Annotated in this window: 54 protein-coding genes and 3 tRNA genes (2 of these 57 only partly in view); 43 read left to right on the top strand and 14 right to left on the bottom strand. The window is 59.1% G+C overall.

Annotation, left to right across the window (positions count from 1 at the left end; translation table 11 throughout):
• The 3 genes from rluD to clpB form a co-directional block, all read left to right on the top strand.
• On the top strand, positions 1-955 hold the 3' portion of the coding sequence (gene rluD, locus ACTG2U_RS11905; protein WP_005339771.1) for a 23S rRNA pseudouridine(1911/1915/1917) synthase RluD. The gene continues 26 nt to the left of window position 1, outside the view; 955 of the gene's 981 nt are visible here — the last part of the coding sequence; its start codon lies beyond the left edge, outside the window; it ends in the stop codon at positions 953-955.
• A gap of 112 nt (positions 956-1,067) precedes the next feature.
• Positions 1,068-1,805, top strand: a complete 738-nt coding sequence (pgeF, locus tag ACTG2U_RS11900) for a peptidoglycan editing factor PgeF (protein ID WP_429013258.1) — start codon at positions 1,068-1,070, stop codon at positions 1,803-1,805.
• A gap of 202 nt (positions 1,806-2,007) precedes the next feature.
• Positions 2,008-4,581 (top strand): ATP-dependent chaperone ClpB, encoded by a 2,574-nt coding sequence (gene clpB, locus ACTG2U_RS11895; protein ID WP_005356335.1) that lies wholly within the window; start codon positions 2,008-2,010, stop codon positions 4,579-4,581.
• A gap of 287 nt (positions 4,582-4,868) precedes the next feature.
• Here the strand turns inward: clpB and asnA are convergent, their stop codons facing one another.
• Complete coding sequence (asnA, locus tag ACTG2U_RS11890) at positions 4,869-5,861, bottom strand: aspartate--ammonia ligase (protein ID WP_335812526.1); 993 nt, start codon at positions 5,859-5,861, stop codon at positions 4,869-4,871.
• A 154-nt stretch (positions 5,862-6,015) separates the two neighbouring features.
• Between asnA and asnC the strand changes: the two genes are divergently transcribed.
• Positions 6,016-6,477, top strand: a complete 462-nt coding sequence (gene asnC / locus ACTG2U_RS11885; protein ID WP_005339783.1) for a transcriptional regulator AsnC — start codon at positions 6,016-6,018, stop codon at positions 6,475-6,477.
• A gap of 8 nt (positions 6,478-6,485) precedes the next feature.
• Here asnC and ACTG2U_RS11880 read toward each other — a convergent pair whose 3' ends face one another.
• Positions 6,486-7,250, bottom strand: coding sequence for a substrate-binding periplasmic protein (locus ACTG2U_RS11880; RefSeq protein ID WP_439974519.1), 765 nt, complete (start codon positions 7,248-7,250; stop codon positions 6,486-6,488).
• Between the two features lie 87 nt (positions 7,251-7,337).
• Here ACTG2U_RS11880 and ACTG2U_RS11875 point away from each other — a divergent pair, with 87 nt between their 5' ends.
• The gene (locus ACTG2U_RS11875; RefSeq protein WP_047440355.1) at positions 7,338-7,874 is read left to right on the top strand and encodes a DUF2301 domain-containing membrane protein; all 537 of its coding nucleotides are present in this window, start codon (positions 7,338-7,340) and stop codon (positions 7,872-7,874) included.
• On the opposite strand, the gene ACTG2U_RS11870 is transcribed toward ACTG2U_RS11875, so the two are convergent.
• The gene (locus tag ACTG2U_RS11870) at positions 7,871-8,275 is read right to left on the bottom strand and encodes a CBS domain-containing protein (RefSeq protein WP_129504900.1); all 405 of its coding nucleotides are present in this window, start codon (positions 8,273-8,275) and stop codon (positions 7,871-7,873) included. The two genes, ACTG2U_RS11875 and ACTG2U_RS11870, sit on opposite strands and share 4 nt — an antisense overlap.
• A gap of 162 nt (positions 8,276-8,437) precedes the next feature.
• Here ACTG2U_RS11870 and ACTG2U_RS11865 point away from each other — a divergent pair, with 162 nt between their 5' ends.
• Positions 8,438-9,142: an SDR family oxidoreductase gene (locus ACTG2U_RS11865; RefSeq protein WP_335812524.1), complete on the top strand. Its 705-nt coding sequence runs from the start codon at positions 8,438-8,440 to the stop codon at positions 9,140-9,142.
• Here the strand turns inward: ACTG2U_RS11865 and ACTG2U_RS11860 are convergent.
• A complete protein-coding gene (locus tag ACTG2U_RS11860; protein ID WP_335812523.1) occupies positions 9,068-9,643 on the bottom strand; it encodes a 2-amino-4-hydroxy-6-hydroxymethyldihydropteridine diphosphokinase in 576 nt (191 codons plus the stop codon). The two genes, ACTG2U_RS11865 and ACTG2U_RS11860, sit on opposite strands and share 75 nt — an antisense overlap.
• Before the next feature lie 124 nt (positions 9,644-9,767).
• Here ACTG2U_RS11860 and cydH point away from each other — a divergent pair, with 124 nt between their 5' ends.
• From cydH to ACTG2U_RS11840, 4 genes are all read left to right on the top strand, one after another.
• Complete coding sequence (cydH, locus tag ACTG2U_RS11855; protein ID WP_005339800.1) at positions 9,768-9,860, top strand: cytochrome bd-I oxidase subunit CydH; 93 nt, start codon at positions 9,768-9,770, stop codon at positions 9,858-9,860.
• A 103-nt stretch (positions 9,861-9,963) separates the two neighbouring features.
• Positions 9,964-11,364, top strand: coding sequence for a sensor histidine kinase (locus ACTG2U_RS11850; RefSeq protein ID WP_031227888.1), 1,401 nt, complete (start codon positions 9,964-9,966; stop codon positions 11,362-11,364).
• On the top strand, positions 11,361-11,888 hold the full coding sequence (locus ACTG2U_RS11845) for a hypothetical protein (RefSeq protein ID WP_005356347.1): 528 nt from the start codon (positions 11,361-11,363) through the stop codon (positions 11,886-11,888). Before ACTG2U_RS11850 ends, ACTG2U_RS11845 begins: the two co-directional genes overlap by 4 nt.
• Positions 11,885-13,165 (top strand): sigma 54-interacting transcriptional regulator, encoded by a 1,281-nt coding sequence (locus ACTG2U_RS11840; protein ID WP_005339807.1) that lies wholly within the window; start codon positions 11,885-11,887, stop codon positions 13,163-13,165. The genes ACTG2U_RS11845 and ACTG2U_RS11840 overlap by 4 nt, the downstream gene beginning before the upstream one ends.
• Position 13,166: 1 nt before the next feature.
• On the opposite strand, the gene ACTG2U_RS11835 is transcribed toward ACTG2U_RS11840, so the two are convergent.
• A complete protein-coding gene (locus ACTG2U_RS11835) occupies positions 13,167-13,649 on the bottom strand; it encodes a DUF1097 domain-containing protein (protein ID WP_439974518.1) in 483 nt (160 codons plus the stop codon).
• 368 nt (positions 13,650-14,017) lie between these two features.
• Here ACTG2U_RS11835 and msrP point away from each other — a divergent pair, with 368 nt between their 5' ends.
• Together msrP and msrQ are read left to right on the top strand one after the other, a co-directional pair.
• Positions 14,018-15,019, top strand: coding sequence for a protein-methionine-sulfoxide reductase catalytic subunit MsrP (gene msrP, locus ACTG2U_RS11830; RefSeq protein WP_005356348.1), 1,002 nt, complete (start codon positions 14,018-14,020; stop codon positions 15,017-15,019).
• Positions 15,010-15,636, top strand: coding sequence for a protein-methionine-sulfoxide reductase heme-binding subunit MsrQ (gene msrQ / locus ACTG2U_RS11825; RefSeq protein ID WP_042054824.1), 627 nt, complete (start codon positions 15,010-15,012; stop codon positions 15,634-15,636). The genes msrP and msrQ overlap by 10 nt, the downstream gene beginning before the upstream one ends.
• Here the strand turns inward: msrQ and ACTG2U_RS11820 are convergent.
• Positions 15,633-15,881, bottom strand: a complete 249-nt coding sequence (locus tag ACTG2U_RS11820; protein ID WP_335812522.1) for a PepSY domain-containing protein — start codon at positions 15,879-15,881, stop codon at positions 15,633-15,635. The two genes, msrQ and ACTG2U_RS11820, sit on opposite strands and share 4 nt — an antisense overlap.
• A gap of 63 nt (positions 15,882-15,944) precedes the next feature.
• On the opposite strand from ACTG2U_RS11820, the gene ACTG2U_RS11815 reads away from it, so the two are divergent.
• Genes ACTG2U_RS11815 through ACTG2U_RS11800 form a run of 4 tightly spaced genes read left to right on the top strand, consistent with a single transcriptional unit; the run spans position 15,945 to position 18,810 of the window.
• Positions 15,945-16,283 (top strand): PepSY domain-containing protein, encoded by a 339-nt coding sequence (locus tag ACTG2U_RS11815; protein ID WP_005339825.1) that lies wholly within the window; start codon positions 15,945-15,947, stop codon positions 16,281-16,283.
• Positions 16,284-16,304: 21 nt separating this feature from the next.
• Positions 16,305-16,961 (top strand): response regulator transcription factor, encoded by a 657-nt coding sequence (locus ACTG2U_RS11810; RefSeq protein WP_005339826.1) that lies wholly within the window; start codon positions 16,305-16,307, stop codon positions 16,959-16,961.
• Positions 16,958-18,307, top strand: a complete 1,350-nt coding sequence (locus tag ACTG2U_RS11805; RefSeq protein WP_005339828.1) for a sensor histidine kinase — start codon at positions 16,958-16,960, stop codon at positions 18,305-18,307. Before ACTG2U_RS11810 ends, ACTG2U_RS11805 begins: the two co-directional genes overlap by 4 nt.
• Positions 18,308-18,348: 41 nt before the next feature.
• The gene (locus ACTG2U_RS11800; RefSeq protein WP_439974517.1) at positions 18,349-18,810 is read left to right on the top strand and encodes a hypothetical protein; all 462 of its coding nucleotides are present in this window, start codon (positions 18,349-18,351) and stop codon (positions 18,808-18,810) included.
• A gap of 82 nt (positions 18,811-18,892) precedes the next feature.
• Here ACTG2U_RS11800 and torA read toward each other — a convergent pair whose 3' ends face one another.
• Both torA and ACTG2U_RS11790 read right to left on the bottom strand, forming a co-directional pair.
• Complete coding sequence (gene torA / locus ACTG2U_RS11795) at positions 18,893-21,373, bottom strand: trimethylamine-N-oxide reductase TorA (protein ID WP_439974516.1); 2,481 nt, start codon at positions 21,371-21,373, stop codon at positions 18,893-18,895.
• A 23-nt stretch (positions 21,374-21,396) separates the two neighbouring features.
• Complete coding sequence (locus tag ACTG2U_RS11790; RefSeq protein WP_005339847.1) at positions 21,397-22,527, bottom strand: NapC/NirT family cytochrome c; 1,131 nt, start codon at positions 22,525-22,527, stop codon at positions 21,397-21,399.
• A 276-nt stretch (positions 22,528-22,803) separates the two neighbouring features.
• Here ACTG2U_RS11790 and ACTG2U_RS11785 point away from each other — a divergent pair, with 276 nt between their 5' ends.
• The 3 genes from ACTG2U_RS11785 to ACTG2U_RS11775 all read left to right on the top strand — a co-directional run bounded on the left by ACTG2U_RS11785 (position 22,804) and on the right by ACTG2U_RS11775 (position 27,365).
• A complete protein-coding gene (locus tag ACTG2U_RS11785) occupies positions 22,804-24,771 on the top strand; it encodes an ATP-binding protein (protein ID WP_439974515.1) in 1,968 nt (655 codons plus the stop codon).
• A gap of 55 nt (positions 24,772-24,826) precedes the next feature.
• Positions 24,827-25,324, top strand: coding sequence for a response regulator (locus ACTG2U_RS11780; RefSeq protein ID WP_042054822.1), 498 nt, complete (start codon positions 24,827-24,829; stop codon positions 25,322-25,324).
• A gap of 67 nt (positions 25,325-25,391) precedes the next feature.
• On the top strand, positions 25,392-27,365 hold the full coding sequence (locus ACTG2U_RS11775) for a DNA topoisomerase III (protein WP_439974514.1): 1,974 nt from the start codon (positions 25,392-25,394) through the stop codon (positions 27,363-27,365).
• Positions 27,366-27,405: 40 nt separating this feature from the next.
• On the opposite strand, the gene ACTG2U_RS11770 is transcribed toward ACTG2U_RS11775, so the two are convergent.
• Positions 27,406-27,846 (bottom strand): DUF417 family protein, encoded by a 441-nt coding sequence (locus ACTG2U_RS11770; RefSeq protein WP_439974513.1) that lies wholly within the window; start codon positions 27,844-27,846, stop codon positions 27,406-27,408.
• 13 nt (positions 27,847-27,859) lie between these two features.
• Complete coding sequence (locus ACTG2U_RS11765) at positions 27,860-28,393, bottom strand: carboxymuconolactone decarboxylase family protein (RefSeq protein WP_421321390.1); 534 nt, start codon at positions 28,391-28,393, stop codon at positions 27,860-27,862.
• 101 nt (positions 28,394-28,494) lie between these two features.
• On the opposite strand from ACTG2U_RS11765, the gene ACTG2U_RS11760 reads away from it, so the two are divergent.
• Positions 28,495-29,325: a cupin domain-containing protein gene (locus ACTG2U_RS11760; protein ID WP_439974512.1), complete on the top strand. Its 831-nt coding sequence runs from the start codon at positions 28,495-28,497 to the stop codon at positions 29,323-29,325.
• Between the two features lie 39 nt (positions 29,326-29,364).
• Here the strand turns inward: ACTG2U_RS11760 and ACTG2U_RS11755 are convergent, their stop codons facing one another.
• Together ACTG2U_RS11755 and ACTG2U_RS11750 are read right to left on the bottom strand one after the other, a co-directional pair.
• Positions 29,365-30,720, bottom strand: coding sequence for a TrkH family potassium uptake protein (locus ACTG2U_RS11755; RefSeq protein WP_439974511.1), 1,356 nt, complete (start codon positions 30,718-30,720; stop codon positions 29,365-29,367).
• The gene (locus tag ACTG2U_RS11750) at positions 30,717-31,370 is read right to left on the bottom strand and encodes a potassium channel family protein (RefSeq protein WP_005339863.1); all 654 of its coding nucleotides are present in this window, start codon (positions 31,368-31,370) and stop codon (positions 30,717-30,719) included. The genes ACTG2U_RS11755 and ACTG2U_RS11750 overlap by 4 nt, the downstream gene beginning before the upstream one ends.
• A 127-nt stretch (positions 31,371-31,497) precedes the next feature.
• Between ACTG2U_RS11750 and murB the strand changes: the two genes are divergently transcribed.
• Both murB and birA read left to right on the top strand, forming a co-directional pair.
• Entirely contained in the window at positions 31,498-32,535 is a 1,038-nt protein-coding gene (gene murB, locus ACTG2U_RS11745; protein WP_439974510.1) for a UDP-N-acetylmuramate dehydrogenase, read from the top strand.
• Entirely contained in the window at positions 32,532-33,497 is a 966-nt protein-coding gene (gene birA / locus ACTG2U_RS11740; RefSeq protein ID WP_439974509.1) for a bifunctional biotin--[acetyl-CoA-carboxylase] ligase/biotin operon repressor BirA, read from the top strand. Before murB ends, birA begins: the two co-directional genes overlap by 4 nt.
• Positions 33,498-33,577: 80 nt before the next feature.
• Here birA and coaA read toward each other — a convergent pair whose 3' ends face one another.
• Together coaA and ACTG2U_RS11730 are read right to left on the bottom strand one after the other, a co-directional pair.
• Positions 33,578-34,516: a type I pantothenate kinase gene (coaA, locus tag ACTG2U_RS11735; protein WP_005339877.1), complete on the bottom strand. Its 939-nt coding sequence runs from the start codon at positions 34,514-34,516 to the stop codon at positions 33,578-33,580.
• Positions 34,513-34,662, bottom strand: a complete 150-nt coding sequence (locus ACTG2U_RS11730; RefSeq protein WP_180342851.1) for a hypothetical protein — start codon at positions 34,660-34,662, stop codon at positions 34,513-34,515. The genes coaA and ACTG2U_RS11730 overlap by 4 nt, the downstream gene beginning before the upstream one ends.
• Before the next feature lie 117 nt (positions 34,663-34,779).
• Between ACTG2U_RS11730 and ACTG2U_RS11725 the strand changes: the two genes are divergently transcribed.
• The 21 genes from ACTG2U_RS11725 to tuf (ACTG2U_RS11625) form a co-directional block, all read left to right on the top strand.
• Positions 34,780-34,864: transfer RNA gene (locus ACTG2U_RS11725), tRNA-Tyr, on the top strand.
• A 38-nt stretch (positions 34,865-34,902) separates the two neighbouring features.
• Positions 34,903-34,977, top strand: a tRNA-Gly gene (locus ACTG2U_RS11720).
• A 168-nt stretch (positions 34,978-35,145) separates the two neighbouring features.
• Complete coding sequence (tuf, locus tag ACTG2U_RS11715) at positions 35,146-36,330, top strand: elongation factor Tu (protein ID WP_236353834.1); 1,185 nt, start codon at positions 35,146-35,148, stop codon at positions 36,328-36,330.
• Positions 36,331-36,383: 53 nt separating this feature from the next.
• Positions 36,384-36,460, top strand: a tRNA-Trp gene (locus ACTG2U_RS11710).
• Between the two features lie 60 nt (positions 36,461-36,520).
• Positions 36,521-36,892: a preprotein translocase subunit SecE gene (gene secE, locus ACTG2U_RS11705; RefSeq protein WP_005306322.1), complete on the top strand. Its 372-nt coding sequence runs from the start codon at positions 36,521-36,523 to the stop codon at positions 36,890-36,892.
• A gap of 9 nt (positions 36,893-36,901) precedes the next feature.
• The gene (gene nusG, locus ACTG2U_RS11700; protein WP_005306318.1) at positions 36,902-37,453 is read left to right on the top strand and encodes a transcription termination/antitermination protein NusG; all 552 of its coding nucleotides are present in this window, start codon (positions 36,902-36,904) and stop codon (positions 37,451-37,453) included.
• Between the two features lie 134 nt (positions 37,454-37,587).
• Positions 37,588-38,016: a 50S ribosomal protein L11 gene (gene rplK / locus ACTG2U_RS11695; protein ID WP_005339887.1), complete on the top strand. Its 429-nt coding sequence runs from the start codon at positions 37,588-37,590 to the stop codon at positions 38,014-38,016.
• A gap of 4 nt (positions 38,017-38,020) precedes the next feature.
• On the top strand, positions 38,021-38,722 hold the full coding sequence (gene rplA, locus ACTG2U_RS11690; protein ID WP_005339888.1) for a 50S ribosomal protein L1: 702 nt from the start codon (positions 38,021-38,023) through the stop codon (positions 38,720-38,722).
• A gap of 256 nt (positions 38,723-38,978) precedes the next feature.
• The gene (rplJ, locus tag ACTG2U_RS11685) at positions 38,979-39,479 is read left to right on the top strand and encodes a 50S ribosomal protein L10 (RefSeq protein WP_005339895.1); all 501 of its coding nucleotides are present in this window, start codon (positions 38,979-38,981) and stop codon (positions 39,477-39,479) included.
• Between the two features lie 51 nt (positions 39,480-39,530).
• The gene (rplL, locus tag ACTG2U_RS11680; protein ID WP_005306304.1) at positions 39,531-39,896 is read left to right on the top strand and encodes a 50S ribosomal protein L7/L12; all 366 of its coding nucleotides are present in this window, start codon (positions 39,531-39,533) and stop codon (positions 39,894-39,896) included.
• Positions 39,897-40,120: 224 nt separating this feature from the next.
• Complete coding sequence (gene rpoB / locus ACTG2U_RS11675; protein ID WP_429013283.1) at positions 40,121-44,149, top strand: DNA-directed RNA polymerase subunit beta; 4,029 nt, start codon at positions 40,121-40,123, stop codon at positions 44,147-44,149.
• A gap of 91 nt (positions 44,150-44,240) precedes the next feature.
• A complete protein-coding gene (rpoC, locus tag ACTG2U_RS11670) occupies positions 44,241-48,545 on the top strand; it encodes a DNA-directed RNA polymerase subunit beta' (protein ID WP_005339899.1) in 4,305 nt (1,434 codons plus the stop codon).
• Between the two features lie 194 nt (positions 48,546-48,739).
• Positions 48,740-49,456 (top strand): helix-turn-helix transcriptional regulator, encoded by a 717-nt coding sequence (locus ACTG2U_RS11665; RefSeq protein WP_005339902.1) that lies wholly within the window; start codon positions 48,740-48,742, stop codon positions 49,454-49,456.
• Positions 49,457-49,480: 24 nt separating this feature from the next.
• Complete coding sequence (locus tag ACTG2U_RS11660) at positions 49,481-49,861, top strand: RidA family protein (RefSeq protein WP_005339904.1); 381 nt, start codon at positions 49,481-49,483, stop codon at positions 49,859-49,861.
• 84 nt (positions 49,862-49,945) lie between these two features.
• A complete protein-coding gene (tusD, locus tag ACTG2U_RS11655; RefSeq protein WP_058056197.1) occupies positions 49,946-50,338 on the top strand; it encodes a sulfurtransferase complex subunit TusD in 393 nt (130 codons plus the stop codon).
• 8 nt (positions 50,339-50,346) lie between these two features.
• Entirely contained in the window at positions 50,347-50,706 is a 360-nt protein-coding gene (gene tusC, locus ACTG2U_RS11650; RefSeq protein WP_005341830.1) for a sulfurtransferase complex subunit TusC, read from the top strand.
• A 7-nt stretch (positions 50,707-50,713) separates the two neighbouring features.
• Positions 50,714-50,992 carry a sulfurtransferase complex subunit TusB gene (gene tusB / locus ACTG2U_RS11645; protein WP_040067657.1) on the top strand — a complete coding sequence of 93 codons (279 nt, stop codon included), beginning with the start codon at positions 50,714-50,716 and terminating at the stop codon, positions 50,990-50,992.
• Positions 50,993-51,174: 182 nt separating this feature from the next.
• Entirely contained in the window at positions 51,175-51,549 is a 375-nt protein-coding gene (rpsL, locus tag ACTG2U_RS11640) for a 30S ribosomal protein S12 (protein WP_005306278.1), read from the top strand.
• Positions 51,550-51,642: 93 nt separating this feature from the next.
• Positions 51,643-52,113 carry a 30S ribosomal protein S7 gene (rpsG, locus tag ACTG2U_RS11635; protein ID WP_005339911.1) on the top strand — a complete coding sequence of 157 codons (471 nt, stop codon included), beginning with the start codon at positions 51,643-51,645 and terminating at the stop codon, positions 52,111-52,113.
• A gap of 75 nt (positions 52,114-52,188) precedes the next feature.
• Entirely contained in the window at positions 52,189-54,294 is a 2,106-nt protein-coding gene (gene fusA, locus ACTG2U_RS11630; RefSeq protein WP_021229318.1) for an elongation factor G, read from the top strand.
• 54 nt (positions 54,295-54,348) lie between these two features.
• On the top strand, positions 54,349-55,523 hold the 5' portion of the coding sequence (tuf, locus tag ACTG2U_RS11625) for an elongation factor Tu (RefSeq protein WP_005339879.1). 10 nt of this gene lie beyond the right edge of the window; 1,175 of the gene's 1,185 nt are visible here — the first part of the coding sequence; its start codon is at positions 54,349-54,351; the stop codon falls past the right edge of the window.

The following is a 55,523-nucleotide window of genomic DNA, read 5'->3' as shown; positions in this document are numbered from 1 at the left end:
CGAATTCCAGGATCACCAATTCGGGCAGCGACTCGACCAGGCCCTGGCCGAATTGTTTCCAGACTACTCCCGCACCCGCATCAAGGAGTGGATTTTACAGGACAGAGTGACCCTGGACGGTCAGGTTGCCAACACCCCGCGCGAGAAGATTCTGGCCGGGCAGCAGGTGCATGTGAATGTCGAGCTGGAAGATGATACCCGCTGGGATGCCCAGGATATCGAGCTCAACATCGTTTATGAAGATGAACACATTCTGGTGATCGACAAACCGGCCGGTCTGGTGGTTCACCCGGGCGCAGGTACGCCGGATGGCACCATCCTCAACGCCCTGCTGCACCGCTACCCCGGCATTGCCGAGGTGCCCCGTGCCGGTATCGTGCACCGTCTGGATAAAGACACCACAGGTTTGATGGTGGTTGCCAAAACCGTACCCGCCCAGACCCATCTGGTGGAAGCGTTGCAGGCGCGCCAGATCACCCGTGAGTACGAAGCGATCGCCATCGGTCACATGACCGCAGGCGGTACCGTCGATGCGCCCATCGGTCGTCACCCGACCCAGCGTACCCACATGGCCGTGGTGCCCAATGGTCGTCCTTCCGTAACTCACTACCGGGTGCACGAGAAGTTCCGTGGCCACACCCGTCTGCGTCTGCGTCTGGAGACCGGCCGTACCCACCAGATCCGTGTCCACATGGCCCACATCAAGCACCCGCTGGTGGGCGATCCCGCTTACGGTGGCCGTCTGCGCCCGCTGCGCAACGCGACCCCTGAGCTGACTCAGGCACTGCGTAACTTCAACCGTCAGGCGCTGCATGCCACCATGCTGCAACTGGCTCACCCCATCACGGGGGAAGTGATGCAGTGGCACTCAGCTACACCGCAAGACATGGTGGAGCTGATGGAAGTGCTGCGAGCGGATACTCTCGCCAATCCGGATGATTTAGTCTGGAACTGATGCGATAGGGCCTGCTGCGTCGTTTTCTGGCGTCATCCGGCCCGAACAGATGCCAAACGGGGTTCCCTTGCAGGAGCCCCGTTTTTATATCGGTGAATTGAAGGAGTCACAGATGAAATGGATCGAACCCGACTGGCCAGCCCCGGCGTGTGTCAGGGCGTTGTCGACCACCCGGGATGGCGGCGTCAGTGAAGGGGTCTTTGCCGGTCTCAATCTGGGCGCCCATGTGGGTGACGAACCGGCGCGAGTCGAGGCCAATCGCGCCCGCTTGCAGCAGGCGGCCGTCATCCCGGGGCCCCTTAACTGGCTTAATCAGGTGCACGGCACCGTGGTTCATCAGGTCAGCAGCCATTATCAGCAAGCACCGGATGCCGATGCCGCCTGCGCCCATGAGGCGGATCAGGCCTGCATCGTGATGACCGCCGACTGTCTGCCGGTGTTGTTTTGCGATCGGGCCGGTACCGTGGTCGCAGCGGCCCACGCAGGCTGGCGTGGACTGAAAGAGGGCGTGCTGGAGGCGAGCATCGCCGCCATGGGCTGCGAGCCGGTCGAGGTCCTGGCCTGGATGGGCCCGGCCATTGGCCCCACTGCATTTGAAGTGGGGGGAGAGGTGCGCGAGGCCTTTATGGCTGAGCAGGCTGGAGCAGAAGCGGCGTTCGTCCCTTCGTCCAACGACGGCAAATGGTTGGCGGATATCTACCAGCTGGCGCGGTTGCGCCTCGCCCGTGCCGGCGTTACCGCCGTCTATGGCGGCGAATACTGCACCTTCAGCGATAGCGAGCAGTTCTACTCCTATCGTCGCGACGGCCAGACCGGCCGGATGGCCTCCCTCATCTGGTTGGCCCGCTAAGCAATCACCCGCCAAGTAATACCCCGTCTCTCTCAAGAGCAGAGCCGTATGAGAGAGGCGGGGCTCCTGCCCTCTCCCCGCTTTGCAGAAAAAATAACCAGCCCATGCCCTTGAAATAGCCCGTACGGGCCTCATCTTTCATCTCAGAAAGTTATGTTGTTTGCCGCGCAAGCGGCGTCTGCCTGTTTGAAGGGGGAGTGCAATGCGCCTCGATCGCCTTACCAGCAAATTCCAGATTGCTATTTCCGATGCCCAGTCTCTTGCGCTGGGTCGTGACCACCAATTCATCGAACCCGTTCACCTGATGACCGCACTGGTCAATCAGGATGGCGGCTCTATCCGTCCGTTGCTCACCCTGACCGGGATGGATATCAACGCCCTGCGCTCCCGTCTTGGTGAGGAGCTGGATCGCCTGCCGCGCGTGAGCGGCGTAGAAGGGGACGTGCAGCTCTCCAACGGCCTCGGCCGCCTGCTCAACGTCTGCGACAAACTGGCCCAGCAGCGCAAGGATCAGTTCATCTCCTCCGAACTGTTCGTGCTGGCGGCCCTCGACGACAAGGGAACGCTGGGTGAGCTGCTGCGCGCCCAGGGGCTGACCAAAGAGAAACTGGAAGCGGCCATCGACAAGGTGCGTGGCGGCAAGAAGGTGGAAGATGCCAACGCCGAGGAGAACCGTCAGGCGCTGGAGAAGTACACCATCGATCTGACCGAGCGGGCCGAAATCGGCAAGCTCGACCCGGTGATTGGCCGCGATGACGAGATCCGCCGCACCATTCAGGTGCTGCAACGCCGCACCAAGAACAACCCCGTGCTGATCGGTGCCCCCGGTGTCGGTAAAACCGCCATCGTCGAGGGACTGGCTCAGCGCATCATCAATGGCGAAGTGCCGGAAGGGCTCAAAAACAAGCGGGTGCTGTCGCTGGACATGGGGGCGCTAGTGGCCGGTGCCAAGTATCGCGGTGAGTTTGAAGAGCGGCTCAAGGCTGTACTGACCGATCTCGCCAAGGAGGAGGGCAATGTCATCCTCTTTATCGACGAGCTGCACACCATGGTCGGCGCCGGCAAGGGCGAAGGGGCCATGGACGCGGGCAATATGCTCAAACCTGCGCTTGCCCGTGGTGACCTGCACTGCGTCGGCGCCACCACCCTGGATGAGTACCGTCAGTACATCGAGAAAGATGCTGCGCTTGAGCGTCGCTTCCAGAAGGTGCTGGTGGAAGAGCCGAGCGTGGAGGACACCATTGCGATCCTGCGTGGCTTGAAAGAGCGTTACGAGCTGCACCACCATGTGCAGATCACCGATCCTGCCATCGTGGCGGCGGCCCAGTTGTCGCACCGCTACATTGCGGATCGTCAGCTGCCGGACAAGGCCATCGACCTTATCGACGAGGCGGCGGCCAGCATCCGGCTACAGATCGACTCCAAGCCGGAGGCGCTCGATCGCCTCGAGCGGCGCATCATCCAGCTCAAGCTGGAGCAGCAGGCGCTGATGAAGGAGGACGATGACGCCAGCCGCAAGCGTCTGGAGCTGATCAATCAGGAGATTGGCGAGAAGGATCGGGAATACAACGAGCTGGACGAGGTATGGAAGGCCGAGAAGGCCGCCCTCGCCGGCACCCAGCATATCAAGGCTGCGCTGGAACAGGCCCGTCAGGATCTCGATGTGGCGCGCCGCGCAGGCGACTTGGGTCGGATGTCCGAGCTGCAATATGGCCGCATCCCCGAGCTGGAGAAACAGCTGGATCTCGCCACTCAAGCCGAGATGCAGGAGACCAGTCTGCTGCGCAATCGGGTCACCGATGTGGAGATCGCAGACGTCTTGGCCCGCTGGACCGGTATTCCGGTCGCCCGCATGCTGGAAGGGGAGCGCGACAAGCTGCTGCGGATGGAAGATCAGCTGCACAGCCGGGTGATTGGCCAGGAAGAGGCGGTCGATGCGGTCTCCAACGCCATTCGTCGCTCCCGTGCCGGTCTCTCCGATCCGAACCGCCCCATCGGCTCCTTCCTGTTCCTGGGGCCCACCGGGGTGGGCAAGACCGAGCTGTGCAAGGCGCTTGCGGAGTTCCTGTTCGATACCCAGGACGCCATGGTGCGGATCGACATGTCGGAGTTCATGGAGAAACACAGCGTGGCCCGTCTGGTGGGGGCGCCTCCCGGATACGTGGGTTATGAAGAGGGTGGTTATCTGACCGAGGCGGTGCGCCGTCGTCCCTACTCGGTGATCCTGCTGGACGAGGTGGAGAAGGCACATCCGGATGTATTCAACATCCTGTTGCAGGTGCTGGACGATGGCCGCCTGACCGATGGTCAGGGTCGCACCGTCGATTTCCGCAACTCGGTGGTGATCATGACCTCCAACCTCGGGTCGGATCTGATTCAGGAGCACCACTCCGAGAAGGATTACGACGAGATGAAGGCCATGCTGATGGATGTGCTGACCCGCAGTTTCCGGCCGGAATTTATCAACCGGATCGACGAGACCGTGGTGTTCCATCCCCTCGGCGAGGAGCACATCAAGTCCATCGCCCGCATCCAGCTCAAGAGCCTGATGGGCCGTCTCGAGGCTCAGGGTTACGAGGTGGAGGTGAGCGAAGCGCTGCTCGAGAAGCTGGTTCACGCCGGGTTCGACCCCGTCTACGGGGCGCGGCCTCTCAAACGGGCGATCCAGCAGAAGGTGGAGAACCCGCTGGCGCAGGCGCTGCTCTCCGGCCGCATCGTGCCGGGCAAAAAACTGGTGCTGGGAGCCGACAGCAACGGCCTCACCATGACCCAGTAACCGATCTCGTGTCGATGTTTGCAACGCCAGCCCTCGGGCTGGCGTTGTCATATCTGGTGGCGGGGATTCGGGCGCAAAAAAAACGGCAATCCGAAGATTGCCGGGAGGAATGTAGTGACGCGACCTGACGTGGGTTGAGCGGGTCGCAGGGGCAAGCCCCCGATTTCGAAACAAAGCCGCTAACGGCCTTGCGTCTTACAGCCTGCCGGGGATGCGCTCGCTCAACCCCGACGGCCACTTGCCTGTTGCCATGCTGACTGTGATGGTGCCGGCATGGCCCTCATTCGTTACAGCATGCCTTGCACGGCAGCTTTCATCTCGGCTGGCCAGACACCAACCTGAACCTGCCCGATATGCTCTTTTTGCAGCAGCAACATGGCCAGACGGGATTGGCCTATGCCGCCGCCGATGGTCTGCGGCATCCGTGCGGCCAGCAGATCCTGATGCCAGTCGTACTGCAGGCGATCCTCGTCGCCTGTGATGGCCAGCTGGCGGCGCAGCGCCTCGGAATCGACCCGGATCCCCATGGAGGAGATCTCGAAGCTGTCCTGCAGTACCGGGTTCCACACCAGAATGTCACCGTTCAGGCCTGCCAGACCCAGCTCGCTGTGGCTGCTCCAGTCGTCATAGTCCGGGGCGCGCACATCGTGGCGTTCGCCGTGGGAGAGAGCACCGCCGATGCCGATCAGGAACACGGCGCCCAGCTCTTTGGCGATGGCACGCTCGCGCCCCTTGGCATCGAGGTCCGGGTAACGGGCCAGCAGCTCTTCGCTGTGCAGGAACTGGATCTCGGCCGGCAGGAAGGGGGTCAGCTCATGCTCGGCGCAGACCGCGCGCTCGGTAGCCTTGATGGCGGCCCAGATGCCGCGCACGGTTTCTTGCAGATAGGCGAGATCGCGGCGCTCGCTCGGCATCACCTTCTCCCAGTCCCACTGATCCACGTAGACGGAGTGGATGGGGGTGAGGCGATCCTCGTCCGGACGCAGCGCCTTCATGTGGGTGTAGATCCCTTCGCCCGGGCCGAAGCCGAAGCGACCCAGGGTCTGGCGCTTCCATTTGGCCAGTGAATGGACCACTTCGTAGCTGTGCTCCGGCAGGGTCTTCACTTTGACCTGCACTGCATTCTCGTGGCCAGAGAGGTTGTCCTGAGTGCCATCACCGACCCGGCTCAGAATGGGGGCTTGCACCTCCATCAAACCCAGTTGCTGGGCGAGTTGGCGGGAAAACATCTCTTTGACGAAGCTGATCTGCTGTTGGCTGCGAATGTAGTGCTGTTTCATGCTGAATTCCTGTTTCAAACCCCGTTGGATGTGGTGATTCTTCAACGGAATGCCAACTAAATTCAATATTCGATAATAGAAATAGGCTTTGTGTATTTTTTTCTTCAAAATAAGCCGTCATTTAATGAGGTATCGTCAACGGGAGTGCAAAAAAATGCCGGAAAATTACCGAATCGATAATCTCGATCAGGCCATCCTCACCGCTCTGATGGAGAATGCGCGGATCCCTTACGCCGAACTTGCGAAACAACTGGCGGTCAGCCCGGGCACCATCCATGTGCGGGTGGAGAAGATGAAACAGGCGGGGATCATCGAGGGGACACGGGTGCAGGTTAACCCCAAGAAGCTGGGTTACGACGTCTGCTGCTTTATCGGGATCAATCTGAAGAGCGCCAAGGATTACCCCTCGGCACTGGCCAAGCTGCAGGCGCTGGACGAGGTGGTGGAGGCCTACTACACCACCGGCCACTACAGCATCTTCATGAAGGTGATGACCCGCTCCATCGACGAGCTGCAGATTGTGCTGATCAACAAGATCCAGACCATCGACGAGATCCAGTCCACTGAAACACTGATTTCGCTGCAGAATCCGATCCTGCGGGATGTGAAACCTTGACCCCTTGATCAGGGTTCGATATAGGGGATGGCGTACTTGTCGTAGAGGGCCTTGAGGCTGCCGTTTCGCTTCATGCGCAGCAGTTCGGCATCGTAGGCCGCCATCAGGGTTGGGGTCTGTGCATCCGCTCGTGCGCGGGCCCAGGTGTTGAAGTAGGGGCTGCTCTTGAGCGGTTTGGGCAGGTAATCGATCTTTCCCGTCAGCCCCTCTTCATTGATCTGGGTGAAGGCGGTGACCAGCGGCATCGGCACGGTATCGATCCGTCCGGCCAGCAGTTTGCGCAGTTGCAGCTGGTTCATGGTGATCTCCTGAAACTGATAGGCCGGGTCGGTCATGGCTGCTGCCAGTTCAGGGGTATAGGAGAAATCCTTGGTCACGCCGATGCGCCAGGGTTTGAGATCGGCCAGCGTTTCGTAGCGGATCTTCATCAGGTCCGCCTTGCGCACGAAGAAGTGCCAGCTGTGGCGAAGATGGGCCTGTTGGGGATAGATGAGATAACTCTCCCGCTCTGCCTTGTAGGAGTGGGTCATCACCACATCGCAGGCGCCGGTTTCGGCATTGCGGGTGAGGCGGGCACCGGAGTCGGCCAGCTCGATCCGAAAGGGCGTCTCCAGCTTGTCGAAGATGGTGGTGACTATGTCTATATCGAGTCCGCGGGGTTTCTGATCGGCATCGAGATACTTGAGCGGGGGCTCCATGGTGCCGCAGATCACCAGCTCTTTGGCTGGCAATCCGAGTGGAAACAGCAACCAAAACAGGGGGATCACACGCAAACTACGTCTCCTGAGCCCGTTTGAAGATATTCCAAGACCTGATTCCAGTATATTGGATGGCACCTGATCCGTTAGAAGCGACTGTTTATGGCAAATCCTGAAATCGAGAGCCCGCTGGACGGGATCGACAAGTTGACCGTCTCGCTCTACCGCCTTGGCTTGAGTGCGGCAGCCCTGTTGCTGCTTTGCCGCGGTGCGGCGCTGCTGAGCGGGATGGCACTGCTCCCGTCGGCACAATGGTTGATGTCGCTGGCAGTGGCAAGCGCAATCTGCGGCTTCTCGCTGCATATCTACGACAAGCGGATTCGCCTGATTCTGCAGGGATTTGGGTGGGGCGCACTGGCCCTGGCAGCGGTGGGGGCACCGGATGCGCTGGTGCTGGGGGCGGCGTTGGCGACCCTCTCCGGGCTGGCGTTCAAGGAGCAGTTTTGCTTCGCCATTCCCGGCATCAAGCTGGTGCCCATTTTGTTGCCGGCGTTATGGCTGCTGGAGTGGTTGCGGGTGGAGTGGGCCGCCGCATTGGTGGCGCTGGTCTGCGGCGCCCTGTTGACCTTGCTGGCGCTGGCCAAGTGGCGGATGCCCCTGCACTTCGATATCGGTGACAAGGGGCGTTACCAGATCTAGGTCTGCTGGCACACCTTCATCTGCTGGTTGAGGGCCTGCATCACCTGACGGCGGCTGATTATGCCGATCACCTTGCCCTGTTGCAGCACCGGGTAGATCTTGGGCTTGGCATCGGCCATCTGGCGAGCCAGCTCCAGAATGCTCTCATCCGGCCCGACCGAGAGGGGCGAACGGTTCATCAGATCCTCCACCCGGGTGCGGGTATCGCAGTGGTAGCTGCCGGTGAGCAGGCTGGGGATGCAATCTTGTTCGGAAAGAAAGCCGATCAGCCGTTTCTGCTCATCCAGCACCGGCAGGCCGCCAAGACCCGATTGATGCAGGCGATCCAGCGCCTCGGCCAGGCCGAGTCCGGCAGTGAGAGAGTGGGTCAGGCGACCCATGTGGTGGTGTACTTTCAGCATGGTGGTGACTCCGCAAGAGGGGGGGGCCGCCACTATGACGCGGGCGGGTGGCCCGCGACCAATGGCTTGTGCCGCAGGGATTGATAGGCACAAGCCATCGGCGGTGATCCGCTGGCAGGCGGGCTTCGTTCATGCAAGACCATGAAAGGGAAAGGAGATCGTATGCGTGCATTGGTTACGGGCTGCGGCCGTCGACTCGGATTTTATCTCTGTGAACAGCTGGTGGCGGCGGGCTGGCAGGTGACGGGCAGTTATCGCAGCGAGCGGCCGGAGCTGGCCACGCTGGCGGCACTGGGGGTCGAGCTGGTGCAGGCGGATTTTGGTCGGGAAGAGGACGTTGGCAAGCTGATCGATGTGCTGGCGACCCATCAGGATCTGGCGCTGGTGATCCACAACGCTTCGGCCTTCGAGCCGCAGGCAACTGATCCGGCGGCGCAACTGGCCCAGTTCGAGCAGTTCTACCGGGTACACATGGCGGCCCCCTTCCAGCTAAACCGGGCGCTGGCCCCCCAGCTGGCCAGCAATCCCAACGCCAGCATCATTCATATCACTGATATCTATATCCATGCCCCGGCCCCCCGTTTTGCCAGCTATGTGGCCACCAAGGCGGGAGCCCATTCGCTGGCCATGAGCTTTGCCCGGGAGCTGGCGCCTGCGGTGCGAGTCAACACCATAGAGCCGGGGCCAATCCTGTTTCTCGACGAGCATGACGAGGCATGGCGCCAGCAGGTGTTGGCGAAAACACCGCTGGCGCGGGAGGGGGGGCTTGAGCCCATCTGGCAGGCGGTGCAGTTACTGATGGGGAACAGTTATATGACGGGGGCCAGCATCAAGGTAGATGGCGGGCGCGCGCTGGCCACCCTCTGATAGGTTGCCGAGCACCAGCGGCCCCAGCCCGACCTGCCGAGTCAGCAAGCCCTTGCCGGGTTTGAGCTTGCCCGACGGGGCAGGAAGCGTCACTTGCAGCGCCACCTTGGGGTCATGCACTTCGCCATGGCCATAGAGCTCGGCCAGCAGCTCCGCCAGATAGGAATCGACCTCTGCCGAGGCAAAGTCACCGCTCCTGTTGCTGGCCAGAATATCGATGTCGAGTGGCCGGTCGTGCACCTTGCAGAGCGGATCGCTGCGATCCCGGCCGTGAGCCACTTCAAGGGCGACAAAGTGCTGCTTGAGGCGGGCGGCATCGAGCGGGCTCTCCACCACCAGCAGGCAGTTGAGAAAGTCGTGGCTGGAGTGCATTCCCACCGGCTTGGTGCGGATCACCGAACTCAGCCGCAGGGGGCCGACGTTCGCAAACAGCTCGGCCAGCGCGCGGCTGACATGGATATGCGGGTCAATATTGGAACCAATGCTACACAGATAGAACATGCTCACCTTCCCGGGGTTGGGCTCATCTGAAATGTATACGCAGCTCACGGTTATCGGATTAACTATGGCTTAACATTGTCTTATCTATTGTGATCCGGCACTGATTGGCAGAAAGGAGGTTTGCATGAGTGTGGAGCTGAAATGGGCGCTGTTGACCGCCTCGGGCGCGCTGGCGATGATCATGATTATCTGTCTGGCCTCTGTCGCGTTGGCGTGAATCACCACAATCCAGATAATACAAACCGGCCTGTTGGCCGGTTTTGTTTTTTGGGGCGGTGCGGCTATGCTGGCGCACCGGTGAGAATGCAAGAGAAGAGATGATGACCAAGGTTCGCCCACGCTCCCTGCTGCAGGTGGTATTGATGGGATTTGTGCTGGTATTGATGCCGCTGGGCGGCATGATCTGGCACAACAGCACCTCCCTTGCCCACCTCAGTCAGCTCACCAGCGACGAGATGGAGCGGGCGGTCAAGGATACCCGCCGCGCCACCCTGCTGACGGCGCAAGCCATCGATATCGAACGAACCTTGCGCCGCTTCGCGGTGCTGGGGGATCGCCGCAGTCTCACCAGCTACCAGCAGCAACTCGACGGGTATCGGGTGTTGCTGGCGGAACACCGCAACTCCATCACCGACGGCCAGCTCTACAGCGGGCTCGATCAGGGGCTGGCCTGGCTCGACAGCCTGCAGGATGCCGCGTTGGCCCGGGCTGCGGCAGCGGGGGACAAGCTCGAGCAGTTCAACGATGCCAACAAGCAGCTCGAAATAGTCACCCGCAGCCGGGTTGACGAACACATGGATCGGGTGCAGCTCACCATCGCCGGACTGACCAGCGAGCTCTGGTGGGTGAGCGGTGCGGTGGCGGCGCTCAGCCTGCTGATGGTCTTTATCTTCACCTACCTCATCATCCACCCGGTACGACAGATTGAGTCGCGCATCTTGAGTCTGGGTGCCGGGGTCGAACCCGATCCCAAGCCGGTTGACGGCCCTGCCGAGCTGGTATTGCTGGGGGAGCGGATCGTCTGGCTGCACGACAAACTCAAGGAGCTGGAGCTGCAGAAATACCAGTTCCTGCGCCATGTATCCCACGAGCTCAAGACCCCGCTGGCGGTGCTGCGGGAGGGGACGGATCTGCTCTGCGAGCAGCTGGTCGGGCCTTTGACGCCGGATCAGCTGGAGATCTGCCAGATGCTCGATGAGAACAGTCGGCGCCTGCAGACCCTGATCGAGCGGCTGCTCGACTTCAACCGGCTCAGTCAGCAGGAGGCCTTCGAACTGGAGCCCGTCCCCCTGCTGCCGATGTTGTCGGAACTTTCTGCCGAGTACCGGCTGGCATTGGAGTCCAAGCAGATCCGTGTACACTTGCCGACCGTGCCGGTTACCCTGTGGGCGGAGCCCTACCGGCTACGACTGATCCTCGATAACCTCTTCTCCAACGCCGTCAGTTACGGCGCCAGCGGGGGCAATATCTGGATCAGGGCGGGGCAGAATGAACAGATAAGCTGGCTGGAAGTGGCCAACGAGGGGCCCAAGATCCCCGTGGCCGATCAGCAACGTATTTTTGAACCCTTCGAGCAGGGCAGCACTGTGCGGCAAGGCCTCCTGAAAGGCTCGGGCATGGGCCTCTCCATCGCCCGCGAGTCTGCCAACAGCCTGGGGGGGGAACTGGTTCTGGTAGAAGATGAACAGGCGGATGTCTGTTTCAGGTTGACGTTGAAATGAGGACTATGAAGATACAACGCGTATTTCCAGCTCTGATGGCAGGGCTGCTCGCGGGTTGCTCCTTGCTGCCGCAACAGGCAGAGCGGGAGTCCTCCGATATCGCTTTTGCCAAGCGGATGGAGTTTGCCAACAAGGAGATGCAGGTGCGTCTGCAATACTCCGACTGGCTGCTGGCCAGTCACCCCCAGCAACGGGTGCAGGAGCGTCAGCGTCTGAAAGGGGCTGACGATCTGGAGAGCCGGGTCAGTCTGGCCATGGTGGACTCCCACCCCGCCGAATCGGTGGCCAATCGCACCGCCGGTCTGGCGCGCCTGAAGCAGATGCTGCCCGAACTGGGTCTCGATGCGCAGGCCTTTTTGCGCAGCTGGATCGCCCTCGGCGAGCAGCTGCTGGCCCGCGACAGCCGTCGCGATGACCAGAGTCAGGAGATCCAGCGGCTGCGCCGCCAGATCGAGCAGCTGACCGCTATCGACGACCAGCTCAACCAGCGCAAGCTGAACGAGAATCGTGAGGTAATACCATGAGCCGGATCCTGTTGGTGGATGACGACGTCAGCCTGCTCAAACTGATGAGCATGCGGCTGCGCAGTCAGGGTTATGAAGTGGATACCGCCGACAGCGCGGAAGGGGCCCTCGACCGGTTGCGTCAGCAACGGGCCGATCTGGTGCTGAGCGATCTGCGGATGGCCGGCATGGACGGTCTGGCGCTGTTCGAGCGGATCCAGGCTCAGTGGCTGGGGTTGCCGGTGATCATCATGACCGCCCACGGCACCATCCCGGACGCCATTCAGGCGACCCGCTCCGGGGTCTTCAGCTTTCTGACCAAACCCATCAACAAGGATGAGCTGTTCGCCACCATCGAACATGCGTTGAGCCTGACGCGGCCGAAACAGCAGCAGGAGTGGCAGTCGCTGATCCTGACCCGTAATCCCCAGCTGGAGCAGCTGCTGATCCAAGCGCACAGCATCGCCACCATGGAGGTGCCCGTGCTGATCATGGGGCCGTCAGGCTCCGGCAAGGGGGCGATGGCGCAGGCGCTGCATCAGGCCAGCCAGCGGCGCGACAAGCCGCTTCATACCATCAACTGTGCCGCCATTCCGTGGGCGTCACTCGACTTGCAGCTGTTTGGTGAAGATGGCCAGTCAGGGCTGTTCGAGCAGGCCAAGGGGGCGACCCTGTTTCTCGACGAGATTGGCAGCCTCTCCGAATCCCTGCAGGCCAAGCTGCTGCAGGTGATGGAGGAGTATGGTCAGGGCACGCCGGAGGTGCGGGTGCTCAGCTCCAGCCATCAGGATCTGGTCAAGGCGATGGAGGAGGGGCGTTTTCGGGAAGATCTCTTCTACCGTCTCAACGTTGCCAATATCACCTTGCCGTCTCTCAGTGCCCGCAGCGAGGATATCCCCCTGCTGGCCCGTCAGGCGCTCGACGATTACCGTAGCCGCCACAGCGACTGCGCCGCCATGGGTTTTTCGCCCGAGTCGCTGGCGATGCTGGCGGCCGCTGCCTGGCCCGGCAACGTGCGCCAGCTCTGCAACGTGGTGGAGCAGCTCGCCAGCCTCTGTTGCAGCCCGGTGATCGGGGTCTCCATGGTTGAGTCCGCCCTGAGTGGCGGCGGCGGCGGCATCCCCTCGTTCAACGAGGCGCGGGCCGAATTCGAGAAGGAGTATCTGATCCGTTTGCTGCGCACCACCGAGGGCAACGTGACCCTGGCTGCCAACATGGCGGGCAGAAACCGTACCGATTTTTACAAGTTATTGAATCGGCACGGTATCGAAGCTGCAAACTTCAAATCGAAGGGATAAATCAGGCGGGATCAACCACCGCCGGAGCGGCATCGGCTTTTTGAGTTTTATGGGAGAGCCAGAGGCCGCTCGCCTTCATCAGGTAACCGAACAAGGCGCCAATGATGAGGGAGGGCAGGATCAACCGCCACTCGCCAGCCGCCCCGAAGGTGGCACAGCAACCGGCAAAGGTGCCGGGAATGTAGCCGAGCCACTGCTGCTTGGCCTGTACGCACATCAGGGTTGCGACCACCCCCGTCATCACGTAACCCGCCACACCCGCTCCCCACAGACTGTCGCCATGGATCAGCAGCTGTGCCCACAGCATGCCGCTGGTGTTGCAGAAGATGGTCTGCAGCAGCGCCTTGTAGCCACCGCTTGACGCGAAATAGCTGGTGCAGCCGAGAAAGCCGACCCAGGAGATAAGGCCGAACGCGACGGCAATCCAGCCCCAGACGGCGGAGAGAATTCCAGTGGTGATGGCGATGGCGATCAGTGGGCTCATGGGGCGACTCTTCAGTTGGCTTCGCAAAATGGGCAGCCTACCCCCGGCAATCGGGGCGGCAAGCGGGGGCCGAATTGTGTGTGATCTTCATCACCCTTTTCAACTCAGGAATACGCTTGCGCTCGCGAAAAAAATTCATTGGTGACCGGCCTGACAGTCGGCCATAGTTAGAGGCCCTGTCCTGCTCATGGAGTGAGTCTGATGGCGCCAAATGTGATCGTTCCCCTGCTGGTGTTCGTAGTCCTGTTTCTGGTCGGCACCATGGCCAAGGCACTGCCCCTGCACCACATGATGTAAATTTGTGTGAAATAAAAATCTGCCGGGGCGGGTCTTATCCATACTGCCTCACTCAGCCCCGGGAGTTTTTCATGTTGATCAAGCGTCGTACCGCCCACCCCCTCACCGAACAGGATGTCACCCCGGAAGCCGTCTATCAGGACCGCCGCCTTATTCTCAAAGGGTTGGGTCTGGGCGCGGCTACTCTGGCGTTTCCCACTCAGGCCGGAGTGCTCGACCTGCTGCGCGGCAAAGAGGATGCTCCCCAGTTAGCCACCAAACCGCTCAACAGCAAGCCTGCCGAGCGCCCGGCCAATCTGGTGCTGACACCGGAAGAGAAGGCCACCAGTTACAACAACTTCTATGAGCTCGGCACCGACAAGTCCGACCCGGCTCGCAACGGCCATTACCTCAAGCCCGAACCCTGGACCCTCAAGGTGGAGGGGGAGGTGGCCAAGCCCTTTACCCTCGATGTGTGGGATCTCATCAACAAGAGCGAGCTGGAGGAGCGGATCTACCGGCTGCGCTGCGTTGAAGCCTGGTCCATGGTACTGCCCTGGAACGGCATCTCGCTGGCAGAGATCATCCGCCGTGCCGAGCCCACCAGTCGCGCCAAGTTTGTTGCCTTCGAGACCCTGTTTGATCCGAAACAGCTGCCGGGGCAGGCCTCCAGTCTGGGGGGCGGCATCGAGTATCCCTATGTGGAGGGGCTGCGTATCGACGAGGCGATGCATCCTCTTTCTTTCCTTGCGATGGGGCTCTATGGCAAGACCCTGCCCGCCCAGAATGGCGCACCGATCCGCTTGGTGGTGCCGTGGAAGTACGGATTCAAGAGCATCAAGAGCATCGTCTCGATCCGGCTGGTGGAGGAGATGCCGCCGACCACCTGGAACCTGCTGGCTCCTAACGAATATGGCTTCTACGCCAACGTCAATCCGCAAGTGGATCACCCGCGCTGGAGTCAGGCCAGCGAGCGCTTTATCGGCGAGGGCGGGGTGTTTGGCGCCAAGCGTCAGCCGACCCTGATGTTCAACGGCTATGGTGACGAAGTCGCCTCGCTCTATCAGGGGATGGATCTGCGCCAATGGTACTGAGATTGAAACCGGCCCATATCAGCGGCCTGCGGGCGCTGGTGCATCTGGGCTCCTTGGGTTTCCTGCTCTGGCTAGGGTTTGCCATTCCGGCAGGGCTGCTGGGGGGCGATCCGGTGCCCGAGCTTATTCACTACCTCGGCAAGGGAGCGCTCCACCTGCTGCTGCTCACCCTGCTGGTGTCGCCGCTGGCCAAGCGCTGGCGGCAGGGGCAACTCATCAAGCTGCGCCGCCCCCTCGGGCTCTGGTGTTTTGCCTGGGCGCTGCTCCACTTCATGGCGTGGTTGGGGCTGGATCTGCAGTTTGACTGGGGTCTGATTGGCGGCGAGCTGGTCAAGCGCAGCTACATAGTGGTGGGGATGGTGGCATTGCTGCTGCTGGCCGCCCTCAGCATCACTTCGCTGCCCGCATTGCAGCGCCGCATGGGCGCCACATGGCAGAAGCTGCACAACTGGGTCTATGCCATCGCCTTGCTGGTGCCGGTGCATTACTGGTGGTCGCTCAAGAGCGGTTGGGGGGAGCCCCTCATCTACCTGCTGCTGGCCTGCGCCCTGCTCTGGCCGAGACGGGAGAAACTGCTGCGCCCCATGCGGGGGCGCTGGAATGCAAAAGAGGCCTAATCGGCCTCTCGTTGTTTGATCTCGCCAGTGTAGGCATCGACGATGAGATGCACCTTCTGATCCTGGTGATTGAGGGTTTTGACCTCGAATTTGTCCCCTTCCAGCTCCACTTCCCGAATGTCGTGATACCCTTGCGCCAGCAGGAGTTTGACCAGCCCGGCCATGTCGAGACGGCTCTGGGCCGCCCAGCTTGTGGCACTCAACAGGCAAAGGATCAGCAGGAAACTGCGCGGGATCATATTCATTCCGGATTCATGGCTGGCAGACTATAAACGCCATTATGTTAGGTTTTTGGAGATGAATCATCCATGAATAGAGCACTCCCTCTGCTTGGGTTATTGCTGCCGTTGCTGGCACAGGCGGTCACGCCTGATGAAGCCATGCTGCAGCAAGCTGTCCATGAGGGACGGGTTCGGCCCTTCCATGAAATGATGGAGGTGGCGGCCAGATTGCCGGTGCGGGTGTTGCGGGTGGATCTGGGGGAAGAGGATGGTATCTGGCTCTATGAACTGCGAGTCATCGATCGGGAAAACAGCGTGATCAAGGTAGCCTATCGGGCCGACAACCTTGAGCTGGTGTGGGCCAAGGGCCACCATCTGGAGCGGTTGTTCGAACCGCCAAAGCCCCCGGTCGAGGATGATGAATAACCCCTGTGTGGAAGCCTGTTCATGCGAATTCTGATTGTTGAAGACGAAAAAATTCTGGCTGGCCAGCTGGCCGAACAGCTGCGCCTCTCCGGCTTTGTCACCGACCTCTGTCACGATGGCAACGAGGCCGGTTTCCTCGGCGAGACCGAACCCTACGACGCCATCATTCTCGACCTCGGCCTGCCGGGGCGCGATGGCCTGAGCGTGCTGAAAGAGTGGCGCAGCAAGGGGATCGATACCCCTGTGCTGGTGCTGACCGCCCGTGGTCAGCTGCACGAGAAGATCGAAGGGCTCAACGCCGGTGCCGATGACTACCTTACCAAGCCGTTCCAGGTGGCCGAGCTGGTGGCGCGAGTCCATGCGCTGGTGCGCCGGGCGGCAGGCAACGCCAGCTCCATTCTGGAGATTGGTGGGGTGCGGCTCGACATGGCTGCGTCGCAGGTGTGGTACGAAGGGACTCCCATCAAACTGACCGCCCACGAGTTCCGGGTGCTGGGTTACCTGATGCAGCACAGGGGCAAGGTGGTGTCGCGTAGCGAGCTGATCGACCACATCTATGCTCAGGATTTTGACCGTGACTCCAACACCGTGGAGGTGTTCATCGGCCGGATCCGCAAGAAAACCAACCCAGATCTGATTGAGACAGTGCGCGGCCTCGGGTACCGGATCAACGAATGAGGCTGGTCAGAACCCTGCGGGGGCGACTGGTCGCCATCGCGCTGGTGTGGTGCGGGCTGTTTCTGTTCGCCACTGGTTTCAGTCTGCAGACCATGATGCGCAACTACTGGCAGGAGGCGGAGGCCGATGGCCTGCGCCTGCAGCTCTATGATCTGCTCTCCCGGCTGGAAGTGGCCAAAACCGGCCTGCCGGTGGTCACCGGCTCCCTCTCCGATCCCCGTTTCAATCAACCCTACTCCGGCTACTACTGGCAGCTGGAACTGGGCCGCGATGTGGTGGGGCGCTCCCGTTCCCTGTGGGATACTAATCTGAAGAGCGACGGCCTCAAGTCCGCCTTTGGCGATCCCGACCTCTTCGTCGGCAAGGGGCCCAACAAGGAGCCGCTGCTGATCATGACCCGCACCGTGTTGCTGCCCGGTTCGGATCGGGTGTTCACTCTGGTGATGGCCAAGGACAGCAGTGCCCTGACCCAGACCCTCAACAAGACCCGCATCAGCCTCTTCCTCGGCCTCGGCTTTGCCGCCGCCGGCCTGGTGCTCGGCTTCATGTTCCAGATCGTCTACGGCTTGCGGCCGCTGCACCTGCTGCGCCGCGAATTGGGGCGGGTTCACGAGGGTCATCAGGAGGGGTTCCGGCTGCGCTATCCGCTGGAGATCCAGCCGCTGGTGGAGGATATCAACCGGCTGCTGCACCACTACGGCGAGCTGCTGCAGCGGGCGCGCTCCCACACCGGCAATCTGGCCCACGCCCTCAAGACGCCGCTCAGCATCATGCGCAATCAGGTGGCTCAATTGCCGCCGGAGGATCAGGCCGCCATCGGCGAGCAGCTCGACCAGATCCAGCGCCATATCGATTACCACCTCGGCAAGGCGCGGGTGACCGGCGCCGCCAAGATCCTCGGGGTCTCGACCCCGGTGCGGGCGCGGGTGGAGTATATCTGCCGCGCCTTCTCCCGCCTCTATCCGGGCAAGACGGTGGATCTGCAAGTGCCCGCCAATCTGGCGGTCGGGGTGGAGGAGCAGGACTTCGACGAGATGGTGGGCAATTTGCTGGAGAACGCCTTCAAATGGTCTGCCAGCGAGCTGCGCATCTCCAGCGCCGAGCTGGGGGGCTGGATCACCCTGCGTATCGAGGATGACGGCCCCGGCATGAGCGAGGATCAGATCGCCAAGGCGGTGCTGCGCGGGGTGCGGCTCGACGAGAAGGTACCGGGCTCGGGCCTGGGCCTCAATATCGTCTCCGATCTGGCGGAAGCCTATCGGGGCAGTTTCATCATGGGCCGCGCCGAACTGGGCGGTCTGGCCGCCTCCCTCTCGTTGCCCAAGGTGGCAAGAGTTGAGAGCTAGGCATAACATATGGCATTTGTTTTAGCCTGAGGAAGAGAAGCATGACCGACGATCCGTGGGCACTGTGTCACCTTGACGATTCGTTTGATGCCTCTGTGCTGGGGGTCAAGGGCGCCCAGATCCAGTGGTTTGAAGACAGGGATGGCCTGATCGCGTTCCTTCTGGAAGATTTTGTCGACCTGCTGGCCGATGTGGGCGAGCTGGACGAGGAGCAGACCGAGCAGGCGCGCGAGCGCTTCGCCCTGCTGGTGGAGCAGAGCTTCGACGATCGCACCCTGATGGATGCCATCAACGATCTCGCCTCCGGCCTGCGTCGCATCGCCTGGTTGGGGCCGCTCTCGGAGCTGGCCGAGATCAGCGACGAGTTTGCCTCCGGCCTGCGCCGCTATTTCTGGAGCCAGTACGACGGGGACGAAGATGACCCGGACGCCTGGGTGCCGGAAGAGCTGTGGCCGCAGCTAGTTGAGTGCGCGCAGGAGTATATGGAGGAGGGGGAGTTCTAAACCCATCCCCATGCCTGCGCTTTGGCAGACAGATAAAGAAACGGCGCCTTGATGGCGCCGTTTTTATTGGGTGGCAATCGCCTTAGCCGTTGGCCGGTACCGCGTGGGCGGTGTTGGCCAGCACCGGGCCTGTGTACTTCTCGATCTGCAGCTGGGCCATGTGGCCGCAGTTGCCCTGCGCCAGACTGGACGAGCCCTCGTCGAAGGTGAGGCAGTTGACGTTGCCGTTCTTGCAGATGCTGCCCGTTTCGCCCGGCTTGGCCGGGTCATACCAGGCCCCTTCGCAGATCCGCACCACCCCTTGGCGCACATCTTCGGAGAGCAGGGCGCCCACCAGGATCTGGCCGCGTTCGTTGAAGGCACGCACCAGATCCCCCTGGGCGATACCACGAACCTTGGCGTCGGCGGGATGGATCATGATCGCCTCGCGGTCGGCGATGGCGAACTTGTCCCGCAGCGGGGTGTTGTCGAGCTGGGAGTGCAGCCGCTGGGTCGGGTGGGAGGTGTTGAGCGACAGCGGATAGCGCCCTGCCACCTCGCTCTTCACCCACTCCTTGGGCTCATACCACTTGGGATGGCCGGCACAGTCGGCGTAACCCATCCCCGCCACCGTGTTGGAGAAGATCTCGATCTTGCCGGACGGGGTGCCGAGCGGGTTGAGCAGCGGATTCTCGCGAAAATCGGCGTGACGGATCCACTGGCGGTTGGCCTCGGGGATCGGGAAGCGGATGTAGTTGTTGGACTCCCAGAACATGTTGAACGGCGGCAGCGCGACGCGGGCGCCGCGGGCCTGCGCCGCCATGCCGTCGTACATCTGCTTGAGCCACAGCATCTCGTCCTTCCCTTCTGTGTACTGCTCCTGCACGCCCAGCTTGGCGGCGATGGCGCTGAATATGTCGAAGTCATTGCGGGACTCGTGCTGGGGCGGGACGCACTGGTGCATCGGGAACACATAGCGCTGGGAGTAGTCGCCGCCCATCTCCAGATCGTTGCGCTCGTAGCTGGTGGTGACCGGCAGCACGATATCGGCGTGCTTGGCGGTAGCGGTCCAGTAAGGCTCGTGAACGATCACGGTCTGCGGCTTGCGCCACGCTTGCAGCAGGTTGTTGGTGTCCTGATGGTGGTGGAAGGGGTTGCCGCCCGCCACGTAGACCAGCTTGATGTCCGGATAGGTCACCTTGCGGCCGTTGAAGTCGATGGTCTTGCCCGGATTGGCGAGACAGTCGGCGATGCGGGCCACCGGGATCGGAGCCGGGCTGTTCTTCGGTGCGTTGCCGGCGGAGATACCCGCCAGAATGCCACCCTTGGCGGTGGGGCTGCCACCGGAGGAGTAGTGGTAGCTGAAGCCGTAGCCGCCGCCCGGCAGGCCGATCTGGCCCAGCATGGAGGCCAGAGTGACCAGCATCCAGTTCGGCTGTTCGCCGTGCTGCTGACGCTGCATGCCCCAACCGGCCATGATCATGGTGCGCTTGGCGGCCATGTCGAGAGCCAGCTGGCGGATCACCTTGGCATCGACACCGCAGACGGTGCTCGCCCATTCGGCGCTCTTCGGTTGGCCGTCATCCTTGCCGAGCAGATAGTCCAGAAACTTGTCGAAGCCGACGGTGTAGCGATCTAGGAAAGCCTGATCGTGCTTCTTCTCGCTGTAGAGGGTGTGAGCCACACCCAGCATCATGGCCACGTCGGTGTAGGCGTTCGGCGCAATCCACTCGGCACCGACCAGCTTGGCGGTCTCGTTGTAGATGGGGTCGATGCTGATGACGCGGGTGCCCTTCTCTTTCAGCGCCATGAAGCCGGCCTGACCTTCGTGATCCGGCATGTTCCAGCTGTTCTTCAGGGTGACCTGGGCGTTGACCCCCCACAGCACCACCAGTTCGGCGTTCTCCACCACGTTGGGCCAGGCGGTCTGCTGCTCGTACACCTCGATGGAGCCCATCACGTGGGACATGATCACTTGGGCCGCACCGGTGGAGTAGTCACCGGCATAACCGGTGAAACCGCCGGAGAGGTTCATCAGGCGGTGCAGCAGGGTGCGGCTGTTGTGGAACATGCCGACACTCTTCCAGCCGTAGGAACCGGCGTGGATCGCCTGCGGACCGAAGTCACTCTGCACGCGCTGGATTTCACCGGCCACCAGTTCGATCGCCTTGTCCCAGCTTACTCGCACCCACTCGTCGGCACCGCGCAGCTCCGGCTTGGCGCCCGGGCCGTGTTCCAGCCAGCTCTTGCGTACCATGGGGTACTTGATGCGGTTCTTGGCGTGCACCTGGAACGGCGCCATGTCGATGAGATCGTTTGGCGCCGGATCATCGGCCACCGGCTGAACGCGCACCATGCGGCCATCCTCGACGATCGCCTCGAAAGCACCCCAGTGGGCGCCGGTCAGAATGCCCTTCTGGGCGGGCACCAGGGTCGGGAACTGACTCAATGCGGTGCTGATGGCTTGCGCCAGCGCACTCTTGGGAAAAATGCCGCCGAGCAGGGGCAGGGCTGCGCAGGCGCCGAGCCCCTTGAGCAGGTTGCGGCGGGACAGATTGGTCTTCTTGTCATTGAAAAAAGTCATAACGGTTTTCCTCTGTGCCAGCCTTAGTGGGCCGCGCTCATGTCACTGGCGTGTTTCTGGACATACTGGGTCAACATGCGAGCCTGTTCCGGGGTCAGGGAGGTACGAGATTCCATCCCCTTGATGACGCCGATCCACTGGTTGGCATTAAAGTGATCCAGCGCGGTGAGGCCGTGGCAGCCGGTGCAGTTGTTGGACATCAGGGTGGAGGCGTATTGCCACAGCTTGCCCTGATCGCCGATAAGCTGGCTCTGGTCGACCCAGGCGGTCAGCTTGACCTGATGCCAGGTGAGGTTGGTGGCGCTGTCGGTTTCGCTCTGGCCGGTGACCAGCGCTTTCTTGGCGGCATCGCCGACCAGTACGCTGAGGATCCGTTTGCCCGGTGCGGCGTAGAACACTTCGCTCACACCATCCTGTTGCCAGCCTTCGATCTGCACCTTGGCGCGGCCGTTTTCGTTGGCTAGCACTTCCACCTTGGTCGAAGGCATCAGGGTTCCTTCGTCGGTCTTGGCGGCGGCATCGAGGAACAGCGGGGTGGTGGCGATGGCGTAACGGGTGGTGACGTTGGCCGGGGTCTGGGCCGCAGCCTGCGCCAGCTCGCTGGCACCGGCGGCAGCCAGGCCGCTCATGTCAGGCATGATGTGGGCGACACCGCGGTGGCAGTCGATACAGGTCTGGCCTTCCTTGATGGCGACCGGGTGCTCGGCACGGGCATTGGGGCGCTGGGCCAGAATGTCCATCGCCTCGTAGCTGTGGCAGCTGCGGCAGGTAGCGGAGTCGTTGGCTTTCAGCTCGTCCCAGACGGACTGAGCCATCCGCAGCTTGTGGGCTTCATACTTTTCCGGGGTATCCAGCGTGCCGATCGCCTCGTGATAGATATCCTTCACGGCACGGATCTTGGTCCACAGGTAGGAGGTGGGGTCGCCCGGGATGTGGCAGTCGGCGCACTCGGCGCGGATCCCCTTGGTGTTCTGGAAGTGGACACTGCCCTGATACTCGGCGAGCGGAGTCTGCATGGAGTGGCAGGAGACGCAGAATTCGGTGGAGCTGGTCTTGTGCAGCACGGTCACGGTGACACCCAGTGCCGCGACACCCAGCAGGGCCCCGAGCAGCAGGAGCCAGAACCAGGTTTTTCTTATCAGTTTTCCAATCATGGCGGCGTTTTCCTACGGTCAATAATTACCTACATAGTACTAGTCCAATAGTAGTAGTAATGATAGGGATAAGGCGTTGACCTCCATCATGGTTTATATTTTTGATTGTTGTCACATTTTGTCTTTTATTTTGTTATTGATATATTTGTCGAATTAAATTCAGTTGTTTTCTGTTTTATCTATTTGTGCACTTTCCGCGACAGCTGTTAGCCCCCTCGCAAAACCCCACAAGATTCGCTGATATAGTGAGCAGTGAGCCTCAACGGAGTGTCGCTGATGAGCCCTTTCTCACTGCTGTGTGTCGCCGCCAACGTGCAACTGCTGGCCGAATTCGAACAGGAGTTGGCTCCGCTGCTCGGCCATTTCGCGCTGGTGGTGGTGGTCGGTCAGGGGTCGGCGGAGCTGGCCTTGGACGAGCTGGATCGCAAGGGGCAGCCACCCGCCGTGGTGGTGTGTGACAGCGAGCTGGGGGATGGGCGAGGGGCCGATTTTCTGATCCGCCTCGGCAGCCGTCACGAGGCGTGCCGCAAGATCCTGCTGGGTAGCCAGCCGGAGATGAAATCGATCATCGAGGCGGTCAACCTCGGTCGTCTCGACTACTACCTGCAACGCCCCTGGCGCGATGGCAGCCTGCGCCGGGCGGTGATCGAGCAGGCGAGCCACTTTGTATTGCAGCGTCCCGAGGCGGACCTGCTGAGCTATGCCGCTGTGCTCGACAACCAGAAGCTGCTGCGAGCCCATGTCGATCGCCAGTTGGCTGCCTATCGGCAGGGCTTTATGGATTACACCCACTGCAGCGATGAAGAGTTGTCGCGGGTGGTGATCGACGGCTTATATCAGTTTTTCGAGGGAAATGACGAGGAGCGGGTCTGCCGCCACTACAGCCCGGGCCATGTGCTGACCCGCGAGGGGGAGCCCAACAGCTTCCTATGGTTTATCGCCAAGGGGGAGGTGGTGCTGCGCAAGCGGGACGAGCAGGGGATCGATCAGGAGGTGGTGCACTACCGTACCGGCTCGCTGGTGGGGGGCATGTCCTTCGTTACCGGCGAACCCGCCTTCACCACCGGCGTGACCCTGACCGGTGCCGAGGTGATCAAGCTCGACAAGCTGCAATTCTCCCGGGTGATGCAGGCGCGCAGCGAACTGCTCCCCTCCTTTACCAACCTGCTGCTGCGCCACTTCAACCGTCGCCTGCAAAACAGCATCCGCACCGAGATGCGGCTGCAACAGACCCTCAACTCACTCGATGCCGCTCACGCCCAGCTGGTGGAGAGCGAAAAGATGGCGATGCTGGGTCAGCTGGTGGCCGGTGTCGCCCACGAGCTCAACAACCCGGTGGCAGCCATTATCCGTGGCAGCGAGACTCTGCGGGCCGCCATCCCCGATCTGGTCAATCTCGAGCTGCCTGCCCCCATCAAGGGGCTGGGCAACCAGACCCTCTGTCAGGCGCTCTCCTCCCAGCCGGTCTCGACCAGCGAGATCCGTGACAAGACCCGGCTGGCGGAGGGGCGCTTTGGCGATCGTCAGCAGGCGCGGCTGGCGGTGCAGATGAATCTGGATGACGAGCTGAACTGGCAGCGCTGGTTTGCCAGCCGCACCGCCGCTGAGCGGGAGGCGCTGCTCTCCCGGCTGGAGCTGTTCCAGCAGACCGGCAGCTTCCTGCGCAATATCGAAGTGTGTGCCCGTCGCATCGGCGATCTGGTCAAGAGCCTCAAGCAGTATGCCCGGCAGGATCGGGCCGAGCCCTCGCTGGTGGACCTGCACGAGGGGCTGGAAGATACCCTGATGATTTTCGAAAACCGCCTCAAGCATCATGAGCTCTGCAAGGAGTACCAGCCGCTGCCGCTGGTGCGCTGTCACCCCATCGCCCTGCAGCAGGTGTGGACCAACCTGATCGCCAACAGTCTGGATGCCATGAGCGGTCCGGGGCGACTTACCATCCGTACCGGATTGCTGGATTCCGAGTGGGTCATGGTGGAGATAGAGGATTGCGGTTGCGGCATCGAGCCCGAGCTGTGGCAGCGGATCTTCGATCTCAACTTCACCACCAAGCGGGAGGGCCATTTCGGCCTCGGTATCGGTCTGAGCGTTTCGCTGCAGATAGTTCAGCAGCACCACGGCCGGATTGAGGTGGCCTCCGAGCCGGGCCGTTACACCCGGATGCGGGTCTGTCTGCCGCTGGACGGCATGGGGCAGGCCGGTTACGGGGGCGAACCTCATCACAACAAGGAGCATGCGGCCTGAGCCGTGGCCAGCATCAATCGCGCGGCGTGCCAAACCATGTCGCCAAGGAGGAGCAATGAACAAACACTATCTGATCCTATGTGTGGACGATGAGCGTGAGGTGCTGGATGCGGTGATCCATGATCTCGCCCCGTTCCGTTCCCACTTCGAGCTGGAGGCGGCTGAGAGCGTCGATGAGGCGCGTGCGGTGGTGGAGGAGTGGGAGCGCGACGGCAACAAGCTGGCGCTGATCCTCTGTGACCACATCATGCCGGGAACCCTGGGGGTCGATTTTCTGGTGGAGCTGAACCGGCGTGCCACTACCCGCGCCAGTCGCAAATTGCTGCTGACCGGACAAGCGGGGCTGGAGGCCACCGTCGAAGCGGTCAATCGCGGCGGGTTGCACTACTACCTTGCCAAGCCGTGGAAGCTGGAGACCCTGCAAGAGGCGGTGCGCGAACAGCTGACCGACTACCTGCTGGCGGAAGATGGCGAAAATGCCTTCCACTATGCGCCGCTGCTCAATCAGGCGCGGCTGTTTGCCGCCATCCACGATCACCCGTTCGACGAGTAGGGGCAGTTGGGCTTTCGCGGTGGCAGTTGTATACTGTCTGCATATACAGTATTGCAGGTAGCCACCGATGCGACTCTTTATCGCCGAGAAGCCCACGCTGGGCCGCGCCATTGCCGATGCCCTGCCCAAGCCCCACAAGAAGGGCGACGGTTTTATCGAAACAGCCCAGGGGGATGTGGTCACCTGGTGTATCGGCCATCTGCTGGAGCAGGCCGAGCCCGATGCCTATGACGCCGCCTTCAAGCAGTGGCGGATGGAGCATCTCCCCATCATCCCCGCCCAGTGGCAGCTGGTGGCCAAGCCCAAGACCAAAACCCAGCTCACCGTCATCAAGCGACTGATCAAGCAGGCGGACTGCGTGGTCAATGCCGGTGACCCGGACCGGGAAGGGCAGTTGCTGGTGGATGAGGTGATCGACTTTCTCGGCTACCCGAAATCCAAGCCGGTGCAGCGCTGCCTCATCAGCGATCTCAACCCGCCAGCGGTGCGCCGCGCTCTCGAGAAGCTGAGGGACAACAAGGAATTCGTACCGCTGGCGGTTTCCGCACTGGCCCGCAGTCGGGCCGACTGGCTCTATGGCATCAACATGACTCGCGCCTATACCCTGCTCGGGCGCAAGGCGGGTTGCAGCGAGCTGCTTTCGGTCGGTCGGGTGCAGACCCCGCTGCTCGGGTTGGTGGTGCGGCGGGATCTCGAGATCGAGGCCTTCGTGCCCAAACCCTTCTACGAGGTGTTGGCCCATCTGCTGACCGACGGCAACGAGCGTTTCACCGCCAAGTGGCTGCCATCGGAAGCCTGCCTGCCGTGGCAGGATGAGGAGGGGCGGGTGCTCAACCGGGCGCTGGTCGACAAGGTGGTTAGCCGGATCAACGGCCAGAGCGCACAAGTTGAGTCGGTGGAGGAGCAGGCCCGCAAGCAGGCTGCGCCGCTGCCCTATAACCTCTCCAGCCTGCAGATCGATGCCGCCAAGCGATTCGGTATGGATGCCAAGCGGGTGCTCGATATCTGCCAGAGCCTCTACGAGCGTCACAAGCTCATCACCTATCCGCGATCCGATAGCCGCTATCTGCCGACCGACCATTTCAAGCGGGCCGAGCAGGTGCGCGGCGCCATCGCCGCTACTGCGCCCGCGCTGGCCAAGGCAGTTGCCGAGGCGGACGGCAAGATCCGCAGCAAGGCGTGGAACGACAGCAAGGTGGATGCCCACCACGCCATCATCCCCACCGAGAAGCAGGGCAACCCCGCCACGCTGGGGGCCGACGAGGCGAAGCTCTATGGCCTGATTGCCCGCCAGTATCTGCTGCAGTTCTATCCCCCATTCGAATACAACGACAGCAAGGTGCTGCTGCGCATCGCCGGTGGCCTGTTTCAGGCCAAGGCGCGGCGCATTCTGAAAGCGGGTTGGAAGGCACTGCTCGGGGTCGAGGAGGATGACGACGAAGAGAAGGCGGGCACGCTACCCGCACTGAAGGAGGGAGAGCAACTGCTCTGTGAGCGGGGCGAACTGCTGGAGAAGATGACCCAGCCGCCCAAGTCGTTCACCGATGCCACCCTGCTGGCGGCCATGACCGGCATCGCCCGCTATGTGCAGGATCCCGAGATCCGCAAGACCCTGCGCGACACCGATGGCCTCGGCACAGAAGCGACCCGTGCCGGTATCATCGATCTGCTGTTCAAGCGCCGCTTTCTGGTGCGTCAGGGCAAGAGCATCAAGGCGACCCCGACCGGGCGGGCGCTGGTGCAGGCGTTGCCAGCCACCGCCACCACGCCGGATATGACGGCGCTGTGGGAGCAGAGCCTCGGCCAGATCGCCGAGCGTCACGGCAGCTACCAGCAGTTTATGGGCCCGCTCACCGAGCAGCTCAACGGCCTGATCGAGGGGGCGCGGCAGGACTCCGGCGCCAGCTTCAGCGCCCTGCCCAAGGAGGCGCCGGGTGCCAGCAAGCGGCGCTTTGCCAAGCGCAAGAGTCCGGCGGCCAGCACGACTGGCGGGCCCCGACCGCGCAAGACGGCCAGTAAGCGTCAGACCAGGGCGGCATAACGAAAAAAGGCGCCCATCCTGGGCGCCAAAGGCATTGTTGTCAGGCTGCCTGAGTGGACAAGCTGGCACGGATCCTGTGCTGGTAGTGCAGAACCACACCGAGAAACACCAGATCCTTGAACAGGAAGAACTCGGTGACTGGCACGCCGTCAACCATCTTCCAGACACCTGTCAGGGTCAGCAGGAAGCTCAGCGTCGCCAGGAAGGTGACGATAGCCCCCATGCTGCACCAGTAACCGATGCGAGGTTGCCACAGACCCACGACCAGTCCGATGGCGATCACTATCTCGACCACCCCGATCAGGTTCGATACGCTCTGTTCCGACAGGGGGCCATAGAGCCAGCTCATCAAGGGGTGGCTGTCTACCAGTGGTTTGATGGCGGCGGCCTCTGTCGGGGTAAACTTGAAGACGCCGATCCAGAGCAGGGTCAATACCACGCCCGCCAGAGCGACCAGAAAGCCTTTGTCATGTTGCTGCATGGGGGCTCCTTGTTTAAGGGGTCAGAGTGACGGGTGGGAAGTCGATCTCGGTCGCCGCCAGGTGGTTGCCATAGTTGGTCAGGGTATTGACCACCACCTGGCCGAGCACCTCCAGCAGCAGCTCGTCATCTACGCCTGCGGCACGGGCGCTAGCAAGCTGCTCGTCACTGATCACCCCGCGCTGACTGACCAGCGCTGTTGCCAGTTGCAGCAGGGCGTGATCAAGGGGAGCCGAGGCCTGGCCGAGCCGGGCAGCCCGGATCTCCTGAGCCGAGAATCCGGCCTTGCCCGCCAGTAGTGTGTGGGCAGACAAACAGTATTGGCAGGCGTTGGCTTGACCTATGGCCAGTGCCAGCAACTCCCGTTGTGGGGCAGTGAGGCGCCCCTTGCCAAGCGCCTCGGCAAAGGCCAGGAAGCCATTGAGCAGGGCTGGTGAGTGGGCCAGGGTGGCGTAGAGATTGGGCACCATACCCAGATTGCGGTGCAGGGTGGTCAGGGTCTGGGCGGCTGCGGGTTGCGGTTGGGATACGGGTTGGATACGGCTCATGATCTTCTCCTGTGGTAGTGAAGGTACGGGAGACAGTGTGCCGTCATTCGTGATACGGTTTATCACTCATCGTCTGCAAATAAATACTATTCGTCTCAAATATGGATCCGCTCTCTGCCCTGTTGGTTCATGCCTCCCCCGCAGCCAAGATCTTCTTCGCCGGCAACCTGTGCCAGAACTCCTCCAGTGATGATTACCCGAGTGGCGGACATCTTCATCTGCTGCGCAGTGGCGCCGTCATGTTGCGTGAAGAGGGGGGTGCCAGCTTGCTGCTCGAGGAGCCGACCCTGATCCTGTTCCCTCGGGGACGTCCTCACAAGCTTGAACCCAGAATGCTGGGAGGGTGTGATTTGGTGTGCGCCAATGTCGCATTCGGCAAGGGGGGCGCATCGCCGTTGCAACTGGCATTACCGGGCTCGCTGGTGCTGCCGCTACGTGAGTTGCCTGCCCTGACGCCGGTGCTGAACCAGTTGTTTGACGAGGCATTTCATCCCCGCTACGGGCAGGATCCGCTGATCTCCCGCTTGCTGGAGGTACTGTTGATCCTGCTGCTGCGTCATCTGGTCGAGCAAGGGGTGTGTCAGCAGGGGATGCTGGCAGGCATTTCCGATCCCCAGTTGGCCAAGGCGATCTCGGTGATGCATCAGCGTGGGGATGAACCCTGGACGGTGGCCACGCTGGCGCGGGAGGCTGGCATGTCGCGGGCCCGCTTTGCCGCGAGGTTTCAGGAGCGGGTTGGTCAAGCGCCGCTGGGTTATCTGACCCACTGGCGCATGGCGCTAGCGTGCCAGCAACTGCTGGCGGGGGAGCCCATGGTGCAGGTGGCGTTGGGGGCGGGGTACAGCAGCAGTGTTGCCTTTGGTCGGGCATTCGAGCGGGAGCTGGGGGTGAGCCCGGGGCGCTGGCTCAAGGCGCAACAACAAGCCGAATAAAAACGGGGCAGCCAGTGGCTGCCCCATTTTCATAACCGGTCAGCCGGTATAGACGTTCTCTTCCGGATAACGGATGCGGGTCTCGACCGGGCGGGCCAGCATAAAGGCCAGGGTCAGCGGGCCGAGACGGCCGCAGATCATCACCAGCACCAGGATCAGCTTGCCCGGCTCGCTCAGGGAGGCGGTGATGCCGGTGGAGAGGCCGACGGTGGCAAATGCCGAGATGGTCTCGAACATGATTTTGTCGAACGGCAGATCCTCGGTCACCATCAGCAGGAACATCGCCAGCATCAGCACCATGGTGCTGACGATGATGATGGCCAGCGAGCGGGTCACGATCTGGGGCGACAGGGTGCGGCCAAAAGCGGTGACATGGGGCCGTTTGGTCAGAAACGCCTTGGTCGCCAGCAGCACGACTGCGAAGGTGGTGACTTTGATACCACCACCGGTGGAGGTGGCACCGGCACCGATAAACATCAGCATCATCAGGAACAGCAATGCCGCCGGGGTCATCAGCCCGATATCTATGGTATTGAAACCGGCGGTACGGGCGCTGGCAGACTGGAAGAAGGCAGCCAGCAACTGGCCACCGACACCGGCCTTGCCGAGGGTGCCGGGGTTGTTGTGTTCCAGCAGCCAGAACATCAGGGTACCGGCCAGTAGCAGCGCTGGGGTCATCAGCAGCATCAACTTGCTGTGCAGCTTCAGCTTGCGCCAGCGGCGGTTGCGCACCAGATCGACGATGACGGTAAAGCCGATCCCCCCCAGGATCAGCAGACCGGCGATGGTCAGGCTGATGATGGGGTCGTCCCTAAAGTCCATCAGGTTGTTGGCAAACAGCGAAAACCCGGCGTTGTTGAAGGCCGATACTGCGTGGAAGAAGCTGACATAGAGGCCGTGCACCCACCCCATCTCGGGCACCCAGCGGATCGCCATGATGCCGGTACCGATCAGTTGGGCGATAAAGGCGAACAGGACGATCCGTTTGACCAGCTGAATGATGTTGACCGAGCCTTCCTGTCCCAGCGCCTCCTTGGCCAGAACCTGCTGGCGCAGACCGACCCGCTTGCTGAAGATGGCGATCAGCAGCAGGGTCATGGTCATCTGGCCCAGACCGCCGATCTCCATCAGCATCAACAGGAAAATCTGCCCCTGCAGGGTGAAGGCGGTGCCGGTATCCACCACGCCAAGACCTGTCACGCTGATGGCCGAGGTGGCGGTAAACAGGGCGTTGACGAAGGTAACCTCGCCATTGTGGCTGGAGGGTTGCACCAGAAAGATGGTGCCAATCAGCAGAATGATCAGAAAGCTGCCGAGGATCAGCCGGGCTTCGCTCCAGCGAGAGTCCTGCTCCCGATGGAGGGCGAAGGCGTAGCTGCTGCGCCAGTTGATCATAGGGTTTCGAGCCAGTGGTCGATGGCGTGCTTGTTGCCCGCCAGGATCAGGATGTCGCCCAGTTGCAGCTCCATCTTGCCGGTCAGCACGTTGTGCAGCACGTCACCACGCTTGATGGCGAGCAGCTGGAAATCGCTCTGTTGCAGCAGGTGGAAGTCGCCCAGTTCCCGGCCGTTCTGTTGCAGGCCGATCACGAACTCGGTCAGCACCATGTCGTGGCCCAGCTCCAGATAGTCGAACAGCCGGTTGTCCAGCATGCTCTGGGCGACCCGGCGGCCCATGTCCCACTCCGGGTTGATCACCTTGTCGGCGCCCACTTTCTGCAGGATCTTGGCGTGGAACTTGTCGCGCGCCTTGACCCACACCTTCTTCACGCCTGCCTCTTTCAAGACGAGGGTGGTGAGGATGCTGGTCTCCAGGTTGTCACCGATGGCAACGAAGACGATATCGAAATTGGCCAGTCCCAGCTCGGCCACGGTGGCCTCATCGGTGGCATCCGCCACGATAACGTGATTGCAGAGGGCGGCGATTTGCCGGGTCTTGCTCTCGTCGATATCGATGGCTAGTACTTCGGCATCTTGCCGTTGCAGCTCTTCGCACAGCGCGCTGCCAAACAGGCCCAGGCCGATGACGGCAAACTGGTTGTTCATGAGTTATTCCTCAGCAGTTGAAGTCGCCTACTCTAAACCACTGCTATTCCCCCGAAAAGGGCTCGGGTTTTTCGTCATGGGGCAACTTGAGGTAGACTGCGCCCTTGCACCAAGCCGGGATAGACCGATGAAACTGAATGCCAACGCCTCCTTGTTGAAGCTCAACACCCTTGCCCTCGATGCGTACTGCCTCTGGCTGGCCGAGGTAGAGCAGGTTGCCGATCTGGCAACCCTGCGTGCTGATCCACAGTTCAACCAGTTGCCTCGCCTCAATCTGGGCGGCGGCAGCAACATGCTCTTCACCACCGATTTTCTCGGTCTGGTGGTGCTCAACCGGCTCAAGGGGATTACCGCTGAAGATGGTGGTGATCACTGGTTGCTCCATGTGGCGGCTGGTGAAGATTGGCATCAGCTGGTGCGCCATACCTTGCAACAGGGCTGGTTCGGGCTGGAGAATCTGGCGCTCATTCCCGGCACGGTTGGTGCGGCGCCGGTGCAGAACATCGGTGCCTATGGCGTTGAGCTGGCCGACTTCTGTTCCTATGTCGAGGCGTTCAACTGGCAGAGTGGCGAGATTGAACGGATCGCGGCGGCAGAGTGCCGCTTCGGTTATCGCGACAGCATCTTCAAACACGAGTATCAGGATTCCCACCTGATCACCGCCGTCGGGCTCAAACTGCCCAAGGCGTGGCAACCGGTGCTGGGCTATGGCCCGCTGGCAGCGCTCGGTGACGCGCCTTCGGCGCAGGTCATCTTCGATACCGTCTGTGCCACCCGCATGGCCAAGCTGCCGGATCCCGCCGTACTCGGCAATGCCGGCAGCTTCTTCAAAAATCCGGTGGTGCCTGCCGCGCTGGCGGAGTCGCTCAAGTCGCGCTACCCGCAGATGCCCTGCTATCCGGCTGGAGAAGGGCAGGCCAAGCTTGCGGCGGGCTGGCTCATCGATCAGTGTGGTCTGAAAGGTTTCGCCATTGGTCGCGCCGCTGTTCATCAGGAGCAGGCGCTGGTGCTGGTCAATCTGGGGGGCGCCAGTGCCATGGAGCTGATCGCGCTGGCGGCTCATGTCCGCGACAGCGTGGAGCAGACGTTTGGCGTGGTGCTGGAGCACGAGGTGCGTTTTATGGGTGCGCACGGTGAAACCTGGCTCGACGAGGTGCTCTCATGACCCTTACTCCCATCAGACAGACCCTGATCACTCTGCTCAGCGACGGCCAGTTTCACTCCGGCGAACAGCTGGGTGAGCAGCTCGGCATCAGCCGGGCTGCGGTAAGCAAACACATGGCTGCGCTCAAGGAGCTGGGGCTGGATCTCTTTAGCCTGACCGGCAAGGGCTACCGATTGGCGGTACCGATGGCGCTCTATGATCAGGCCACCTTGCAGGCACTGGCCCCGATGGCGCCGGTGCACTGTTTTCCGGTCATCAGCTCGACCAACCAACACCTGCTTGATCGGGTCAATGAGCTGCGCTCTGGCGAGAGCTGTCTGGCCGAGTGTCAGACAGCCGGGCGCGGTCGTCGTGGCAAACCCTGGATTTCGCCGTTCGGTTGCCAGCTGATCCTCAGCATGTACTGGCGACTCGAACAAGGCATGGCGGCGGCCATGGGGCTCAGTCTGGCGGTCGGCGTGGCAGTGGTTGAAGCGCTGGAGTCCCTTGGTTATCAGGGGGTCGAGCTCAAGTGGCCGAACGACCTCTACTATCAGGGCCGCAAGCTGGCGGGCATTTTGGTAGAGATGAGCGGTAGTGCCGGGGCCAGCTGTCATCTGGTGATCGGCATCGGTCTCAATCTGGCGATGCCTGCCCGCGAAGGGGAGAAGATCGATCAGGCCTGGGCCGAGCTGCGTCACATCAATCCGGAACTGGTGGATCGCAATCAACTGGCGGCCCGGATGATCATCCATCTGCAGCGGGCGCTGCACACCTTTGAGCAGCAGGGGCTGGCAAGCTTTGTCGATGACTGGAACCGGCTCGATCACTTTGCCGGTCGCCCGGTGCGCTTGTTGATGGGGGATCAGGAGATCCGCGGCATCGCCCGTGGCATCGACGATCGCGGCGCCCTGCGGCTGGAGACAGGCGAAGGGATCAAATTCTATCTGGGGGGCGAGCTCTCCCTGCGCCGGGGCGACTGAGGGTCAGCAAGGCCGCTCATGATGCCAAACAGAAGAGGGGGCCTGCGAGCCCCCTCTTCGTTATCCGGCAATGGCTGTCATCATTTGCGCAGTTTGATCTGCTCGATGGCGTGCTCATGGCCCTTGGTCATGATCAGGTTGGCTCGCTCACGCGTTGGTAGGATATTTTCTTGCAAATTCAGATAGTTGATATCTTGCCAGATGTTGCTGGCGATCTGGGTCGCCTCACTCTCCGCCAGCTTGGCGTAGTTATGGAAGTAGGAGTCGGGATCCGAGAAGGCGCCGCTGCGGAATTTCAGGAAGCGTTCGATATACCAGGTACGCAGTAGTTCGGCATCGGCATCCACATAGATGGAGAAGTCGACGAAGTCCGACACGAAGACCCGATGGGGCTCCTGAGGGTAATCCATGCCGCTTTGCAGCACATTGAGCCCTTCCAGGATCAGGATGTCCGGCTGCTCCACCACCTTCTTCTCATCGGGAATGATGTCGTAGATAAGGTGGGAGTAAACCGGCGCTTCGACCTTCTCGTGACCAGCGCGGATGTTGGCGACAAACTCCACCAGATGGCGGATGTCGTAGGATTCCGGGAACCCCTTGCGGCGCATCAGGCCGCGCTCTTCCAGTACCTTGTTGGGATAGAGGAAGCCGTCGGTGGTGACCAGTTCTACCCGCGGGTGTTCCGGCCAGCGCTCCAGTAGGGCCTGCAGAATACGGGCCGTGGTGCTTTTGCCCCCCGCCACACTGCCGGCAATGCTGATGATATAGGTGCCCTTGCCACGGGACTGGCCGAGGAACTGCTCCAGCACCCGGCTGCGACGCTGTTTGGCTTTGACATAGAGATTGAGCAGGCGGGAGAGAGGCAGATAGATCTCTTCCACTTCCCGCAATGACACCTTCTCGTTGATCCCGCGCAGGGTCTGCAGATCGTGTTCGGTCAGGGTCAGTGGGACCGAATCGCGCAATAACGCCCATTGTTCGCGGGTGAATTGCAGATAGGGGTTATGCTCTGTCGTCATGGTGTCATCACTGTTTCTTGGGCACGGCGACCATACACCAAGGGTGGGGGAGCGACAAGGGACGCAGCAGGATTGGCTTGTTTGCCCCCGCTTTTTTGCAAACTTCCCAGCAATAAAGCATATTTTGCCGGGTTCAATGGTTGCATCCCCCAAATCCTTACAATAAAATGCGCGACGCTTGACTGTCTGTCGTCTATTTGCCGTGCAAAAGCGATAAACACAACGGGTGCAAGCAGAATTACCGTTGTGACAATCTGGCGTCTGGAGGGGTTCCCGAGCGGCCAAAGGGATCAGACTGTAAATCTGACGGCTCTGCCTTCGAAGGTTCGAATCCTTCTCCCTCCACCATATTTCTCTGCGGTTTGAGTTCTTTGGGTTAGAGAAATGCGGGCATCGTATAATGGCTATTACCTCAGCCTTCCAAGCTGATGATGCGGGTTCGATTCCCGCTGCCCGCTCCAAGATGCTGATATGGCTCAGGCGTTAGCAGAGCCGCACCCTAGGGTGAGTTCGGCAAGCGAACCAGCCATCAGTACCTCTCTCTTTCCCACCAGATTCAAATCCATCATATAAACTGTTCTGTGGTTAGCTTGCCACCGCGTACTCAGCGTTAGTTTAGAGGGACGATCATGTCTAAAGAAAAATTTGAGCGTAATAAACCGCACGTTAACGTGGGTACCATCGGCCACGTTGACCACGGTAAAACCACCCTGACTGCAGCTATCACCAACGTGCTGGCCAAGCACTTCGGTGGTAAAGCTTTCGCCTTCGACCAGATCGACAAGGCACCGGAAGAGCGTGAGCGTGGTATCACCATCAACACCTCCCACGTAGAATACGACACCGCTACCCGTCACTACGCCCACGTAGATTGCCCGGGTCACGCCGACTACGTTAAAAACATGATCACCGGTGCTGCCCAGATGGACGGCGCGATCCTGGTAGTAGCAGCGACTGACGGCCCGATGCCGCAGACTCGTGAGCACATCCTGCTGGGTCGTCAGGTAGGCGTTCCGTACATCATCGTGTTCATGAACAAGTGTGACATGGTAGATGACGAAGAGCTGCTGGAACTGGTCGAGATGGAAGTTCGTGAACTGCTGTCCGAGTACGACTTCCCGGGTGATGACCTGCCGGTAGTTCGTGGTTCTGCACTGAAAGCGCTGGAAGGCGACGCTCAGTGGGAAGAGAAGATCCTGGAACTGGCTGGCCACCTGGACAGCTACATTCCGGAGCCGGAGCGTGCGATTGACCAGCCGTTCCTGATGCCGATCGAAGACGTATTCTCTATCGCTGGCCGTGGTACCGTAGTTACCGGTCGTGTAGAGCGCGGTATCGTTAAAGTAGGTGAGACCGTAGAAATCGTTGGTATCAAAGATACCGTTTCTACCACCTGTACTGGTGTTGAAATGTTCCGCAAGCTGCTGGACGAAGGTCGTGCAGGCGAGAACATCGGCGCCCTGCTGCGTGGCGTGAAGCGTGAAGAAGTTGAGCGTGGTCAGGTACTGGCCAAGCCGGGCACCATCAAGCCGCACACCAAGTTTGAATCTGAAGTGTACGTGCTGTCCAAAGAAGAAGGTGGTCGTCATACCCCGTTCTTCAAAGGCTACCGTCCGCAGTTCTACTTCCGTACTACCGACGTGACCGGTACCATCGAACTGCCGGAAGGCGTAGAGATGGTAATGCCGGGCGACAACATCAAGATGGTTGTTACCCTGATTGCGCCGATCGCGATGGACGACGGCCTGCGTTTCGCTATCCGTGAAGGTGGCCGTACCGTAGGTGCTGGTGTTGTAGCTAAAGTTATCGCTTAATCTTTGGCTTACATAAATAAAGCAAAGCCCCTATAATAGGGGCTTTCTTGTGTAGGGGCGTAGTTCGAATTGGTAGAACAGCGGTCTCCAAAACCGATGGTTGCGGGTTCGAGTCCTGCCGCCCCTGCCATATACCTCGTCTCGTACGGGGCTTTTGTGTCTTTGGTTACGTCAGATACAGGTGGGTTGTATGAGTGTTAGTTCTGAGAGCCAGGGCGGAAGCAAGGATACCCTGCTTTGGGGCCTGGTTTTCATTATCCTGGCGGCCGCTGTAGTGGGTAATTACCTGCTCAACGATGTTGTCGCTGCCGTCCGCGCCCTGGGTGTGGTCGTTGTCATTGCTGCTGCTGGTGCAGTAGCCCTGCAAACCACCAAGGGAAAGGCAACACTGGCATTCGCCCGTGAGTCTCGCCTGGAAGTCCGCAAGGTCGTATGGCCGACCCGTCAGGAAGCCATTCAGACAACCCTGATTGTGCTGGCGGTGACCGCCGTGATGGGGCTGCTGCTGTTCGTTCTGGACGGTGCCTTGGTCTGGTTGGTCAACCTGATTACCGGTGTGTAAGGATAAGCCATGACTGAACAACGTGAACAACGTATGAGATGGTATGTCGTGCAGGCTTTTTCCGGCTATGAAGGCCGTGTAGCCAAGTCCCTGCGCGAACATATCAAGATGCATGGCATGGAAGACATGTTCGGTGAAGTACTGGTCCCGACCGAAGAAGTGGTCGAGATGCGTGCTGGCCAGAAGCGCAAGAGTGAGCGCAAGTTTTTCCCGGGTTATGTCTTGGTCCAGATGATCATGGATGAAACCACATGGCACCTGGTGCGTAACGTACCGCGTGTCATGGGCTTCATCGGCGGTACTTCCGACCGTCCGGCACCGATCTCCGACAAAGAGGCCGATGCCATCCTGAACCGTCTGCAGGATGCCCACGACAAGCCGCGTCCGAAAACCCTGTTTGAACCGGGTGAAATGGTGCGGGTTGCCGATGGTCCGTTTGCCGACTTCAACGGTACCGTTGAAGAGGTCGATTATGAGAAGAGCCGCGTGAAGGTCTCTGTACTGATCTTCGGTCGTTCTACTCCTGTTGAACTGGATTTTGGTCAGGTCGAAAAAGGCTGATTGAATTCTGTACGTTTAACGGTTGTCAGGGGCAGCGAATATCTCTATAATTCGCTGCCCCTTTATTAGTTGGGGAGCCGTTTGCAGGAGCAAGTCTCCGAGGCGCTAGAACCCATTTTTGAGGTATTTTCCTAATGGCTAAGAAAGTCACAGCTTATATCAAGCTGCAGGTTGCTGCTGGTGCAGCCAACCCGTCTCCTCCCGTTGGTCCTGCACTGGGTCAACACGGTGTTAACATCATGGAATTCTGTAAGGCGTTCAATGCTCGTACAGAGAAGCTGGAAAAAGGTTCACCGACTCCGGTCGTGATCACCGTTTACAGCGACCGTTCCTTCACCTTCGAAACCAAGACTCCGCCTGCTTCCTTCCTGCTGAAGAAAGCTGCTGGCATCAAGTCTGGTTCTTCCAAGCCGAACAAAGACAAGGTTGGTAAGGTGACCGTTGCTCAGCTGCAAGAAATCGCCAAGACCAAAGAGCCGGATATGACTGGTGCCGATCTGGATGCAAAAGTACGTTGCATCGCAGGCTCCGCTCGTTCCATGGGTCTGGTAGTGGAGGATTAAGACAATGGCTAAACTTTCCAAGCGTATGCGCGTTATTCGCGAAAAAGTTGACGGTACCAAAGAGTACTCCATCAACGAAGCCATTGCCCTGCTGAAAGAACTGGCTACCGCCAAGTTCGTTGAAAGCGTTGACGTTGCTGTCAACCTGGGTATCGACGCTCGTAAATCTGACCAGAACGTACGTGGTGCTACTGTACTGCCGCACGGTACCGGTCGTGATGTACGCGTTGCCGTATTTACTCAAGGTGCCAACGCCGAAGCAGCTAAAGCTGCCGGTGCTGACCTGGTTGGTATGGATGACCTGGCCGATCTGGTTAAGAAAGGCGAGATGAACTTCGACGTAGTTATCGCATCCCCGGATGCCATGCGCGTTGTTGGTCAACTGGGTCAAATCCTGGGCCCGCGCGGCCTGATGCCGAACCCGAAAGTTGGTACTGTAACTCCTAACGTTGCCGAAGCTGTCAAGAACGCCAAGGCTGGTCAGGTTCGTTACCGTAACGACAAGAATGGTATCATCCATACCACTCTGGGTAAGGTTTCTTTCAACGAAGTTCAGCTGAAAGAAAACTTGGAAGCTCTGCTGGTTGCCCTGAAAAAAGGCAAGCCCTCTTCCGCCAAAGGTCAATTCATCAAGAAAGTCAGCATCTCCACCACCATGGGTGCCGGTGTTGCCGTAGACCAAGCTTCTCTGGAAGCTCAGGCCTAATTGATGGGTTTTACAAGGCGCAAAATTTAATCTATAATTTTGCGCCTTGATTGGTTGGGGGTTTCGACCTCCGTCCAAGACCGCAGGAGGCTGCAAAGCCTTAATGTTTCCTGCGTAGACGGTGCCGGAAACCCAGCGAGAAAGATTCTTTCTCTTCTGGAATCCTGCTACCGCATCGTTCCCCTCTGTTGTAAAGGTAGGGGGGATGTGTCAGTACTGGGTCAATAGACCCGGATTCAATCCAGGAGTTAAGCCAATGGCATTGGGACTCGAAGACAAAAAGGCAATTGTTGCTGAAGTCAACGAAGCTGCCAAAGGCGCTCTTTCTGCAGTTGTTGCCGATTCTCGCGGTGTAACTGTAGACAAGATGACCGTCCTGCGTAAAACCGCTCGTGAAGCCGGTGTGTACATGCGCGTTGTGCGTAACACCCTGCTGCGTCGCGCGGTAGAAGGTACCGAATACGAGTGCCTGAACGACGCATTTACCGGTCCTACCTTGATTGCTTTCTCTAACGAACACCCGGGCGCTGCTGCTCGTCTGTTCAAAGAGTTTGCCAAAGCGAACCAAAAGTTCGAAATCAAGGCTGGCGCTTTTAACGGTGAGTTTATCGCCGCAGCACAAATTGATCGTCTGGCCACGCTGCCGACTTACGAAGAAGCAATTGCGAAGTTGATGGCGACTATGAAAGAAGCCTCTGCTGGCAAGCTGGTTCGTACTATCGCTGCTGTTCGCGACCAGAAACAAGCTGCTGCTTGATTCTCGCCTATCTAGGCTGTTTGAGTTTATTCAACATCAGGAATTTTTGTCATGTCTATCACTAAAGACCAAATCATCGAAGCCGTTGCTTCCATGTCCGTAATGGAAGTTGTTGAGCTGATCGAAGCTATGGAAGAGAAGTTCGGTGTTTCTGCCGCTGCTGCCGTAATGGCTGGCCCGGCTGCTGCTGAAGCAGTAGAAGAGAAGACCGAGTTCGACGTAGTTCTGACTGCTGCTGGCGCCAACAAAGTTGCCGTTATCAAAGCCGTTCGTGGCGCTACCGGTCTGGGCCTGAAAGAAGCCAAAGATCTGGTAGAAGCTGCTCCGGCTAACCTGAAGGAAGGCGTGTCCAAGGACGAAGCTGAAGCTCTGAAGAAAGAGCTGGAAGCTGCCGGTGCTTCTGTTGAGATCAAATAATCTGCATTTATGTAGATTAGCCTGATAAAACAGGCTAGGGCTGGTGAATTTTTGTTCACCAGCCTTTTTGCGCTGTAGACTGAGAGCATTTCACACCGTTTACGACTCTCGGTGCACCAGCAATCCGGACTGTCTTCTTTCGTCCGGGCCAACACAAAACGGTGTTGAGACAGAGCTGTCCCGCGGGACAGAGTGGGTCACTTATCAGCGAGCTGAGGAACCCTATGGTTTACTCTTATACCGAAAAAAAACGCATTCGTAAGGACTTCGGTAAGCGAGACCAGGTACTGGACACGCCTTATCTGTTGTCCATTCAGCTGGACTCCTTCAAGCAGTTCATCGAGGCTGACCCGGAAGGTGAATATGGCCTAGAGGCCGCTTTCCGTAGCGTTTTCCCGATCACCAGTTACTCCGGTAGTGCTGAGCTTCAGTATGTCAGCTATCGCCTGGGTGAGCCGGTATTTGACGTAAAAGAATGCCAGATCCGTGGAGTGACCTACTCCGCGCCGCTGCGTGTCAAGCTTCGTATGGTTCTGTACGACCGTGAAGCAGCTGCCGGCACCGTCAAAGACATCAAGGAACAAGAAGTATACATGGGCGAAATTCCGCTCATGACCGAGAACGGCACCTTTGTTATCAATGGTACCGAGCGGGTTATCGTCTCCCAGCTGCACCGTAGCCCGGGCGTCTTCTTCGACCACGATAAAGGCAAAACTCATTCATCCGGTAAGGTACTGTATAACGCTCGCGTTATCCCCTACCGTGGCTCCTGGCTGGACTTCGAGTTTGATGCGAAAGACAACCTGTTTGTCCGTATCGACCGTCGTCGCAAACTGCCAGCATCCATTATTCTGCGCGCCCTGGACTTCACTTCCGAACAAATCCTGGCCACCTTCTTCGAGACCATCGGTTTTGAAGTAAAAGATGGCAAGTTGATGATGGATCTGGTGCCGGAGCGTCTGCGTGGTGAAACTGCGACCTTTGACATCGTGGCCAATGGCGCCGTGGTGGTTGAGACCGGTCGTCGTGTGACTGCGCGTCACATCCGTCAGTTGGAAAAAGATGCCGTTACCCAGATTGAGGTACCGGTTGAGTATGTTGTTGGCAAAGTTGCTGCCAAGGACTACGCACATCCGCAAACTGGCGAGATGGTCGTGATCGCCAACCAGGCGCTGAGCCTGGAAGCGATCGCCAACCTGTCCCAAGCCGGCTTCAAGCATTTCGAGGTTCTGTTCACCAACGAACTGGATCACGGTGCTTACATGTCCGAGACCCTGCGTGTCGACTCCAGCTCCAACCGTTTGGAAGCGCTGGTCGAGATCTATCGCATGATGCGTCCGGGCGAGCCGCCTACTCGCGAAGCTGCAGAACAGCTGTTCGAAAACCTGTTCTTCTCCGCCGAGCGTTACGACCTGTCTACCGTAGGTCGGATGAAGTTCAACCGCCGTCTGGGTCGTGAAGACGAGACTGGCGCTGGTGTACTGACCAAAGACGACATCGTCGATGTGATGAAGCGCCTGATCGACATCCGTAACGGTAACGACGAAGTGGACGATATCGACCACTTGGGTAACCGTCGTATCCGTTCTGTCGGTGAAATGGCTGAAAACCAGTTCCGCGTCGGTCTGGTGCGTGTCGAGCGTGCGGTCAAGGAGCGTCTCTCCCTGGGCGACCTGGACACCCTGATGCCGCAGGATCTGATCAATGCCAAGCCGATCTCCGCCGCAGTCAAAGAGTTCTTTGGTTCCAGCCAGCTGTCCCAGTTTATGGACCAGAACAACCCGCTCTCCGAAGTGACCCACAAGCGTCGTATCTCCGCGCTGGGCCCGGGTGGTTTGACTCGTGAGCGTGCCGGCTTTGAAGTCCGAGACGTACACCCGACCCACTACGGTCGTCTGTGCCCTATCGAGACTCCTGAAGGTCCGAACATCGGTCTGATCAACTCTCTGTCCGTGTACTCTCGTACCAACGAGTACGGTTTCCTCGAGACCCCGTACCGTAAGGTCATTGACGGTGTGATCACCGACGAAGTGGACTACCTGTCTGCTATTGAAGAAGGCAAGTACGTGATCGCACAGGCTAACGCCGCGACCACCGAAGATGGCCGTCTGAAAGATGAATTGATCCCGTGCCGTCACAAAGGTGAATCCACCTTTATGAACGCCGACCAGATCCAGTATATGGACGTGAGCCCGCAGCAGATCGTATCTGTGGCAGCGGCTCTGATCCCGTTCCTGGAACACGATGACGCGAACCGCGCATTGATGGGTTCAAACATGCAACGTCAGGCTGTACCGACTCTGCGTGCTGACAAGCCGCTGGTAGGTACCGGTATGGAACGCGCTGTGGCCGTTGACTCCGGTGTAACCGTAGTGGCCAAGCGTGGTGGCGTAATCGACTATGTCGATGCCTCCCGTATCGTCCTGAAGGTCAATGAAGATGAGCTGATGCCAGGCGAAGCCGGTATCGACATCTACAACCTGACCAAATACACCCGTTCCAACCAGAACACCTGTATCAACCAGCGTCCTTGCGTGATGTTGGGTGAGCCGGTCATGGCTGGCGACGTACTGGCTGACGGCCCGTCCACCGATCTGGGTGAACTGGCGCTGGGTCAGAACATGCGCGTCGCGTTCATGCCGTGGAACGGTTACAACTTCGAAGACTCGATCCTGGTGAACGAGCGTGTTGTTCAGGAAGATCGCCTGACCACCATCCATATCCAGGAACTGGCCTGTATCTCCCGTGACACCAAACTGGGTCCGGAAGAGATCACTGCTGACATCCCGAACGTGGGTGAAGCCGCTCTGTCCAAACTGGACGAGTCCGGTATCGTCTACGTGGGTGCCGAAGTGAAGGGCGGCGACATTCTGGTCGGTAAGGTAACCCCGAAAGGTGAAACCCAGCTGACGCCGGAAGAGAAGCTGCTGCGCGCCATCTTCGGTGAGAAGGCGTCCGATGTGAAGGACTCCTCCCTGCGTGTACCGAACGGTGTGTACGGTACCGTGGTTGACGTGCAAGTCTTTACCCGCGATGGCGTGGAAAAAGACAAGCGCGCCAAAGAAATCGAAGAGATGCAGCTGAAGGAAGCGAAGAAGGACTTGACCGAAGAGTTCAAGATCCTGGAAGACGGCATTTTCGGCCGCTCCCGCAACCTGCTGCTGGCCGCCGGTTACAGCGAAGATCGTCTGAACAAGCTCGATCGCTCCAAGTGGTTTGAACTGGCCATCGAAGACGAAGGCAAGCAGACCGAACTGGAACAGATCGCTGAACAGCACGTTGAGCTGAAAGCCGAGTTCGACAAGAAATTCGAGAACAAGCGTCGCAAGATTATCCAGGGTGATGATCTGGCACCGGGCGTACTGAAAATCGTCAAGGTTTATCTGGCAGTCAAGCGTCGCATCCAGCCGGGTGACAAGATGGCGGGCCGTCACGGTAACAAGGGTGTTATCTCCAAGATCTGTCCGGTCGAGGATATGCCTCATGACGAGTTCGGCCGTCCGGTCGACATCGTACTGAACCCGTTGGGCGTACCATCCCGTATGAACATCGGTCAGATCCTCGAAGTGCACCTGGGCCTTGCGGCCAAGGGTATCGGCGAGAAGATCGATCGCATGGTCAAAGAGCAGCGCGAGCTGCACGAGATGCGCAACTTCCTGCAACAGGTCTATGACCTGGGCGAGAAGGACACCCAGCAAGTGAACATCGCCGAACTGTCTGATGACGACGTACGTACCCTGGTGGGTAACCTGCGTAAGGGTCTGCCGGTTGCTACTCCAGTGTTTGATGGTGCCAAAGAGCGCGAAATCAAAGCCCTGCTGAAGCTGGCCGATCTGCCGGAATCCGGTCAGATTGATCTGTTCGATGGCCGTACCGGTAACCGCTTCGAGCGTAAAGTAACCGTTGGTTACATGTACATGCTCAAGCTGAACCACTTGGTCGACGACAAGATGCACGCGCGTTCTACCGGTTCTTACAGCCTGGTTACCCAGCAGCCGCTGGGTGGTAAGGCTCAGTTCGGTGGTCAGCGTTTCGGTGAGATGGAAGTGTGGGCCCTGGAGGCTTACGGTGCGGCATATACCCTGCAGGAAATGCTGACCGTCAAGTCTGACGATGTGAATGGCCGTACCAAGATGTATAAGAACATCGTGGATGGCGACCACCGTATGGAGCCGGGCATGCCCGAATCCTTCAACGTATTGCTGAAGGAAATCCGCTCTCTGGGTATCAACATCGAGCTGGACGAAGAGTAAGAGCTCGCTCTTATTGTTCGAGAATTGACGTGGGCGCCCCGCTGTTTTGGCAGCCGGGGCGCCGAGGTTAGACTCCTGACAGGGGAAACACGTGAAAGACTTACTCAAGTTTTTGAAGGCTCAGACCAAGACCGAAGAGTTTGACAGTATCAAGATCGGTCTGGCCTCTCCTGACATGATCCGCTCCTGGTCATTCGGTGAGGTCAAAAAGCCTGAGACCATCAACTACCGGACTTTCAAGCCGGAGCGTGATGGTCTGTTCTGCGCCCGTATCTTCGGACCGGTGAAGGACTACGAGTGTCTGTGCGGCAAGTACAAGCGCCTGAAACACCGTGGTGTGATCTGTGAGAAGTGCGGCGTTGAAGTGACCCAGACCAAGGTCCGTCGTGAGCGTATGGGCCACATCGAGCTGGCCAGCCCGACTGCCCACATCTGGTTCCTGAAGTCCCTGCCGTCCCGTATCGGTCTGCTGCTGGACATGACCCTGCGCGACATCGAGCGTGTGCTCTACTTCGAATCTTTCGTCGTAATCGAGCCGGGCATGACCAACCTCGAACGCAGCCAGATGCTCTCTGAAGAGCAGTACCTGGATGCGCTGGAAGAGTGGGGCGACGAATTTGACGCCAAGATGGGTGCCGAAGCAATCCTGGCATTGCTGCGCGCTATCGATCTGGAAGGTGAAGTCAAAACCATGCGTGAGGAGCTGGATCAAACCAACTCCGAGACCAAGCGCAAGAAGACCACCAAGCGTCTGAAGCTGATGGAAGCTTTCCTGCAGTCCGGCAACAAGCCGGAGTGGATGATCATGACAGTGCTGCCTGTGCTGCCGCCGGACCTGCGTCCGCTGGTACCGCTGGACGGCGGCCGTTTCGCGACTTCCGATCTGAACGATCTGTACCGTCGCGTGATCAACCGTAACAACCGCTTGAAGCGTCTGCTGGATCTGGCTGCTCCGGACATCATCGTGCGCAACGAAAAGCGTATGCTGCAAGAGTCCGTCGATGCGCTGCTGGATAACGGCCGTCGCGGTCGTGCCATCACCGGTTCCAACAAGCGCCCGCTGAAATCCCTGGCCGACATGATCAAGGGTAAACAGGGTCGTTTCCGTCAGAACTTGCTCGGTAAGCGTGTCGACTACTCCGGTCGTTCCGTTATCACCGTAGGCCCGACTCTGCGTCTGCATCAGTGCGGTCTGCCGAAGAAGATGGCTCTGGAACTGTTCAAGCCGTTCATCTATGGCAAGCTGGAAACCCGCGGTCTGGCGACCACTATCAAGGCCGCCAAGAAGATGGTGGAGCGCGAGGAAGCTGTCGTTTGGGATATCCTGGACGAAGTGATCCGCGAACACCCGGTTCTGCTGAACCGTGCACCGACTCTGCACCGTCTGGGTATCCAGGCATTCGAACCGACTCTGGTCGAAGGCAAGGCAATCCAGCTGCACCCGCTGGTTTGTGCTGCGTATAACGCGGACTTCGATGGTGACCAGATGGCGGTCCACGTACCGCTGACCCTGGAAGCCCAGCTGGAAGCGCGTGCGCTGATGATGTCTACCAACAACATCCTGTCGCCTGCCTCCGGTGAGCCGATCATCGTTCCTTCTCAGGACGTGGTCTTGGGTCTGTACTACATGACCCGTGCCCGTATCAACGCCAAAGGCGAAGGTATGGTGCTGGCCGGCCCGAAAGAAGCCGAGAAAGTATATCGCGCCGGTCTGGCCGATCTGCATGCTCGTGTGAAAGTACGCATTACCGAATACCTGCGTCAGGAAGACGGTTCTCTGCGTGAACACACCGAGATGAAGAACACCACCGTTGGTCGTGCGATCCTGAGCCTGATCCTGCCGAAAGGCATGGAATACGCCCTGATCGACGAGCCGAAGGTGCTGACTGCTGCAGAACAGGCTGATCTGGATGCCAATCCGCAGAACTGGATAAAGTGTGTATCCAACAAGGCGCTGGGCAAAAAGCTCATCTCCCGTCTGCTGAACACCTGCTATCGCAAGCAGGGCCTGAAGGACACCGTTATCTTCGCTGACCAGCTGATGTATACCGGTTTCCACTACGCGGCTCTGTCCGGTGCTTCCGTTGGTATCGATGACATGGTCATCCCGGATGCCAAGAAAGACATCATCGCAGCAGCCGAAGCTGAAGTTGCCGAGATCCAGGACCAGTTCCTGTCAGGTCTGGTAACTGCGGGCGAGCGTTACAACAAGGTTATCGATATCTGGGCCAGCGCCAACGAGCGCGTTTCCAAGGCCATGATGGAGAACTTGTCCAAAGAGCGTAACGTCAACTCGCTGGGTGAAGAAGAAGAGCAGGCCTCGTTCAACAGCATCTTTATGATGGCCGACTCTGGTGCGCGTGGTTCCGCCGCCCAGATCCGTCAGCTGGCCGGTATGCGTGGCCTGATGGCCAAGCCGGATGGCTCCATCATTGAGACCCCGATCATCGCGAACTTCCGCGAAGGTCTGAACGTACTGCAGTACTTTATCTCTACCCACGGTGCTCGTAAGGGTCTGGCGGATACCGCACTGAAGACTGCGAACTCCGGTTACCTGACTCGTCGTCTGGTAGACGTGGCGCAAGATATGGTGATCACCGAGGACGATTGCGGCACTACCGACGGTCTGTGGATGACTCCGCTGATCGAGGGTGGCGACGTGGTCGAGCCGCTGCGTGAGCGCGTGCTGGGTCGTGTGGTGGCAGAAGATGTCATCAAGCCGGGTACCGAGGACGAGATCCTGGTTGCTCGCAACACCCTGCTCGACGAGCAGCTGTGTGACCTGCTGGAACGCAACTCCGTTGACCGTGTGAAGGTACGTTCTGCCATCACCTGTGAAACCGACTTCGGTAACTGTGCTCACTGCTACGGCCGTGATCTGGCCCGTGGTCACCTGGTTAACAAGGGTGAGGCTGTCGGTGTTATCGCCGCCCAGTCCATCGGTGAACCGGGTACCCAGCTGACGATGCGTACTTTCCACATCGGTGGTGCTGCATCTCGTGCCGCTGCTGAAAGCAGCATCCAGGTCAAGAACACCGGTACCATCAAGCTGCAGAACGCCAAGTTCGTTCACAACAGCGATGACAAACTGGTTATCACCTCACGTTCTACCGAACTGACCATCATGGACGACATGGGCCGCACCAAGGAAAGCCACAAGCTGCCTTACGGTTCCGTGCTGGAAGTGAAGGACGGCCAGGCCGTGAGTGCTGGCGAGACCGTTGCTAACTGGGATCCGCACACCCACCCGATCATCACCGAAGTGGCAGGTCGCCTGCAGTTCGAACACATGATCGATGGCGTGACCATCACTCGTCAGACCGACGAGCTGACCGGTCTCTCTTCTATCGTTGTTCTGGACGTCAACGAGCGTCCGAGCGCCGGTAAAGAGATGCGTCCGACCGTTAAACTGGTCGACCTGAACGGCAAAGACGTGATGATCCCGGGTACCGATGTAGCCGCCCAGTACTTCCTGCCGGGCAAGGCGATCGTGAACCTGGAAGATGGTGCCAACGTGGGCGTGGGTGACGCGGTAGCGCGTATCCCGCAAGAGTCCGGCGGTACCAAGGACATCACCGGTGGTCTGCCGCGCGTTGCGGATCTGTTCGAAGCACGTCAACCGAAGGAACCGGCAATTCTGGCCGAGATCTCCGGTACCATCTCCTTCGGGAAAGAGACCAAGGGCAAACGCCGTCTGGTCATCACCCCGACCGATGGTGGCAACGTCTACGAAGAGATGATTCCGAAGTGGCGTAACCTGAACGTGTTCGAAGGTGAAAAAGTTGAGAAGGGTGAAGTGCTGGCGGACGGTCCTGAGTCTGCTCACGACATCCTGCGTCTGCGCGGTATCAGCCCGGTCGCCAACTACATCGCCAACGAAGTGCAGGACGTTTACCGTCTGCAAGGCGTTAAGATCAACGACAAGCACATCGAAGTCATCGTTCGTCAGATGCTGCGCAAGTGCGAGATCCTGAGCGCTGGCGATACCGATCTGATCGAAGGCGAACAGGTTGAAGTTGCTCGTGTGAAGATTGCCAACCGTAAGCTGGTTGCCGAGGGCAAGACCCCTGCGACCTACCGTCATGTACTGATGGGTATTACCAAGGCATCTCTGAGCACCGAGTCCTTCATCTCCGCGGCTTCCTTCCAGGAAACCACTCGCGTTCTGACCGAAGCCGCCGTAGGTGGCAAGCGTGATGAACTGCGTGGTTTGAAAGAGAACGTCATCGTGGGTCGTCTGATCCCGGCTGGTACCGGCTTTGCCTACCACCACAGCCGGATCAACCAGCGTGCTGCCGCAGCTCGTGCTGTTGGCACCCCGCAGGTGACCGCTGATGAAGCGGAGCAGAACCTGGCGGATCTGCTGAACGCAGCCGGTAGCTTCGACGAAGAGTAACTCGTCATCCGTGATTAAAAAGGGCTCCTTCAAGGAGCCCTTTTTATTGGCCAATTCCTCGGCAAAGGTAGACGCAGCGCGGGTTTCAGGATGATCCAGAGCAAAGTTGTAGAGTAAAAAATCAAAAAAAGTTGACTTTACTCCCCTGCAATTTAAAACTCGGGAAAGTTGAATGGTTATTACAGGGGTAGAACATGACTGTCGGTATCGAGGAAGCCATGCTTCCCGAAGAACAGCTGATCAGCCGCACTTTTACAGATGAAGACAGGGAATTGTTGCGCTCATACGATGGGCTCATCGATGGCTTGGCCGAGCTGTTCGGCAAGCATTGTGAAGTGGTACTCCACTCCCTGGAAAATCTGCACGAGTCGGTGATCAAGATCGCCAACGGCTTCAATACCGGACGCACCCTCGGGGCGCCCATCACCGATCTCGCCCTGCGCATGCTCAAGGATATCGAGAGCACCGGCCAGGATTACACCCAGAGCTATTTCGCTCGCAGCCGTACCGGTGCGCTGATGAAGTCGAGCACCATCGCCATTCGCAACAGCGAGCGGCAAGTGGTGGGGCTGATCTGCATCAACCTGCACATCAATGCGCCTTTCCACGAGTTCGTGGCCGAATTTTTCCCGACGCCCCAGCAGGCGGCACGCCAGTCACCAGAGACTTTTGCCAACAGCGTGGAAGAACTGGTTGCCCAGACGGTGGATAACACCATCGACGAGATCAATCGCGATCCCACCGTGGCCAACAATGCCAAGAACCGCTTCATCGTGACCCAGCTGTTCGAGAAGGGCATTTTCGACATCAAGGATTCGATCAATCTGGTGGCGGACAAACTCAATATTTCAAAACATACCGTTTATCTTTACATCCGACAGCGCAAGCAGGGTGAAGACGAGAACGAGTAACTCATTCCAGAAGGGGATAGATGAATGGCTAAAGAAGTGATTGCAACCGACAAGGCGCCTGCCGCGATTGGTCCGTATGTTCAGGCTACCAAGGTTGGCGAGATGATCTTCACCTCCGGGCAGATCCCGCTCGATCCTGCCACCATGGAAATCGTGGCTGGCGGCATTGAAGAGCAGGCCGAACGGGTGATGAAGAACCTGGTTGCCGTGTTGCACGCTGCCGGTGCCGATGCCAGCAAAGTGGTCAAAACCACCTGCTTCCTGAGCGACATGAACAACTTCGTTGCCTTCAACCAGGTCTATGCCCGCTACTTTGGCGATGCGGCGCCAGCCCGCTCCTGCGTGGAGGTGGCCCGTCTGCCGAAAGATGTGCTGGTCGAGGTCGAGGCGATTGCCCATCTCTGATCAACAGATCGAATCAAGCCCCTCCTGGCAGGGGCTTTTTTGTTTTTGGCGTAAAATGGACCGGGTCAGCACAGGAGTCCTGCTATGAGTCTGAGTTTTGCCATCCTGGTCACGGGGCCTGCCTATGGCACCCAATCGGCCAGCACAGCCTATCGTTTTGCCCGTACCCTGTTGGCACAGGGGCATACCTTGTCCCACCTGTTCTTCTATCAGGATGGGGTCTGCAACGGCAACGGTCTGCATCTGCCAGCATCCGATGAGACTGACCTGGTGCGTCTGTGGCGAGAGCTGGCAGCAGAGCAGGGGATCCGTATCGACGTCTGCGTCGCCGCTGCCATGCGACGCGGTGTGCTCGATGAACAGGAAGCCAAGGGGGCAGGGCAGGTACACTTCAATCTGCAACCGCCATTTTGTCTGAGCGGTCTGGGCCAGTTGGCCGAGGCTGCGCTCACCGCCGATCGGTTGGTTCAGTTCTAGGGGGAGTCATGAGCAAGAAAATCGCCTTTATCTGCAGTCGTGGCCCCCATGGCCATGCCGCCGGCCGGGAAGGACTGGATGCCTTGTTGGCCACCTCGGCCATGACCGATGAGCTGGCCCTCTTCCTGATTGGGGACGGTGTGCTGCAACTGCTCAAGGAGCAGCAGCCTGCCGCCATTTTGCAGCGCCACTACGCGCCCACCTTCAAAATGCTGGAACTCTACGACATCGAAGAGGTCTATGTTTGTGCTGACTCGCTGGCAGAGCGTGGCGTGACCGTGGATGATCTGCTGATCCCGGTCGAGAGTCTGCCGCGCCAGGAACTGGCTCGGCGCTGGGCACAATGTTCGACTCACATCAGCTTTTGAGGTCTCCATGTTGCATCTGATATTGAACTCCCCCTTTCAGAGTCAGGCTCTGGCAGAGGCGCTCTCATACCTTCAGCCCGAGGATGAGCTGGTACTGATGCAGGATGCCGTGATTGCGGCATCGGCTCCCCAGTGGAGCGAGCGGCTGGCGGGTATCCCGCTGTATGTGATGCAGGAAGATCTGCAAGCCCGCGGTTTGCAGCATCGGGTGGGCAATGTGCTCGATATGGCGGGTCTGGTGGCACTGATTGCGCAAAAAGGTTCCCCGCGCACCTGGGGTGGCTGAGAAGTATATTTTCAAGAAAATTCAAGGTGATGTCGTGAAATCAAACGGATCCGAATTGCCCTTTTGTGACGCAAATTGTATAAATCTTGACTCCCCAGACAACAGGGCATAAAATTTCGCGTCCCCGTATCTGCGGGGAGGATTTTCCACACGTTTATGAAGTCATTATCAGGAGCCTTTTGATGGCAACTATTAACCAGTTGGTTCGCAAGCCACGCATCAAGCTCGTTGTGAAAAGCAACGTGCCGGCGCTGGAAGCGTGCCCTCAGAAGCGTGGCGTATGCACTCGTGTATATACCACCACCCCGAAGAAGCCTAACTCTGCACTGCGTAAAGTGTGCCGTGTACGTCTGACCAACGGCTTCGAAGTCACCTCCTACATCGGTGGTGAAGGTCACAACCTGCAAGAGCACTCTGTTGTTCTGATCCGTGGCGGTCGTGTAAAAGACTTGCCAGGTGTTCGTTATCACACCGTTCGTGGTGCGTTGGACTGTGCCGGTGTTAAAGACCGTAAGCAGGCTCGCTCCAAGTATGGCGTGAAGCGTCCTAAAGCTTAATGGTTCTCCGTTAAGTAAGGCCAAACGTTAATTCGTTTCTAGTTAGATAGCTTTCTAGTTTTGGGTAATCCCTGAAGTTACGGAGAATTTGAAATGCCAAGACGTCGTGTTGTTGGTCAGCGTAAAATCCTGCCAGATCCCAAGTTCGGATCAGAGCTGCTGGCTAAATTTGTCAACGTAGTAATGGTTGACGGTAAGAAATCTGTTGCAGAAGCCATTGTTTATGGCGCCCTGGACATCATTGCCACCAAATCTGGCAAAGAGCACCTGGCCGTATTCGAAGAAGCTCTGGATAACATTCGTCCGGCGGTCGAGGTTAAATCTCGTCGCGTCGGTGGTGCAACCTATCAGGTGCCGGTAGAAGTTCGTCCGGTACGTCGCAATGCCCTGGCAATGCGCTGGTTGGTTGATGCCGCTCGTAAACGTGGTGAAAAATCAATGGCTCAGCGTCTGGCTGGCGAGCTGCTGGATGCCGCTGACAATAAGGGTTCGTCTGTCAAGAAACGTGAAGACGTTCACCGTATGGCTGAAGCGAACAAAGCCTTCGCTCACTTCCGCTGGTAATCCGCTTGCGCAGGGTCTTTTGACTCTGCGCACCTTTAATTATCTAGGGACAAGCGCCTTAGTAAGAGGATGACAATGGCTCGTACAACCCCCATTGAGCGTTATCGTAACATCGGTATCTCCGCTCACATTGACGCCGGTAAGACTACTACTACCGAGCGCGTACTGTTTTACACCGGTGTAAGTCACAAGATCGGTGAAGTTCACGATGGCGCTGCCACCATGGACTGGATGGAACAGGAACAAGAGCGTGGTATCACCATCACCTCCGCCGCGACCACCGCTTTCTGGTCCGGTATGGGTAAACAGTTCCAACCGCACCGTATCAACATCATCGATACCCCGGGCCACGTTGACTTTACTATCGAAGTAGAGCGTTCAATGCGTGTTCTGGACGGTGCCGTGATGGTGTACTGTGCCGTAGGTGGCGTACAGCCACAGTCTGAAACCGTATGGCGTCAGGCTAACAAGTACAAGGTTCCCCGTATCGCGTTCGTCAACAAGATGGACCGTACCGGCGCCAACTTCCTGCGCTGCGTTGAGCACATCAAGACCCGTCTGAAAGGTACTCCGGTTCCCCTTCAGCTGAACATCGGCTCTGAAGAGAACTTCAAGGGCGTTGTTGACCTGGTCAAGATGAAAGCCATCAACTGGAATGAAGCTGATCAGGGCGTATCCTTCGATTACGAAGACGTCCCGGCTGAGTTGCTGGAACAGGCGCAAGAAATGCGCATGAATCTGGTTGAAGCCGCTGCTGAAGCGTCTGAAGACCTGATGGAAAAATACCTGGGCGGCGAAGAGCTGACCGAGGAAGAGATCAAAGGTGCTCTGCGTCAGCGCGTGCTGAACAACGAAATCATCCTGGTAACCTGTGGCTCCGCGTTCAAGAACAAGGGCGTACAGGCCATGCTGGATGCCGTGATCGAGTACCTGCCGGCTCCGACCGACGTTGCTGCTATCGACGGCCTGAAAATGGACGGCGAGACCAAAGACGAGCGTCACGCTTCTGATGACGAGCCGTTCTCTGCTCTGGCGTTCAAGATCGCTACCGACCCGTTCGTTGGTAACCTGACCTTCTTCCGTGTCTACTCTGGCGTGATCAACTCCGGTGACACCGTGCTGAACTCCGTCAAGGACAAGCGCGAGCGTTTTGGCCGTATCGTTCAGATGCATGCCAACAAGCGTGAAGAGATCAAAGAAGTACGCGCTGGTGACATCGCTGCTGCCATCGGTCTGAAAGACGTGACCACTGGTGACACCCTGTGTGACCCGAACGCACCGATCATCCTCGAGCGTATGGAATTCCCGGAGCCGGTAATTTCTATCGCGGTTGAGCCGAAAACCAAGGCTGACCAGGAGAAGATGGGTCTGGCACTGGGCCGTCTGGCTCAGGAAGATCCGTCCTTCCGCGTATGGACTGACGAAGAGTCAGGTCAAACCATCATCGCTGGTATGGGTGAGCTGCACCTGGACATCATCGTTGACCGTATGCGTCGCGAGTTCAAGGTTGAAGCCAACGTAGGTAAGCCGCAGGTTGCCTACCGTGAAACCATCCGTACCACCGTTAAAGACATCGAAGGCAAGCATGCCAAGCAGTCTGGTGGTCGCGGTCAGTACGGTCATGTTGTTATCGACATGTACCCGCTGGAAGAAGGCAAAGCCTACGAATTCGTCAACGACATCAAAGGTGGTGTCATTCCTGGTGAATTCATCCCGGGTGTTGATAAAGGTATCCGTGAGCAGCTCAAATCTGGTCCGCTGGCTGGTTACCCGGTTATGGATCTGGGTGTGCGTCTGCACTTCGGTTCTTACCACGATGTCGACTCTTCCGAACTGGCGTTCAAAATCGCTGCTTCCATGGCCTTTAAGGCTGGCTTCATGAAAGCCAACCCGGTTCTGCTCGAACCGATCATGAAAGTAGAAGTTGAAACTCCGGAAGATTACATGGGCGACGTTATCGGTGACCTGAACCGTCGTCGTGGCCTGATCGAAGGTATGGAAGATGGCCCGTCCGGCAAGATCGTACGTGCTCTGGTGCCGCTGGCCGAAATGTTCGGTTATGCAACTGCACTGCGTTCCGCTACCCAGGGTCGTGCTTCCTACGCCATGGAATTCGCCAAGTATCACGATGCACCGACCAACGTTGCACAAGCCGTGATCGAAGAGCGCAAATCCAAGTAATTTAAGATTCCCCGCCTACGACGGTAGGCGGGTTTAACCTAGAAGGACTACGTCGTGTCTAAAGAAAAATTTGAGCGTAATAAACCGCACGTAAACGTCGGCACCATCGGCCACGTTGACCACGGTAAAACCACCCTGACTGCAGCTATCACCAACGTGCTGGCCAAGCACTTCGGTGGTAAAGCTTTCGCCTTCGACCAGATCGACAAGGCACCGGAAGAGCGTGAGCGTGGTATCACCATCAACACCTCCCACGTAGAATACGACACCGCTACCCGTCACTACGCCCACGTAGATTGCCCGGGTCACGCCGACTACGTTAAAAACATGATCACCGGTGCTGCCCAGATGGACGGCGCGATCCTGGTAGTAGCAGCGACTGACGGCCCGATGCCACAGACTCGTGAGCACATCCTGCTGGGTCGTCAGGTTGGTATCCCGTACATGATCGTGTTCATGAACAAGTGTGACATGGTTGATGACGAAGAGCTGCTCGAACTGGTTGAGATGGAAGTTCGTGAACTGCTGACCGAGTACGACTTCCCGGGTGATGACCTGCCGGTAGTTCGTGGTTCCGCGCTGAAAGCGCTGGAAGGCGACGCTCAGTGGGAAGAGAAGATCATCGAGCTGGCTGGCCACCTGGATACCTACATCCCGGAGCCGGAGCGCGCGATTGACCAGCCGTTCCTGATGCCTATCGAAGACGTATTCTCTATCGCTGGCCGTGGTACCGTAGTTACCGGTCGTGTAGAGCGCGGTATCGTTAAAGTAGGTGAGACTGTAGAAATCGTTGGTATCAAAGATACCGTTTCTACCACCTGTACCGGTGTTGAAATGTTCCGCAAGCTGCTGGACGAAGGTCGTGCAGGCGAGAACATCGGCGCGCTGCTGCGTGGTGTTAAGCGTGAAGACGTAGAGCGTGGTCAGGTACTGGCCAAGCCGGGTTCTATCAAGCCGCACACCAAGTTCGAATCTGAAGTGTACGTACTGTCCAAAGAAGAAGGTGGTCGTCATACCCCGTTCTTCAAAGGCTACCGTCCGCAGTTCTACTTCCGTACTACCGACGTGACCGGTACCATCGAACTGCCGGAAGGCGTAGAGATGGTAATGCCGGGCGACAACATCAAAATGGTTGTTACCCTGATTGCTCCGATCGCAATGGACGACGGCCTGCGTTTCGCTATCCGTGAAGGTGGCCGTACCGTAGGTGCTGGTGTTGTAGCTAGCGT

The organism is Aeromonas sp. 95A, assembly GCF_051919235.1.
Lineage (GTDB): Bacteria > Pseudomonadota > Gammaproteobacteria > Enterobacterales > Aeromonadaceae > Aeromonas > Aeromonas veronii.
The sequence above is the reverse complement of the archived record's forward strand: the minus strand, read 5'-3'. Positions and strand labels throughout refer to the sequence as shown.

Bases quoted from the DNA above. Each gene is read 5' to 3' on its own strand.
- pgeF (WP_429013258.1), top strand. From the start codon at position 1,068: ATGAAATGGATCGAACCCGACTGGCCAGCCCCGGCGTGTGTCAGGGCG.
- clpB (WP_005356335.1), top strand. From the start codon at position 2,008: ATGCGCCTCGATCGCCTTACCAGCAAATTCCAGATTGCTATTTCCGAT.
- asnA (WP_335812526.1), bottom strand. From the start codon at position 5,861: ATGAAACAGCACTACATTCGCAGCCAACAGCAGATCAGCTTCGTCAAA.
- asnC (WP_005339783.1), top strand. From the start codon at position 6,016: ATGCCGGAAAATTACCGAATCGATAATCTCGATCAGGCCATCCTCACC.
- ACTG2U_RS11875 (WP_047440355.1), top strand. From the start codon at position 7,338: ATGGCAAATCCTGAAATCGAGAGCCCGCTGGACGGGATCGACAAGTTG.
- ACTG2U_RS11870 (WP_129504900.1), bottom strand. From the start codon at position 8,275: ATGCTGAAAGTACACCACCACATGGGTCGCCTGACCCACTCTCTCACT.
- ACTG2U_RS11865 (WP_335812524.1), top strand. From the start codon at position 8,438: ATGCGTGCATTGGTTACGGGCTGCGGCCGTCGACTCGGATTTTATCTC.
- ACTG2U_RS11860 (WP_335812523.1), bottom strand. From the start codon at position 9,643: ATGTTCTATCTGTGTAGCATTGGTTCCAATATTGACCCGCATATCCAT.
- cydH (WP_005339800.1), top strand. From the start codon at position 9,768: ATGAGTGTGGAGCTGAAATGGGCGCTGTTGACCGCCTCGGGCGCGCTG.
- ACTG2U_RS11850 (WP_031227888.1), top strand. From the start codon at position 9,964: ATGACCAAGGTTCGCCCACGCTCCCTGCTGCAGGTGGTATTGATGGGA.
- ACTG2U_RS11845 (WP_005356347.1), top strand. From the start codon at position 11,361: ATGAGGACTATGAAGATACAACGCGTATTTCCAGCTCTGATGGCAGGG.
- ACTG2U_RS11840 (WP_005339807.1), top strand. From the start codon at position 11,885: ATGAGCCGGATCCTGTTGGTGGATGACGACGTCAGCCTGCTCAAACTG.
- ACTG2U_RS11835 (WP_439974518.1), bottom strand. From the start codon at position 13,649: ATGAGCCCACTGATCGCCATCGCCATCACCACTGGAATTCTCTCCGCC.
- msrP (WP_005356348.1), top strand. From the start codon at position 14,018: ATGTTGATCAAGCGTCGTACCGCCCACCCCCTCACCGAACAGGATGTC.
- msrQ (WP_042054824.1), top strand. From the start codon at position 15,010: ATGGTACTGAGATTGAAACCGGCCCATATCAGCGGCCTGCGGGCGCTG.
- ACTG2U_RS11820 (WP_335812522.1), bottom strand. From the start codon at position 15,881: ATGAATATGATCCCGCGCAGTTTCCTGCTGATCCTTTGCCTGTTGAGT.
- ACTG2U_RS11815 (WP_005339825.1), top strand. From the start codon at position 15,945: ATGAATAGAGCACTCCCTCTGCTTGGGTTATTGCTGCCGTTGCTGGCA.
- ACTG2U_RS11810 (WP_005339826.1), top strand. From the start codon at position 16,305: ATGCGAATTCTGATTGTTGAAGACGAAAAAATTCTGGCTGGCCAGCTG.
- ACTG2U_RS11805 (WP_005339828.1), top strand. From the start codon at position 16,958: ATGAGGCTGGTCAGAACCCTGCGGGGGCGACTGGTCGCCATCGCGCTG.
- ACTG2U_RS11800 (WP_439974517.1), top strand. From the start codon at position 18,349: ATGACCGACGATCCGTGGGCACTGTGTCACCTTGACGATTCGTTTGAT.
- torA (WP_439974516.1), bottom strand. From the start codon at position 21,373: ATGACTTTTTTCAATGACAAGAAGACCAATCTGTCCCGCCGCAACCTG.
- ACTG2U_RS11790 (WP_005339847.1), bottom strand. From the start codon at position 22,527: ATGATTGGAAAACTGATAAGAAAAACCTGGTTCTGGCTCCTGCTGCTC.
- ACTG2U_RS11785 (WP_439974515.1), top strand. From the start codon at position 22,804: ATGAGCCCTTTCTCACTGCTGTGTGTCGCCGCCAACGTGCAACTGCTG.
- ACTG2U_RS11780 (WP_042054822.1), top strand. From the start codon at position 24,827: ATGAACAAACACTATCTGATCCTATGTGTGGACGATGAGCGTGAGGTG.
- ACTG2U_RS11775 (WP_439974514.1), top strand. From the start codon at position 25,392: ATGCGACTCTTTATCGCCGAGAAGCCCACGCTGGGCCGCGCCATTGCC.
- ACTG2U_RS11770 (WP_439974513.1), bottom strand. From the start codon at position 27,846: ATGCAGCAACATGACAAAGGCTTTCTGGTCGCTCTGGCGGGCGTGGTA.
- ACTG2U_RS11765 (WP_421321390.1), bottom strand. From the start codon at position 28,393: ATGAGCCGTATCCAACCCGTATCCCAACCGCAACCCGCAGCCGCCCAG.
- ACTG2U_RS11760 (WP_439974512.1), top strand. From the start codon at position 28,495: ATGGATCCGCTCTCTGCCCTGTTGGTTCATGCCTCCCCCGCAGCCAAG.
- ACTG2U_RS11755 (WP_439974511.1), bottom strand. From the start codon at position 30,720: ATGATCAACTGGCGCAGCAGCTACGCCTTCGCCCTCCATCGGGAGCAG.
- ACTG2U_RS11750 (WP_005339863.1), bottom strand. From the start codon at position 31,370: ATGAACAACCAGTTTGCCGTCATCGGCCTGGGCCTGTTTGGCAGCGCG.
- murB (WP_439974510.1), top strand. From the start codon at position 31,498: ATGAAACTGAATGCCAACGCCTCCTTGTTGAAGCTCAACACCCTTGCC.
- birA (WP_439974509.1), top strand. From the start codon at position 32,532: ATGACCCTTACTCCCATCAGACAGACCCTGATCACTCTGCTCAGCGAC.
- coaA (WP_005339877.1), bottom strand. From the start codon at position 34,516: ATGACGACAGAGCATAACCCCTATCTGCAATTCACCCGCGAACAATGG.
- ACTG2U_RS11730 (WP_180342851.1), bottom strand. From the start codon at position 34,662: ATGCAACCATTGAACCCGGCAAAATATGCTTTATTGCTGGGAAGTTTG.
- tuf (WP_236353834.1), top strand. From the start codon at position 35,146: ATGTCTAAAGAAAAATTTGAGCGTAATAAACCGCACGTTAACGTGGGT.
- secE (WP_005306322.1), top strand. From the start codon at position 36,521: ATGAGTGTTAGTTCTGAGAGCCAGGGCGGAAGCAAGGATACCCTGCTT.
- nusG (WP_005306318.1), top strand. From the start codon at position 36,902: ATGACTGAACAACGTGAACAACGTATGAGATGGTATGTCGTGCAGGCT.
- rplK (WP_005339887.1), top strand. From the start codon at position 37,588: ATGGCTAAGAAAGTCACAGCTTATATCAAGCTGCAGGTTGCTGCTGGT.
- rplA (WP_005339888.1), top strand. From the start codon at position 38,021: ATGGCTAAACTTTCCAAGCGTATGCGCGTTATTCGCGAAAAAGTTGAC.
- rplJ (WP_005339895.1), top strand. From the start codon at position 38,979: ATGGCATTGGGACTCGAAGACAAAAAGGCAATTGTTGCTGAAGTCAAC.
- rplL (WP_005306304.1), top strand. From the start codon at position 39,531: ATGTCTATCACTAAAGACCAAATCATCGAAGCCGTTGCTTCCATGTCC.
- rpoB (WP_429013283.1), top strand. From the start codon at position 40,121: ATGGTTTACTCTTATACCGAAAAAAAACGCATTCGTAAGGACTTCGGT.
- ACTG2U_RS11665 (WP_005339902.1), top strand. From the start codon at position 48,740: ATGACTGTCGGTATCGAGGAAGCCATGCTTCCCGAAGAACAGCTGATC.
- ACTG2U_RS11660 (WP_005339904.1), top strand. From the start codon at position 49,481: ATGGCTAAAGAAGTGATTGCAACCGACAAGGCGCCTGCCGCGATTGGT.
- tusD (WP_058056197.1), top strand. From the start codon at position 49,946: ATGAGTCTGAGTTTTGCCATCCTGGTCACGGGGCCTGCCTATGGCACC.
- tusC (WP_005341830.1), top strand. From the start codon at position 50,347: ATGAGCAAGAAAATCGCCTTTATCTGCAGTCGTGGCCCCCATGGCCAT.
- tusB (WP_040067657.1), top strand. From the start codon at position 50,714: ATGTTGCATCTGATATTGAACTCCCCCTTTCAGAGTCAGGCTCTGGCA.
- rpsL (WP_005306278.1), top strand. From the start codon at position 51,175: ATGGCAACTATTAACCAGTTGGTTCGCAAGCCACGCATCAAGCTCGTT.
- rpsG (WP_005339911.1), top strand. From the start codon at position 51,643: ATGCCAAGACGTCGTGTTGTTGGTCAGCGTAAAATCCTGCCAGATCCC.
- fusA (WP_021229318.1), top strand. From the start codon at position 52,189: ATGGCTCGTACAACCCCCATTGAGCGTTATCGTAACATCGGTATCTCC.